Consider the following 55,991-nt stretch of genomic DNA (forward strand, 5'->3'; position numbering starts at 1 on the left):
GGATCGGTCGGGTCCGGGTGGGTCGGTGGTGGTGGAGCGACGGGCGGGGGTACCGGCGGCGAGGTGCTCCGCGTGGGTCTCGGTGCCACCGGCGGGGCGGTCGTCCACCGGGCGGGCCCGGGATCGGCAGCGGCGGGCCCTCGCCGCGCATGCGACGGCGCGGCCGGCAGCCAGCCGCTGGTCGGGCCGACGCTGGGTGTGCCGAGCGGGGGAAGCGCCGGTTGGCTGGTCATCGGCATGGGGATCACCACCGGCCCGACGGACGGGGTCGGCATGAACGGGGTGCTGCTGTCCGGTAGGGCGCTGCTGCCCGGGGTGGCCGAGCCCGCGCTGATCGCGGCGAGGATGGGCATCGACGCCGTGCCGGCCAGCAGCGCGACGGTGAGCAGGTAACCGCGGGAGGTGCCACCGGCGCCGGGGGCCCGGTGGACACCGACCACCCGGCGATAGCCGCCAGCCGACCGGTGCCGACCGAGCGCTGGTGTGCCGGGACCGTCACCTGGCTCGTACACCGCACACCCCTAGTCGTCGGCCGTTGGAGGACATGGATGGACGCCGCCGTAGGGTAGAACCCGACAAATGACCCGATAGGCGCGATCCTGCGGGAATCAGCCTGACGCAGTCACGGTGGGTCAGCCAACCTCCACTGCGTGTCGACACGCAGTGCTGCCCGAACGGTGACGAATCGTGCCGCAACGCATGGGAAACGCCGGCCGGCATGATGGCGACAAACGGCGTCAAAGCATGGGCAGTCGGATTGCGGAGGCAGGCGTACTGTGGGCGCGCTCACCTGCTCTGCGAATATGGAGCACGACGGCAACGCAGCCGTGACCTCCGCGCACCCTCGCGGCAGGCGCGGTTGAGCGCCGGCGCTCCCGATCCGGGTTCGGCCAGACACCGGATCACGCCGTGCGGCAACCCCCACCGGGGCTAGGCGCGGCCGCCAGGAACCGGCCCGGCAGCAGCCGGGCAGGCGCACGAGTTGCGCGGCCGGGTGACCCCCCGGTGCCGACGCAGACACGACAGGGAGACACCGATGGCAAAGGGCGACCCCGGGGGCACCACCCGCAGCAGGCGGGCTGCACCCCGCTCCAGGAAGGGCGCGGCCGGCGACCCCGCGCTGGTGCAGCTACTCACCCCCGAAGGCGAGCGGATCGACAGCGCCATCGGGCCGGACGGCACCGAGTACCGCGTCGACTTCACCGACGAGGAATACCGCGGTCTCTACCGCGACCTGGTGCTGGTCCGGAAGCTGGACGCCGAGGCGACCGCTCTCCAGCGTCAGGGCGAGCTGGGCCTGTGGGCCAGCCTGCTCGGCCAGGAAGCCGCCCAGGTCGGCTCCGGGCGGGCGCTGCGCACCCAGGACATGGCCTTCCCGACCTACCGGGAGCACGGCGTCCTCTACTGCCGGGGCATCGACCCGATCATGCCGCTCGGCCTGTTCCGCGGCGTCGACCAGGGCGGCTGGGACCCGAACGAGTTCAAGTTCAACATGTACACGATCGTCATCGGGGCGCAGACCCTGCACGCGACCGGCTACGCGATGGGCATCACCATCGACGGCAAGACCGGCACCGACGACGGCGAGGCGGCGATCGCCTACTTCGGTGACGGCGCCACCAGCCAGGGCGACGTGAACGAGGCATTCGTCTGGGCCAGCGTGTTCAACGCGCCGCTGGTCTTCTTCTGCCAGAACAACCAGTACGCGATCTCCGAGCCGCTGGAGCGGCAGACCCGCGTCCCCCTCTACCAGCGGGCCGCCGGCTTCGGCTTCCCCGGCGTACGGGTGGACGGCAACGACGTGCTCGCCACGTACGCGGTCACCCGCACCGCGCTGGACAACGCCCGCCTCGGGCAGGGCCCGAGCCTGATCGAGGCGTACACCTACCGGATGGGCGCGCACACCACCTCCGACGACCCGACCCGCTACCGCATCGCCAGCGAGGTCGAGGCGTGGCAGGCCAAGGACCCGATCGCCCGGGTCAAGGCCTTCCTGGAGAAGCAGCAGATCGCCGACGCGGGCTTCTTCGCCGAGGTCGACGAGCAGGCCCGCCGCGAGTCGGTGCACCTGCGTGAGCGGGTGCTCGAGATGCCGAACCCGGAACCGGTGACGATGTTCGACAACGTCTACCCCAACGGGTCTCCGCTGCTCGACGAGCAGCGCGCGAAGTTCAGCCGCTACATGGAGTCGTTCGAGGGGAGCGCCCACTGATGGCCACGGAGACGCTCACCATCGGAAAGGCCCTCAACACCGGTCTGCGCCGCGCCCTGGAGAACGACCCCAAGGTCATCATCATGGGCGAGGACGTCGGCAAGCTCGGCGGCGTCTTCCGGATCACCGACGGTCTCCAGAAGGACTTCGGCGACCAGCGGGTGATCGACACCCCGTTGGCCGAGTCCGGCATCATCGGCACCGCTGTCGGTCTGGCCATCCGCGGCTACCGGCCGGTCTGCGAGATCCAGTTCGACGGCTTCGTCTACCCCGCGTACGACCAGATCGTGTCGCAGGTGGCGAAGATGCACTACCGCTCGGGCGGCAAGCTCAGCATCCCCATGGTGATCCGGATCCCGTTCGGCGGCGGCATCGGCGCGGTCGAGCACCACTCCGAGTCGCCGGAGGCGTACTTCGCGCACACCGCCGGACTGAAGGTGGTGACCTGCTCCAACCCGCAGGACGCGTACGTGATGATCCAGCAGGCCATCGCCTCGGACGACCCGATCGTCTTCCTGGAGCCCAAGCGGCGCTACTGGGAGAAGGGCCAGGTCGACCTGGACGCGCCGCTGTCCGACGCGTACCCCCTGCACTCGGCCCGGGTCGTGCGGCCCGGCACCGACGTCACCGTGCTGGCCTACGGTCCGATGGTGCGGACCTGCCTGGAGGCGGCGACCGCCGCCTCCGAGGACGGCCGGGAGCTGGAGGTCATCGACCTGCGCTCGCTCTCGCCGCTGGATCTGACCGCGGCGTACGAGTCGGTGAAGCGCACCGGCCGTGTGGTCGTGGTGCACGAGGCGCCGTCCAACATCGGCCTTGGCGCCGAGTTGGCCGCCCGGATCACCGAGGAGTGCTTCTACTCCCTGGAGTCGCCAGTGCTGCGGGTGACCGGCTTCGACACCCCCTACCCGGCCGCCCGGGTGGAGGAGGAGTACCTGCCCGACCTCGATCGGGTGCTCGACGCCGTCGACCGCACCTTCGGCTGGTGAGCGACATGTCCCGGATCAAGACGTTCAACCTGCCCGACCTGGGCGAGGGGCTGACCGAGGGCGAGATCCTGGCCTGGCTGGTCAAGGTCGGCGACACCATCGAGCTGAACCAGCCGATCGTCGAGGTGGAGACGGCGAAGGCGGCCGTGGAGATCCCGGCGAAGTGGGCCGGCCAGGTCCAGGCGATCCACCACCCGGAGGGCACCACGGTCGAGGTCGGTACGCCGATCATCGCGATCGACACCGACCCGGGTGCCGGGCCGCTGGAGGCGCTGTCGACCACTGCCACGCCCAGCGGTGACCTGCCCACCCCGTCGGCGGCCTCGCTGGCGGCGGTGGAGGTGGCACCGGCCGAGGGCATGATCGAACCCGGTCTGATCGGCGGTGCGGCCCCGGGCGGGCGGACGGCGGTGCTGGTCGGTTACGGGCCGCGTACCACCGCCGCGAAGCGCCGCCCCCGCAAGGGCGCGGTCCCGGCGCCCGCCGCCCCCGCTGGAGTCGATCATGGAGTTGTGGTGGGTCACAAACCGGCCCCGACTCCCACGATTCCGGCACCACAAGTCCATGATCGACGCGGTGGGGCGAGCGGGGGAGCCGTGCTGGCCAAGCCGCCGGTGCGCAAGCTCGCCAAGGATCTCGGGGTCGACCTCGCCACGTTGACCGGGTCGGGGCCGCTCGGCTCGATCACCCGGGAGGACGTGCAGCAGGCGGCGAGCGGCGCGAGCGTTGTGGTTGCCGAGCCGATCGCGGCGACGACGGCGCCCAGCTTCGGCGCGGACCGGGAGCAGCGCATCCCGGTCAAGGGCGTCCGCAAGCTGACTGCCGAGAACATGTCCCGCTCGGCGTTCACCGCCCCGCACGTGACGGAGTTCCTGACCGTCGACGTGACCCGGGCGATGAAGGCACTGGACCGGCTGCGCGGCCGGCGGGAGTGGCGCGACGTACGGGTCTCGCCGCTGCTGCTGGTGGCGAAGGCGGTGCTGCTGGCGGTGCAACGGCACCCGATGGTCAACTCGACCTGGGCGGGCGACGAGATCGTGGTCAAGGAGTACGTCAACCTCGGCATCGCGGCGGCCACCGAGCGCGGTCTGATCGTGCCCAACGTCAAGGACGCCGGCCGCCTCTCGCTGCGGGAGTTGGCGGACGCGCTGACCGACCTGGTGCAGACGGCGAAGTCCGGCCGCACCTCGCCGGCGGCCATGTCCGGCGGCACCCTGACCATCACCAACGTCGGCGTGTTCGGGGTGGACACCGGCACACCGATCCTGCCGCCGGGTGAGTCCGCGATCCTGGCCTTCGGCGCGGTGCGGGAGATGCCCTGGGTGCACAAGGGCAAGGTCAAGGTTCGCCAGGTCACCACGCTGGGGCTGAGCTTCGACCACCGGATCATCGACGGTGAGCTGGGCTCGAAGTTCCTGCGGGACGTCGGCGACTTCCTCACAGATCCGGAGGCGGCGCTGCTCGCCTGGACCTGATCGTTTCAGAACGCCAGCCACGGCCGGTGTGCCACGGGTTAACGCCCGGCACACCGGCCGTGTCCGTTGAGCGAAGGAACCGTCGGCCAAGGGGCCTGTTGACCTTTGATTGTTAGGCAGGTGTCTCAGCTCACCTAATAATCGATGGAATTTCGCCGGCTCCTGCTGTTGAATAGATGCATCAGGGGCTGACAACCGAATAGCTAGGGGGACCCACCAATGAGCAGCATGATCGAGCGAATCCGCAACCACCGCGACGCGACCCGCCGCGCCCGTGCCATCGAGCACGCGCTGCGCTCGGCGAACTCGCCGGCGGTTCGCGAGGAAATCCTCGTCATCGCCCAGCGTCACATGAGCTGACGCTCCACTACATTCCTCACCTCCTCCAGATCGATGGCCCACCCGGCCCACCGGGTGGGCCATCGGCGTTTTCCAGACACCACCACCGGGATTCCGCCCTGCCGCAGCGCCCGGTACGGTGGGCTTCGGTCGCCGCCCGCCGACCCGGCAGAGGCCGAGCCGTCAGGAACTGCTCGACATCAACCGGCCACGGTGAGTGACGAGCAGTGCTCCTTGGACGGTTCGTGCCACCACCCGATACCGTGCGGGGAGCCGGCACAGCGGTACGCCGGTGACGCCGGCAGCCACGCCGAGGAGACCGATCGGCACCGGCGAGCCGACATGTGATGGAGGAGGCGCACCCATGACGTCCGAGGGCCCGCACCGACCCGGCCAGGAGCCGGACGAGGTGTCACCGGGCGCCGGCGGACCGGCGCCGTACGGCGACCGCCCGGCGCAGCCGGACAACGGCCAGAACGCCGCCGGCCCCGACCTGGGCTGGGCACCCCCGCCCCCGACGCGACCGAACCCGTCGGCGCCGGCATGGGCGACCCAGCCTGAGCAGCCGCCGGCCCCCGCCTGGGGTGCCGCCGCGCAGCCCAACGACCCGGCGCAGCCCGCCTGGGCCGCCGGTGGTGGCGCGAGCGAGCCGCCGCAGCAGCAGCCCGGCGCATGGTCCGGCAACGACGGCGCGCCGACCCCGGCACAGCCCGAACCCTGGGCCGCGCAGCAGCAGGGCTGGACGCCCGCCGAGCAGAGCGCACCCGCACCGACCTGGACCCCGAACGCCCCCGCTGAGCAGCCGGACTGGGTGCAGGCCCAGCCAGCCGCACGGGGCGCCGCGCAGGTTCCCCCGGCCACCGCCGCCTGGCCCGCCCAGGAGGACCCGGCCAGCGGCTGGGGCGGCGCGGCGCAGGCCAACCCGCCCGCAGCCGACTGGCGGGCGACCGAATCTCCGCAATCCGACGCACCGCAGGCCGCCGGCTGGTCCGGCGGCGCCCAGCAGGAGCAGGCCACCGGCAATGGCGGCTGGCCCGCCGCCGGCGCCGCCCGCGACGACCAGCCGGTGTGGACGCCGGCGGAGCAGTCGCCACCGGCCTGGGGCCAGCCCGCCGAAGCGACCGAGCAGCCCGCCCCCGGCTGGGGTCAGGCCGCCCAGCCGAGCCAGGCCCGTGGCGCCGCCCAGGTCCCGGCCCCGACGACGAACTGGCCCGCGCAGGACGATCCGGCCAACTCCGGCGGGTGGGCCGCGCAGCAGCAGGCGCAGGCGCAGCCCGCGTCGTGGAACGGCGGCAACGACGCGCGGCAGGACCAGCCCGCGCAGCCGGCCGCCTGGGCCGAGGCCGAGGGCCGTCCACAGCAGCCCGACTGGGTGCTCTCCCAACCGGAGCAGCCGACCGAGCGGCCGGAGCAGACAGGGTGGACCCCGGCGGAGCCGAGCAACCTCCCCGCCCGTGCCAGCGCCAGCGTGCCCACCAGCGGCGGCGCGCCCAACTGGGCCGCCGGCCCGGACAACGCCGCCCAGGGCAACTCCGGCGGCGTGCCGGAGGCCGAGCCGTGGGCCCCCGGTGAGGTGTGGGGTCGCGCGGAGGCCGAAGCTTCCGCCCAGTCCCGTGGAGGCTGGGAGGCTGACCGCGGCGACGAGGCACCGGCCTACCAGCCCGGGCCCGCGCCGGGCATCTCGCCGGCGAACGCGGTGCCGCTTCCCCCGCAGGAGCAGCGCGTGCCGGGTGCCAGCCTGGCTGCCGTCCCGCCGTCCGACTACGCACCCCAGGCCCAGTTCGCTCCGATCCCCGAGCAGCCCGCCTACGCCGAGCGGGAGACCCCGGACGCTGCCGCGCAGTACGGTGGCCGCCCCGAGGACGTCTCCGCGAGCGGCGCGGTGGTACCCGCCCCGCGCACCTCGCCCGAGTCCGGAGCGGGCCGCGCGGTCGTACCGGTGTCGGACGCCGAGTCGGCAGCCGGCGCGGCGGCCCGGGCCACGGCGAGCGCCTCGGTGCCGCTGGCGAGCCGGGTCATGCCTCCGACCGACCAGGCCATCCGACCGACCGGCACGGCCAACCCGCAACCCCGGGTGTACGGCCGTCCGGCACGACCGGAGCCGGAGGCCGAGCCGGAGCCGGAGGCGTTCCAGGGCGACCCGGGCGCCGACCGTCAGGGTGCTCCGGAGTGGCAGAACGACGCGCCACGACAGGCGACGCCCGACTGGCAGCACGAGGAGCAGCGGCAGATCGCTCCCGACTGGCAGAACGACGCGCAGCGGCAGCAGCCCGCACCCGACTGGCAGAACGACGCGCAGCGGCAGGCTGGGCCCGGCTGGGGCGGCGAGCCGTCGGCCGATCCGCGCTTCGACGACCGGCAGCCCGCACCGAACGCGTTCAACGAGGGGCCGCCGGCGTTCCCGCCCGGTGTGCCGTCCTTCGTCGACGCCCCGGGCAACAACAGGCCGGTGAACGGCACCCGCCCGCACTCCGGTGCCGAGGCGCCGGCGGACCAGTTCGGCGGCCCCGGGGCGCCTGCCGCCGGCACCCCGAACGGAACGGCGACCTTCGGTGCGCCGAACTTCGGCGGCCCGGGCTCCGGCGCGCCGGGCTACGGCGGGCCGGCGACCGAGTCGGTGCCGGGCGGCGGTTTCCCGCCGTCGTTCCCGCCACCGCCGCAGCCCGCGTCGTCCTGGGGCCAGGAGGCCGGCCAGTCGGACCAGGGCCGGTTCGACGCGTTCAAGCCGGACGCCGTCGACGAGCCGAAGGTGGAGCCCCCGACGCCGAAGGTACGTAACGGCCGGGTGCTGGCCGCGGTGCTGATCGCCGCGATGCTCATCCTGGCGGTGCCGCTCGGCCTGCTGCTTCTGCTCGGCAAGGTCGGTGGGAACGACACACCGGCCTTCGACCCGGCGGTTGGCACCTGCGTGAAGCAGTCCGGGCAGGCCGGCGCCTCGGCGGCGGACTGCGGCGAGGCGGGCGCGTTCACGATCGTCTCGAAGGTGGACGCCAAGGAGAAGTGCACCGACACGACGCAGCCCCACGTGGTGTTGCCGGGTGAGGGTGCCAACCGGGTGCTCTGCCTGAAGCCGGCCGCGAAATAGCCGCACCGACGGCGGGGTCACGGGCAACCGTGACCCCGCCGTCGTCGTACCGCAGGTGGTACCGAATCTCGCCCCCTCCGGCCGGGCGCGGGCCGGTGGTCAGGCACGATGGGTGCATGAGCGCACGAGTACGGGCTCCCGAACTGCGCGGTCGGGGCTGGCTGAACACCGGTGGACGCGACCTCAAGCTCGCCGACCTTCGCGGCAAGATCGTAATCGCGGATTTTTGGACGTTCTGCTGTATCAACTGCCTGCACGTGCTCGATGAGCTGCGCCCGCTCGAAGAGAAGTACGGCGACGTGCTCGTCGTCATCGGCGTGCACTCGCCGAAGTTCGAGCACGAGAAGGACGCCGACGCGCTCGCCGCCGCGGTGGAGCGGTACGGGGTGCACCACCCCGTACTCGACGATCCCGAGATGGACATGTGGCAGCAGTACGCGGCCCGGGCCTGGCCGACCCTGTCGGTGATCGACCCCGAGGGTTACGTGGTGGCCACCATGGCCGGCGAGGGGCACGCCGAAGGGCTCGCCCGACTGATCGACGAGTTGATCACCACCCACGAGGCCAAGGGCACCCTTCACCGGGGGAACGGCCCGTACGTCCCGCCGCCGGCACCGGAGACGGCGCTGCGCTTCCCGGGTAAGGCGGTGCTGCTGCCCAACGGCAACCTGCTGGTCTCGGACTCGGCCCGACATTCTTTGGTCGAGGTCGACCCGGACGGCGAGACGCCGGTGCGTCGGATCGGCTCGGGCGAGCGCGGCCGGGCGGACGGCCCGGCCGCGGCGGCGACGTTCTCCGAGCCGCAGGGCGTGTGCGTGCTGCCCACGCACGTCGCCGAGGTGGCCGGCTACGACCTGGTGGTGGCCGACACCGTCAACCACCTGCTGCGCGGCGTACGGCTGGAGTCCGGCGAGGTGGTCACCGTTGCCGGCAGTGGGCGGCAGTGGCGCGCTGAGGTCGACGACCACGCCCACGACGCGTTCGCCGTCGACCTCTCGTCGCCGTGGGACCTGGCCTGGTACGACGACAAGCTGATCATTGCGATGGCCGGCATCCACCAGCTCTGGTGGTTCGACCCGATCAAGCGGACCGCCGGCATGTACGCCGGCACCACAGTGGAGGCGTTGCGCGACGGCCCGCTGGCCGAGGCGTGGATGGCCCAGCCGTCCGGGCTCTCCACCTCCGCCGACGGCACCCGACTCTGGGTGGCCGACAGCGAGACCAGCTCGATCCGGTACGTCGAGAACGGTGTGCTGGGCACCGCCGTCGGGCAGGGCCTGTTCGACTTCGGGCACGTGGACGGCCCGGCGGAGTCGGCGCTGCTCCAGCACCCGCTGGGGGTGTGCGCGCTGCCGGACGGCTCGGTGCTGATCGCGGACACGTACAACGGTGCGGTGCGCCGCTTCGACCCGGCCAGCAACCAGGTCTCCACCGTCGCCGACGGGTTGGCGGAGCCGAGCGACCTGGTGCTCACCCCGTCCGGTGAGGTGCTGGTGGTGGAGTCCGCCGCACACCGGTTGACCCGGCTCGCCCCCGGTGCACTGTCGGCGGCGGGTGCCAGCACTGTGGACGGGCCACGGCACCGCACCGAGCGCAAGCCGACCGACGTCGCCGCCGGCGAGGTCACCCTGGACATCGTCTTCACCCCGGCGCCGGGGCAGAAGCTGGACGAGACGTACGGGCCGTCGACCCGGCTGGTGGTCTCCGCGTCCCCGCCGGAACTGCTGGTGGACGGTGCTGGCACGGGCACCGAGCTGTCCCGCCGGCTGGTGCTCAACGGCGAGGTCACCGCGGGGGTGCTCCAGGTGACAGCGCAGGCGGCGACCTGTGACGCGGACGTCGAACACGCGGCGTGCCACCTGACCCGGCAGGACTGGGGCGTACCCGTCCGGGTGGTCGACGGCGCCGTGACCCGGCTGCCGCTGGTGCTTCGCGGCCTGGACGCCTGACGCGATTCGGAGGGGCCCAGCTGGGCCCCTCCGGTCAGGCGAACGGGGCCAGTGTGATGTCGGCGTCGATCAGGCTGGCGCGGACGAGCTCGGCGGCGGAGACCGCGCCCGGGGTGTCGCCGTGCACACAGATCGAGTCGACCGAGCAGGGGATGACAGTGCCGTCGACAGCCACCACGCTGCGTTCGGTGGCCATCCGCGCCGCCCGTTCGGCGATCTGCTCGGGGTCGGTGATCACCGCACCGGGGGTGCCGCGCGGCACCAGCGCCCCGTTGGGGAGGTAGGCGCGGTCGGCGAACGCCTCGGCAACCACCGGCAGGCCGGCGCCCACGGCGAGTTGGGCGAGCGTCGAGCCGGGAAGGCAGAGGACGGGCAGCTCCGGGTCGTAACCGCTGACCGCGGCGACCACCGCCGCCGCCTGGGACTCGTCGGTGCTGGCCGCGTGGTAGAGCGCGCCGTGCGGCTTCAGGTAGCGGACCCGGGTGCGGAACAACCGGCAGAACGCGTCCAGCGCCCCCAACTGGTAGGTCACCTCGTCGCGCAGCTCGGCGAAGTCGTACGCGATGTGCCGCCGGCCGAAGCCGGCCAGGTCCCGGTAGCCGACCTGCGCGCCCACCGCGACCCCGCGTCGCGCAGCGCCCTCGCAGACCCGCCGCATTGTCGACGGGTCGCCGCCGTGGAAGCCGCAGGCGACGTTGGCGGAGGTGACGAGGCTCAGCAGCGCCTCGTCGTCACCGAGTCGCCAGATGCCGAATCCCTCGCCCAGGTCAGCGTTGAGGTCCATGGAATCTGACGGTAGTACCTGGCCGGGCCTGCGCGAGCGGGGTCACGTCGGTGACCACCCCGATGACGGGGTATCCACCGGTGGTCGGATGGTCCGCGAGGAAGATCAGGGGTTGTCCGTCCGCCGGCACCTGCACCGCCCCGAGCACGATGCCCTCGCTGGGGAGTTCGCCGGCCACCGCGCGGGGCAGCGCCGCGCCGGCGAGCCGCGCACCGACCCGGTTGCTCACCGGGCTGACGGTGTACGCGCTGCCGAAGAGCCGGTCGAACGCCGTCGGCGTGAACCAGTCCTCGCGAGGACCGGGACCCAGCGTCAGGTGCAGCTCTTCAGGTGGCGTGGGGCACACGGTCAGATCCACCGGTGCCGGGGTGCCGACCGGATCACCGAGCGGCAGCAGGTCACCATCCCGTAGCCGGGGCGGGCCGAGCCCGGAGAGGGTGTCGGTGGCCCGGCTACCGAGCACCGGTGACACGTCGATGCCGCCCGCCACAGCCAGCCAACTCCGTACGCCCCGCCGGGCGGGACCGATCCGCAGCACCGTCCCGGCCGGCACGCTGAGGGGACGTCCCGTGTCACCGGGCCGGGCACCCGCCTGGACGGGGACCTCGGTGCCGGTGACCGCCACCGTGGCGGCCCGGGTCAACCGCACTGTGCAGCCGGTCAGGGTGATCTCCAGGCCGGCCGCGTGCTCCGGATTGCCGACCAGCCGGTTGGCCAACCGCAGGGCACCCGGGTCGAGGGCGCCGGACCGGGGTACGCCCAGGTGCGCCCAGCCGGGCCGGCCCAGGTCCTGCACAGTGGTGAGCGCACCGGCGCGGATCACCTCGATGGCGGCCGGGCGGGTCACGCCGCCACCATCCGCACCGTGGTGCCCGGACCGAGTCGGGCCGGCGGGTCCGCAGCCACGTCGAACAGCACCAGGTCGGTCCGACCGACCAACAGCCAGCCGCCGGGGGAAGCGCCCGGGTAGATGCCGGCGTACGGGCCCGCCAACGCGACCGAGCCGGCCGGCACCCGGGGACGGGGCGTGGCCAGCCGGGGCAGCGCCAACTCGGCGGGCAGCCCGGTCAGGTAGGGGAATCCGGGGGCGAATCCGCAGAAGGCGACCCGGAACCGCGTGCTGGTCAGTTTGTGCCGCACTGCCGGCACGTCCACGCCCCAGTGTTCCGCCACCGCCGCCAGGTCCGGCCCGTCGAAGGTGACCGGCACGAACACGTCAGCCGCGTCGTCGGCCCCGTTTTCGGCTGTGGCGTCGCGGAGTCCGGCTGTGCCTCGGGCCTGGGCGTCGTTGTCCGCTCCGGCACCAGGTTCGATGTCGGCGCGGGCGCGGGCGTGGGCGTCGTCGGCGCGGGCGGCGTCGTCGGCGCGGGCTTTGGCGTAGGCGGCGTGGGCGTGGGCGGCGTCGTCGGCGCGGGCTTTGGCGTAGGCGGCGTGGGCGTGGGCGGCGACTTTGGGATTGGCTTGGTGTGGGCGGGTGATCGCGGCGGTGACGGCGGGTGCCCAACGGGTCAGCTGCTCGGTCGTGGTGGCCGGGTCGGGCAGGCCGTCGAGTAGCACGGTTTGGGCCGCCGGCACGATCTCCACGGCGATCAGGTCGCCCCGCTCCCGACGCCGCCACAGCTCGGCCCGCCACGCTTCGACAAGGGCGGCCTCCGGGATGTCGGCCACGGCTTCGGGGGTGTCGGCGGGGGCGGCGCAGTCGAGTAGCAGGGCGTGCGCCCCGACCTGTCGGATCCGCATCCGCACATCCTCGCCGATGCCGTGCCGATCCGGTGTTCACGTTGACGGTGCCGGGTGTCACCAACGCCACTACTTACAAGTAACCTACGGTGCCGTAACCTGATTAGGTGACCACCTCCGCCCCGCTTCGCCTGAAGCCGGTCGACATCGGTAAGCCCCGGATGCGCGGCTGGCTGCACACGTACGCCTTCTTCGTCGCCCTGGTCTGCGGCATCGTGCTCTGCTCGATCGCCGCCACCCGGCCCGGGTGGGCACCCCTGGTGAGCTGCCTCATCTACAGCCTGACGGTCTGCGGGCTCTTCGGCACGAGCGCGCTGTACCACCGCCGCGTGTGGTCGGAGCGCGGCTACCAGGTGATGCGCCGGATGGACCACTCGATGATCTTCGTGTTCATCGCCGGCACGTACACACCGCTCTGCGCGATGCTGCTCGCGCCCCGGCCAGCCACCGTGATGCTGGCCCTGGTCTGGGGTGGCGCGCTGGCCGGCGTTGCGGTCAAGGTGGTCTGGCCGCACGCGCCACGCTGGGTGTCCGCGCCGCTCTACCTGGCGCTGGGCTGGGTGGCGGTGGCAATGCTCCCGGAGATCCTGCACGGGGGCGGCGTCGCGGCGCTGGTGCTGCTGATCGTCGGCGGCGCGATCTACAGCGTCGGCGCGGTCTTCTACGCGTTGCGCCGGCCCAACCCGTGGCCGACCGTCTTCGGCCACCACGAGTTCTTCCACGCCTGCACCCTGCTGGCGGCGCTGTGTCACCACATCGCGATCTACTTCGCGCTGTTCGCCTGACCCAACCGCCAGGACCCAGGGGCACGGCAACGCTGCTCGGCCGCAACGCATGGCGACTGCCGCCGCCATGATCGTGCTCGATCAAGGATGTAGTGGCCTCGCTCGCATTCGAAGGCACTACATCCTGGATCGAGCACGATCTTCGCCCGATCACCGCCTCCGGGATCAGGCCCGCACCTCAAGATCCGCACATCTCCAGGGAAACTGCTGTCTCGACACGCCCTCAGGCAGCAGCTTCCCCGAAAGTGTGCGGATCTTGGCCGGGTAGCGGGGTGCTGGCGACCCCGTCGCGCACACGCGGGCCGGGGCACACACGCGAGCCGGGGCCCCGCGACGCTGCGGGACCCCGGAGTGTGTGGGCGAGGATCAGACCGGTCGGCCCGGCCGACGCACCTCGCGGTACTCCTGCACGACCTGGTTGTCCTGGACCGGCACGACCCGGTCGGCCACGACGCGCTCCTCGCGAACCGGCGCGGCCGCTACCGGGCGGCGGCGGCTGTTCCAGAAGTAGAGGGTGGCGAGCAGGCCGGCGACGCCGGCGAGCATCAGCACCCAGCCGACCACGGCCAGGTCCAGCCAACCCAGGTCGGCCTCCACTGCGAACGCGAAGATCGCGCCCAACGCGATCAAGAAGATGCTGCCACCAATGCCCATGTCTCGCTCCTCGGCTCTAACCTGGCGTACGTCGCGCCGCGGCCGTCGGTAGGGGTGCGGCATCCATCGACTTACCCAGGCACGGAGATCGCCAATCGGGCAAGCTGGGGGCATGACGGACGCCGACCCCGACACACGGACACTGGTGTTGCTGCGGCATGCGAAGGCCGAGCAGGGCAACGACGCGGCGGACGACGCGGAGCGGCCGTTGAGCGCACGCGGGGACGCCGACGCGGCAGCGGCTGGGGCCTGGTTGGCGCACCAGGGGCTGCTGCCCGACGTGGTGATCTGCTCGACGGCCCGACGCACCCGCCAGACCTGGCACGGGGTGGCGATGGGGATGACCGGTTCACCGCCGGAGGGTGGCCCGACCGGTCCTCGCCCGACCGTCCGTTATGAGCCGGGTGCGTACGACGCACACCCGGAGGAGTTGTTGTCGCTGGTCCGCACTGTGGACCCGGCGGCCCGCACAGCCTTGCTCATTGCTCACAATCCGGGCATCTCGCTGCTATCCGCGCTCCTCGACCCCGAGGGAGTTACCGACGAGGGTCTGCGCACCGCCGAGCTGGCGGTGCACCGCTGCCCGGTGGGCTGGGCGGAGTTGAGCAGGGCGGGAGCGCCGCTCACGGCTCGGCACACCGCACGCGACTGAGCCACCCGCCGATCCGACGGGTGGCTCAGGGGTACGCGTTGTGCCGGGATCAGGACGGCGGCGCGGTTGGTGGCGGCGGGTCCGGCGGTGGCGGCATCATCGCCGTCGGATGAGACAGCCGGTTCTCCTCCACGATGAGGGTTCGAGCCCGCTTGCGCCGGTCCTGCCAGAACCAGACAGTGGTCAGCAGTACGGCCAGCCCGGCCAGGATGAACACCCAGCCGACCGCGCGTACGTCGATCCACCAGACGTTGGCTCTCAGCGCGAAGGTCAGGATCGCGCCGATCGCGATGAGAAAAATGCCGCTTCCTACACCCATGTGCGCTGCACTCCCCCGTGCGGTGGCTCTGGGCGTTCCCTTTCGAGGTCACGCGACGGTTACCCGCCACGGCAGCGGCATACCCGACCGGGCGCGGTCAATACGTGCCCACTGTCGGGTCGAAACGGCGGCGGCCGACGGGGCAACATGCCCCGCCGGCCGTCGGTGCCGAGTGGTGCGACCCGGCACAGGACCTAGAAGGCCTCCTCCGGGAGGTCCATGATGTCGAGGTCGGCACCCTCGATGATCCGCCGGTCGGCGCCGATGCGGGGCAGCACCTCACGGGCGAAGAAACGGGCAGCGGCCACCTTGCCGGTGTAGAACGCCTTGTCGCTGGCGGAGACCTCGCCGGTCAGCGCCTTCAGCGCCACCTCGGCCTGCCGCTGCAGCAGCCAGCCGACCACCAGGTCACCGATCGCCAGCAGGAAGCGCCGGCTGCTCAGCCCGACCTTGTAGAGGGCGCGGGTCTCGCCGCCCTGCGCCTCGCCCAGCCAGCCGGTCATCACACCGAGGATGTTCTGCACCTCGCCGAGCGCCTTGCCGAGCGCCTGCCGCTCCTCCTTGAGCTGGCCGTTGCCCGCCTCGGTGGAGATGAACTCCTGGATCTCGCCGGCGACCGCCATGAGGGCCTTGCCGTTGTCCCGAACGATCTTGCGGAAGATCAGGTCCAGGCTCTGGATGGCGGTGGTGCCCTCGTACAGGGTGTCGATCTTGGCGTCCCGGACGTACTGCTCCAGCGGGTAGTCCTGGAGGAAACCGGAGCCGCCGAAGGTCTGCAGGGACTCGTGCCCGAGCATCTCGTACGCCCGCTCCGAACCGACGCCCTTGACCAGCGGCAGCAGCAGGTCGTTCACCCGCTTGGCCAGCTTGGTGGCCTTCTCGTCGCCGGCCGCCTCGGCGATGGCGACCTTGTCCTGCCAGGTGGCGGTGTAGAGAACCAGGGCACGCAGGCCCTCGGCGTACGACTTCTGCAGCAGCAGCGAGCGGCGCACGTCCGGGTGGTGGGTGATGGTGACCCGCGGCGCGGTCTTGTCCGCCTGCTGGACCAGGTCGGCGCCCTGCACCCGGTTCTTCGCGTACTCCAGGGCGTTGAGGTAGCCGGTGGAGAGGGTGGCGATGGCCTTGGTGCCGACCAGCATCCGGGCGTACTCGATGATCATGAACATCTGGCGGATGCCGTCGTGCTTGTCGCCCAGCAGCCAGCCCTTGGCCGGTACGCCGTGCTCGCCGAAGGTCAGCTCGCAGGTGTTGGAGACCTTCAGGCCCATCTTGTGCTCGACGTTGGTGGTGTAGACGCCGTTGCGCTCGCCCAGCTCGCCGGTGGTCTCGTCGAAGTGGAACTTCGGCACGACGAAGAGCGACAGGCCCTTGGTGCCGGGGCCACCGACGCCTTCCACACCCACCGGGCGGGCCAGCACGTAGTGCACGATGTTGTCGCTGAGGTCGTGCTCACCCGAGGTGATGAAGCGCTTCACGCCCTCGATGTGCCAGGAGCCGTCCGGCTGCTGGATGGCGCGGGCGCGGCCGGCGCCGACATCCGAGCCGGCGTCCGGCTCGGTGAGCACCATGGTGGAGCCCCACTGCTTGTCGATGAAGAGCTTGGCCCACCGCTTCTGCTGCTCGTTGCCCTCGACCTCCAGCACGTGCGCGAAGGACGGGCCGGAGGCGTACATCCAGATCGGGGCGTTCGAGCCGAGCACCAGCTCGGCGAGGGCCCACCAGAGGGCGCGGGGGGCGTTGGTGCCGCCCAGGTGCGGCGGCAGGTCCAGGCGCCAGAACTCGGAGTCCATGAATGCCTGGTAGGACTTCTTGAACGACTCCGGGAGCGGCGCGGTGTGCGTGGCCGGGTCGAACACCGGCGGGTTGCGGTCGCTGTCCGTGTAGCTGGCGGCCAGGTCCTCGCGAGCGAGGCGATCAAGCTCGGAGAGGAAACTGCGGGCGGTGTCGGCGTCGAGTTCGGAGTACGGTTCCTGGCCGAACGCCTGGTCCGCCCCGAAGACCTCGAACAGGTTGAACTCAAGGTCCCGCAGGTTGCTCTTGTAGTGGGTCATGCTCGCTGGCCCCGCTTCCGGACAGGTGTTACCGATCAGTAACCCCGACTGTATTACTCGCGGGTAGGCAGCGACAAGCGGATCACCCAAGTGACGGCCATTACACACCTGCGGGCGCGGCCGGGCGGCTCAACTCTCGGCGGCGCCGACCTCCCAGCTCGGGACGGCGACGGCAGCGCCGGCACGGGCACCCACGTACTCCATCAGAACCAGCGCGATGTCGTCGTCGAGCCGACCGTGCACCCACTCGACCAGGGCGGTCTCCAGCGATGCCAGCCCGTCGGCGACCGTGCCATGGCCGAGCAGTCGCCAAGCCCGATCGGCGGTCGGGAAGAACTCACCGTCCCGCCGCGCCTCGCCGAGACCGTCGGTGAACAGCAGCAGCCGGTCCCCGGGTTCCAGGCGTTCGACCCGAGGGCGGACCACCGGCATGAACCCGAGCGGAGGTGCCGGGGCCGGCGGTTCCAGCGGGATCACCGCACCTCGACGTAGCAGCAGCGGTGGCGGATGCCCGCAGTTGACGATCGTGAGGGTGCCGCCACGCTCCTCGACCAGTGCCGCCGTGACGAAGTCCTCGTCGCCAACGTTGCGGGCGACCGCGCGGTCCAGGTCGGCGACGACGGCCCGCAGGTCGGCCCGCTCGTACGCCACGTGCCGGTAGGAACCGAGGACGATGCTGGCCAGCCGGACCGCGTCCAGACCCTTGCCCCGCACGTCACCGATGATCATGCGGACGCCGTAGGGCGTGTCGATCGCCTCGTACAGGTCGCCGCCGATCTCGGCCGTCGCGGTGGAGGAGATGTAGCGTCCCGCGACCGACAGCGTGCCGACCTGCGGCCCGAGCGGGCGCAACACCGCCTGCTGGGCCACCGAGGCGAGCTTGGTCAGCTCCACGATCCGCTCGGCCTGCCGCTGGCGAACCCAGGCCACCGCCACTGCCATTCCGGTGACGAGAGCGACCGCGACAACGTTGACCGAGGTGGCCAACGAAACCTTCGGCGCGACCAGCGCGAAGCCGGCGCCGATCAGTGTCGCCGCGACGCCCACCCCCAGGACCACCAGCCAGGACGCCAGGGCAGCGGCGAGAACCGGCGCGGCCGCCAGGAGCGCGACGTAGTGCACCTTACGGCCGTCCGCCGCCTCCACCGCCGAGACGATCGCGAGCAGAACGAGGGCCGCGCCGAGGCCGGCGCGGGATCCGGGGCTCAGCGGGCGACGGCCCGACTGGAGGAGTCGCGTGGGTACGAGGGACAGTTTGCCTGATCCACGTGAACCGGTGAATGAACCTGACCCGTCGTCTGAGGAGGTTCTGTCCGGCCGGCCCAGTAAGCCGACCGAATCGGCGTCACCGCTCCCGCTCAGCCGAGCACCTCGTAGCGGACGGTGAGCGCGCCCACGTCGACCGAGGCGATGCTGGCGAAGGCGGCCCGGGAGAGGTCCAGGCAGCGGCCGTCGATGAACGGGCCACGGTCGTTGATCCGCACCGTCACCGACTTGCCGTTGGCCGGGTTGGTCACCCGGACCTTGGTGTTGAACGGCAGCGTCTTGTGCGCGGCGGTCAGCGCGTCGGGGTTGAACGACTCGCCGTTGGCGGTGAGCTGCCCGTCGGAGTAGAACGAGGCGCCGCACGAACCGCTCTCCAGCACCTTCGCCGCGGTCGTGGTCTTCTTGACGGTCGGCTTCGGCTTCGGCTTCGGCGACGTGGTGCGTTCCCTGCCCCGGGAGGCGGCCTGCTGCGACCGGGTCGCCGACGGGCTGGCGGTCACGCTGGGCGAGGCGCTGACGCTCGGGGTGGCGGCCGGGGAGCTGGGGGTGAGGCTGCTCGCGGCGGTGGTCGGGGTGAGGTCGAGAGCCACCTGCCCGGACTGGTCGGGCCCGGAGACCAACTGCACCGCACCTACCGTGCCGCCGACGGCGAGGGCGACGCCGACCGCCGCGGTGGCCACGATGCCCGCCGGGGAGGAGAAGATGCGGGTACGAGAGTGCTTGCCTGCCACCGGCCCGGTCCTTTCGTCGTCTGAACAAACCGGATCGGACCGTAACGAGAGAAGCACTTCCGAAGTCAACGTGATCATGTTGGTATGCCCGCATTTGCACAGGTACGTGTAGCCGATCATCCGACCCAGGGTGGGCCGGGTGGCCCGGGTGCCGTCGCGCCCGCCGACCGTGCCGCAGGATGAGCGGATGCCCGCCGATCTGACCGAACGCCTGGCCGCCCTGTTCCAGTGGATCGACCCCGGCCCAGGCACCAGTCACCTGGTCAGCGACATCTCCGGTTGGTGGCGGGACCCGGCAGTGCTGGCCGAGCTGGGGCCCGCCCTGGTGGCGCCGTACCGGGCCGCCCGGCCAACGGTGGTGCTCGCGCCGGCCGTCACCGGGCTGCTGCTCGGGCCGTTGGCCGCCACCGCCCTCGGGGTCGGCTTCGTGGCCGCACACAAGCCCGGTGACGGACGCCTGCCGGCCGGGCCACTCACCTGGGCACAGAGCCCACCGGACTACCGGGGCCGACGGGTGGACCTCGCCGTACGGGACCGGCACCTCGGCCCCGGCGACCGGGTGCTGGTGGTGGACGACTGGGTGCGTACCGGCGCGCAGCTGCAAGCCCTCTACGACATCTGCGCAGCCCGGGGCGCCGAGGTGCTGGGCACCGCAGTGGTGGCCGTGGACTGCCCGCCCGAGATCGCGGCCGACCTACGGATCACCGGCCTGATCGACGCCGCGGATCTGCCGGGTTGACCTCAAGCAAGGTTGAAGAACGACGATCGGTGGATGAGCGAGGGAACACTGGACGAGGCGTACGAACGACTGCACCGCACCGGCCCGGAGTTCGAGGGCTGGCTGTCCAACCACGGGCCGATGGCCGTCGAGGCGCTGGTCCGGCACGGGCACCAGCAACGGGTGCACCGCTGGCTCGACGAATACCTCGGGCGACTCGATGAGCTGCCCCGAGGGCTGCACCCGATCGACGACTGGCGGGACGCGCTCGGCGACCCGAAGCGCGCCGGTGACTGGCTGGCCCACTTTGACCGGCAAGTGCGCGAACACCAGTGGCGCGACGTGCTCGGCACCTGGTGGCCCCGGCTGCTGCCGGGCATCGCCGCCGGCGCCACCCACGGCGTGATCCGGGTCGGGCACGCCGTACGCGCGCTCGAAGCGGACGAGGAGAACCCACGGCGGCTCACCGAGTTGGGCCAGGCCCTCGGCTACTGGGCGGCACGCTGGCAGCCGATCCCCGGCACCGACCGGCTGTTCACCGGCGATGCCGACGAGCCGGGCACCGACGACATCGACGTGGCGGGCGCGCTGGCCGGGCTGCCCCGGATCGAGGACCAGACCGGAGGGGTCCGGGACCGGCTGGGCCAGCTGCCGGCCGTACCCCGGTGGGAGCCTGCGCTCGCGGCGCTGCGCCCCGCGCGGAGCCCGGCCGAGGCGCAGCGGGGGCTCACCACGCTGGTGCACCGGGCCGGCCTGGACTACCTGCGTTTCGGACACACCAACCCGGTCATGCTGGTGCACGCGGTCACCGCGCCGACCGCCGTGCTGCGTACCCTGCCGGCACTTGACCGGGCGCTGTGGGCGCCGAGCTTCGCCGCGGCCTGGGCCGCGACGGCGGCCATGACCTCCGTGTACGCCCCGGCCACCGGCATCGCACCACCGACCGTCACCCCCGCGACGCCGTCGGGGGTCTTCGCCCGCGCGGCCCGCCACGGCGACGAGCACGTGGTCAAGCTCGCCGACGCGATCCTCGACGCGTACGCGACCAGTGCCGACGAGCGGCTCCTCACCGCACCCGGCTACGCCGGCCAACTGATCTGAGCGGGGCGACGGGTATTGCGGCAGCGACCGGGGGCGCCCTGACCTAGCCTCGGCAGGATGTGGCCTCGGATCGGTGAACTGCGCGCCCTCGCCCTCGGCACCCCCGGCGAGTTGCGGTCGACCCTCAACACCCTGGTGCTGGCCGGTGTGAAGACCGCGACGGCCGGCCGACTCGCCGAGTACGCGGAAGAAGGCGAGGAGTTGGAGCACGTCGGCGAACGCCTGGCCCTGGTCGACGACGACAACGCCCTGGCCGGCGTCGTGGAGATCACCGGAGTCGAGGTGGTCCGCTTCGCCGACGTGCCCTGGGACTTCGCCCACGCCGAGGGCGAGGGTGACCGCTCGATCGAGGAGTGGCGGGCCGGGCACTCGACCTACTGGGCGCGGCTCGGCACGCCGGTCGACGGCGACACCCCGATCGTCTGCCTGCGCTTCCGCCTGGTTTCCGGCGGCGAGGGCGGTGTGGCCAGCGGTGACCTCGGCGCCTGACGTCTCTTCCCCAGCTGGGTCGGCGCGGCGGCTGCCAGTTAGGCGGGCGTCTCGGCCTGGCGGGTCAGTCGCGTAGTTGTGGCAGCAGCCGCGTCGCCACGTCCACCAGGACGGCCTCGTCACCGGCGTACCAACTGCTGGCGCGTGGCCAGTGCGTCACCACGTCGGTGAAGCCCAGCTCGGCGGCGCGGCCGACCTGGTCGGCGAAGAACTGTGCGCTGCTGAGCGAGAAGACCGGCGCGGCATCCAGCGAGAGGTAGCGGTCCAGGCTGGCCGGGTCACGGCCGGCCTCGTCCAGGGTCCGGTCCATCCGCGCGGACAGCGCCGACACACTGGCCCACCAACCCGCCAGGTCGTTGTCGTCACCGGTGCCGGTGGTCACCCACCCCTGCCCGAAGCGGGCCACCAACCGCATCGACCGTGGCCCGTTGGCGGCCACCACGAACGGCACCCGAGGCTGCTGCACGCAGCCGGGGTTGTTGCGGGCATCCACAGCGGCGAACCAGTCCCCACGCCAGGTGGTGCCGTCCTCCCGCAGGATCAGGTCCAGCAACTCGGTGAACTCGGCGAACCGGTCGACCCGCTGACGAGGCGGCAGCGTCTCACCACCCAGCACCGCCGAGTCGAAGCCGATGCCACCCGCCCCCAGACCGAGCAGCAAGCGGCCGGCGGAGACGTCGTCCACAGTGGTGATCTGCCTGGCGAACGCGGCCGGGTGCCGGAAGTTCGGCGACGCCACGAGAGTGCCCAGTCGAATCCGCGAGGTCACAGTGGCAGCGGCGGTCAGCGTGGCCATCGAGTCGAACCACGGGCCGTCGACCAGGTCACGCCAACCCAGGTGGTCGTACGTCCAGGCGTGGTCGAAGCCCCACTCGTCGACCTGCCGCCAGCGACGCTGCGACTCCGCCCACCGCTGGTCCGGAAGGATCACGATGCCAATCCGCATGATCGCCACCCTAGTCGGGCCGGCCACCCGCGCCCTAGCATCACGCTCATGCAGGGGATCGGGGCAGCCGTACGAACGGCGAGCCTTTCTGACGTGCCGGCGCTGGTCGAGTTGCGCATGGCGAACGCCGAAGCGCACCTGGCGCTCGACCCTGACACCTACCGCCTGCCGCAGCGCGAGGCGGTCATCGAGCACTTCACCGCCGTCCTCAGCGACGCGGCCGCCCGGAACGCGGTTCTTGTCGCGGAACAGGGCGGGCAGGTGGTCGGGATGGTCGAGGTGCTGCGCCTGCCCGAACCGCCCGCACACCAGATCCTTCGCCCGGAGCCTTCGGCGCAGATCCATACTGTGGTGCTCGACGAGGCCCGAGGCCGTGGGGTCGGCTCCGCGCTGCTCGACGCGGCGGGCCGGTGGGCGGTCGAGCACGGGCTTTCCTACCTGTCGGCGGGTATCCACCACCGCAACGCGAGCGCCGTGCGCTTCTACCGCCGCCACGGCTACGAACCGTCCGGCACCTCGTGGGGCAGGCGGGCAGTCGGTTAGGCCGGCGTCCGGGGCACCATCGTCGCCCGACTTTGGTTACCGTTCCGTTGTGGACATGCGGGCACGACGGACCGACACGGTACGGGCGTTCGGCACCCTGTTACTGGTGGCGGGTTTTGTGATCTCGCTATTCAGCATGCCGTCCGGGGGCGCAGGGCTCAAACCGCAGATCCTGGCCGCGTTCCTCATCCTGACCGGTATCGGTCTGCGGATCGAAGCGGCGATCGCCAACCGGCAGTTCTAGGTCCACCGTCGCGGCCAGCCCGTACCCTCCGGTGGTGCCCGCCGAAGCAACTGCCGCCCGCGTACCCCCGGCTCGCCGGTTCCGCATGATCCGCACGGTGGCGTTGCTGGCCGGGGTGGTCGTACCGTCCCTCATCCTCCGCGAGTTGGTCGAGTCCCGGTTCGGCCGCGGGCCGCTGGCCGACCTCAGCGCGGTCGCGGTGCCGATGGCGGCGACCGCGTGGCTCGCGCCGTACGCCTCCTATCGGCGACGCGACGCCCTGCTCTGGCTGGTCGGCCCGGGCATCTACGTCTTCGCTGTGATCGCCTGGCGGGTGGCCCTCGCGCCGTACCGGGACTGGAGCCCTCGCCCGGAGGAAAGGGCCCGGATGCGCTGGTCACGCGACCAGGAACACGCCGGGGAGTGGTACCTGACCGAGCCGGCGAGTGGCACAGGTCACACTTCTTCCCGGTAGGGGCACCGCGTTCGGCTCCGACCCCTCAGGGAGCGGCACCCAGGCGGGGTGTCGCCCGAGGAGAGGACCAGAACGCGATGACGAAGGTGACAGCACAACTGTCGGTGTCGGTGGACGGCTTCTACGCCGGGCCGCAGTTCGACGGGAACGGCAACTGGATGGACTCGGAGGAGAGCGCCAAATTCTTCCGGGTCACCCGGTGGGCGACCGAAGCGGCGGCCTGGCGCGAACGGCAGGGCTTCGCCGGCGGGGAGCAGGACACCAACTCCGAGGTGATCGCCGAGTCGTTCGGCGCGGCCGGCGCGTACGTGATGGGGCGCCGGATGGCCGACGGGGGTGAGATCCCCTGGGGTGAGGAGCCGCCGTTTCGCGCACCGGTCTTCGTCGTCACCCACCGCCCTCGCCAGCGGCTGCTGCGGGGAGGCGGCACCAGCTTCACCTACGTCACCGATGGCGTGGTCAGCGCCGTCGAGCAGGCGCGCGCCGTGGCCGGTGGCAAGGATGTCGCGGTGGCCGGGGGCGGCAGCCTGGTGCGGCAGGTGCTCAAGGCCGGCCTGCTCGACGAGTTGGAGCTGCACGTCGTACCTGTCGTGCTCGGCACCGGCCTGCGCCTCTTCGACGCGGACCTCGACCTGGGCGACCGGGAAGGGGTCGAGCTGACGCCGACCCGCGTCCTTGCCACCCCGCAGGTGACCCACATCCGGTACGCGGTGCGAGGTCGCGCCCCGCTCGTGCTCGACGACCGGGGCAGCGGAGGCGGCCCGACGGTGACCGCGAACTGAACCACGGCCCCTCGAAGGAAGGAGGAGAAACCATGCCGCAACTGTTGCGGGTGCAGTGCTTCAACGTCTCGCGCGACGGGTTCGGGACCGGGGAGGGGCAGAGCCTGGAAAGGCCCTTCGGTCACGCGGACCCCACCCCGCTGTTCTCCTGGCGTTCCGCCACCGCCAGCTTCGTGTATCGCACCGAGCCGGGTGGCAGCCGCGGCCTGGACGACTACCTGACCCGCGACGCCGAGTGCAACATCGGCGCGGAGATCATGGGTCGCAACAAGTTCGGCCCCCAGCGTGGCCCCTGGGAGAACCTTGACTGGCAGGGCTGGTGGGGGGACAACCCGCCGTTCCACACGCCGGTCTTCGTGCTCACCCACCACGTGCGCCCGTCGTTCAGCCTGTCCGACACCACGTTCCACTTCCGTGATGTCAGCCCGGCCGAGGCACTGGCCGAGGCGAAGCAGGCGGCCGACGGTCGGGACGTACGCCTCGGTGGTGGGGTCGCCACCATCCGTGAATTCCTCGAGGCCGATCTGGTCGACACGATGCACATCGCCGTCGCGCCCGTCGACCTCGACCGGGGCGAGCGGTTGTGGGACAGCCCCGACGAACTGCTCGACCGCTTCCACCTCGAGTCGGTGCCCAGCCCCAGCGGAGTCACCCACCTCCTGTTCTGGAGACGATGACCGCGCCCTTCCCGGCGCTGTCGTCTACAGCCGCGCCAGCACCAGCAGGCGGTTGCCGTCGGGGTCGGTGACCCGCGCGGACCGCTCACCCCAGGGCTGGTCGACCGGCTCCTCGGTGACCGTCGCCCCACCCGTGCTCAGCGCGCCCACTGCCGCGTCGCAGTCGTCGGCGTAGACGCACAGCTCCCAGCGGTGTGAGTCGGCCGGCCCGCCAGCCTCCGGGTTGGCGGCCAGGCCGAGCTCGCTGCTGCCCAGTCGGAGGGCGACGAACTCCGGTGCGCCCTCGTCCGGGAACCGGTAGGTCAGCTCGAAGCCGACCACGTCCCGGTAGAACGCGATCAGTCGTGGCAGGTCAGGTGTCGTCACGATCGGAAACGCTTCGGTGAACACGGACCACCTCCAAGCCGGACCCTAGCCGGTGCCGGGTCCAGCAGGAACTACCACTGTCGATCCCGATAGAAGTCATCACCTCGTTCCGGGCCTCCAGCCGAGCGCAGTGGCTGGACTGCCACCGGGCCAGGTCTGCTCACGGCGCCGCGCGGCGGAGGCCGGCGAGGACGAGGGTGATGAGGCCGTCCGCGTCGGTTCGGTAGCTCGGATGGTCGTAGGCCGCACAGATGCCGTGGAGGGCCATCATGACGGCGCCGGCTCCCACGTCGTCGCGCATGGTGCCGGTCCTGACGGCGGCGGCCAAGAGGTCGTCGATCACCTGGCCCAGGGCTTGGGCACCCTCTGCCAGCGCGCCCGATTGGGTGGCCATGAGCGTGGCGAGTGTGCGGGCGAGGCCCTCGTGGCGGTGCAGGTGGTCCACGAAGCCGCGCAGGAAGGATTCCAGCGCCTCGTCGGCGGGGAGGGTGGCCTGCAGCTCGTAGGCGCGGTCGCACATCGCGGTGAGTTCTTCGCGGTAGACCGCCTCGGCCAGGGCTTCCCGGGTGGGGAAGTGGCGGTAGAGCGTGCCGGTGCCCACGCCAGCGAGTTTGGCGAAGTCGTCGAAGCGCAGGTTGAAGCAGCCGCTGGCGAAGAGCTCGCGGGCCTTCGCGATCAGGGCGTCCCGGTTGCGGCGGGCGTCGGCGCGCAGTGGCTTGGCATCGGTCACGTGGGGCTCCATGTTGACAAGTGGAGACTATCTCCATATTTTTAGAACCGGAGACAGTCTCCGATTATAGGGTACGAGGTGCCGTGTGAAGATCTTGATGTTCGGCCGGGGCGTCATCGGCGCGACCTACGGGTGGGCCCTGGAACGGGCCGGGCACCACGTCGAGTTTTATGTCCGGCCGGGGCGGGCGGCAGCGTACGGCGATGCGATTGATCTCGACCTGCTCGACGCCCGGCGACGGCCGTGGGGGAAGCGCGTCGCCGAGAGGTGGCCGGTGCGCTACCGCGAGTCACTGGAGCCGGACCATGACTTCGACCTGATCGTGCTGAGCGTGCAGCACTACGGCTTCGCGGAGGCCGCGGCCTTCCTGGGACCGCGCGTGGGCAAAGCCACTGTGCTTGTCTTCAACAACCTCTGGGTCGAGCCGATGACCGCGACCGAACACCTTCCCGCTGATCAGGTGGCCTGGGGCTTCCCCGGGGCTGGCGGCGGCTTCGGCGACGACGGTGTGTTGCGTGGGGCTCTGCTGCCCGTGGTCTTCTTCGGCACTCTCGACCGGCCGCCGACCGAGCGCGAGCGGGCCGTGCGCCAGGTGTTTCGCGAGGCGGGGTTCAGGCTCCGGGAGAGCTCCGACTTCCGTGGCTGGCTGTCGATCCACTTCGTTCAGAACGCGGGCCTGCACACGCAGAGCCTGAAGCAGGGCTCGTTGTCCAATCTGACGCCCGGCAACGCACGCGAAGCGATCCTCGCCATCCGCGAACTCCTGCGGCTCGTCGAGGCTCGCGGCGTTGATCTGCGGCGGCACCGCAGCGAGCTACTTCCTTTCACCGCGCCCGTCTGGCTGGCAGCACCGGCGATGGCCTGGCTGTTCAGACACTTCCCGCCGATGCGCCTGGTCATGGAAGCCCATGCCAACCCCGAGGAACTGCGCGCGGTCTGCCGCGACACCCTGACGGAGGCGCGCAGGCTGGGCGTGGAGGTGCCCCGACTGGAGGCGGCCGAGCCCTACTTCGCTGCCGAGAGAACGGCCTAGGCATCCACTCGCTGGTGCTGAAACGCCTCAGGCATGCGCCGAAATGAGATGCGTACGGACCGGCACACCTGTTGGATCTCGACATGGAGCATGAGCTTGTTCGTCCCCGAAAGGCGCGCCCCGGGGACCACCTCGCGGTCCTCTCACCATCCTTCGCCGCCGCCGGCGCCTATCCGGTGATCCACGAGCAGGCCATGCGACGGCTTGCCGACCTGACCGGCCTCGTACCTGTCGAATACCCCACCACCCGCCAGGTGGGCGCGACCGCGGCGGCGCGTGCGGCGGACATCAACGCGGCCTTCGCGGACCCCCAGGTACGCGGCATTCTCGCCGTCATCGGCGGCGAGGACCAGATCACCGTCATCCCCCACCTGGACGCCGACCTGGCCCGTGCCGACCCGAAGCCGTTCCTCGGCACCAGCGACAACACCAACCTGCACCACTGGCTCTGGGGACTGGGCATCGCCAGCTTCTACGGCGGATCCTCGCAGGTGCACCTCGGCCCCGGGCCTGCCGTCGACGACGTGCACGTCAGGTCGCTGCGAGCGGCGTTGCTGACCGGGGAACGGCTGGAGGTCACCGACCCGGGTGAGTCCGAGGACATCGGCGTCGACTGGGCAGATCCGCAGGCGTTGAAGTCGTTCGGAGAGCGCGAACCGACGGAGCCATGGAGCTGGCACGGGCCGGCCCGAGCGGTCACCGGCCGCACCTGGGGTGGCTGCCTGGAAGTCATCCAGTGGATCCTGACGGCGGGACGCTTCCCGTTCCCCCCGGAGGTCCTGCACGGCGGGGTGCTGATCATCGAGACGTCGGAGGAGCTTCTCCCCGCCCCTGAGGTCGGCTGGATCGTCCGATCACTGGGTGAACGCGGTCTCCTCAGCGCCGTCGACGCGGTCCTGGTCGCCCGTCCGCCGGTCTCCGACCACACCCGTCGACCCCCGGCCGCAGATCGGGCGCGACTTCGCGAGCAGCAGCGCGACACGGTCGTCGACGTGGTGACCCGCTACAACCCCGAGGCGGTCGTCTGCGTCGGCGTGCCGTTCGGCCACACCAAGCCACAATGGATTCTTCCGCACGGCGGTCAGGTCACCGTCGATGGCGTGGAACGCCGGATCTTCGCCGACTACCGGTAGAGGCCGTTCGGCAACGGGGCCTACGCCCGCCGCACCGAGCGACCGTCCTTCCTGGCTGCCCGAATGCGGTCCCGAGACTGAGAACGGGCGCTCACACACCACGCCTCCTACTGCCCGCCCGACCTCTGGTGGGTGCGGGCCGCACGGCGGGTGGTGAATCCAGTGGACCGGCACCGACCGTGGCGGAAAGCTGTGGGGATGGAACCGACACAGACGGCGATCATCGTGCCAATACCCGAGGCCGAGGAGGCGGTGGGCCCCTTCCGGGCATCGCTCGACCCGGCCGCCGGGTGGGGGGTGCCAGCGCACGTGACCGTCCTCTACCCGTTCCTGCCTCCGCAGCAGATCGATGAGCAGGTCTTGGCCGTACTGCGCGAGACCATTACCGGGATCCCGCGGTTCGACGTCGCACTGACGGACGTCGGCTGGTTCGGTGACACGGTCGTCTGGCTTGCTCCACAGCCAGCTCGCCCGTTCCGGGAACTCACTTCGGCCGTGTGGCAGCAGTTTCCCGAGGCGCCCCCCTATGCCGGGGCGCACAGCGATGTGGTGCCGCACCTGACCATCGGTCACGACGCCGCCAAGCCCACGCTGAGCCACGCCGCAGAAACCATCTCCACGCACCTGCCGATCAACGCGGCCATCGACAGAGTCAGGCTCATCGCCGGAACACCGGACATCAGCCCCTGGCGCACCGTCTGCGAGTTCCCGCTAGGCACCACACCGCCTGCGCCGGCTGGACCGTTACCGTCCTTGACGTGAACTCGGCGGAATTCTGGAAGTTCCTGGAGCGGTCAGCCGAGGAGACGACCGACCCGGCCCGAAGACTGGACTGGTTGGCATACCGGCTCAACCGCGTTTCACTGGAGCACATCGCGGACTTCCAGGTCCACCTAGAGGCTGCGCGTCGCCCGATCGATACCTACGCCATGTGGGGCGCAGCCAACCAGATCATGGACGGCCTGTGCAGCAGCGACTCGTTCTGGTACTTCCAACCATGGCTCATCGGCCAGGGGCAGCGCTGGTGGCAGCACGTCGCCCAAAACCCCGACAACCTCGCCGACCTGCCCGCTGTGCGTGCGCTCGCCGGCCGCAGTCTCTGGGAACGGGCCGACGCGGAGTGGCCGCACTGGGAAGAACTCGCCTACGTGGCATCCCGCGCCTACGACCGCATCACCGGGCGTGAAGACAGCCTCCATGAAGCGCTGGACGCCCGGGGCCACCGCGCGTACTTCGATCCAGCCCCAATCGATGAGCCCTGGGACAGCGACAGCCTCGCCGAGATCGAACAACGCCTGCCGCGCCTCATGCGCTTGTTCCCCCGCCAGCACTACGTTAAGCCCTGACCTGCGGTGCGGGGAGTCAGAGAGCGGATCTCCTCGTCGGGCAAGCGTGGCTGATGGTCCGTGGATGGCCCGCCGGACGCAGTTGGCCTGAGCAACATCAAAAGCCCTGGCTGGGACTGTTGTCCTGACCAGGGCTTCTGCACATGGAGCGGGTGACGGGAATCGAACCCGCACTGTCAGCTTGGGAAGCTGATGTTCTGCCATTGAACTACACCCGCAAGCGGCACCACTGTACCCGAGTCATCGAGCCCATGCACCCAGGCACCCCCGGTGACCGCAGGTGTCCGACCGTGCCGCCCGGGTCGGCCAAGATGATCCACTCGGCTTCCTGGAAGTCGGGGCATCCGCAGCGCCGGGATACCGCGGTTTCGCCGAAGTCGAGTGGATCATGCGGGAGTGGCGGCTCGCCGGGTGTGGCGGGCGTACGCATCGGTGCCGGCTCCGTCGTGACGGAGCCGGCACCGATGATCTTCCGGTCGTGTGGTCAGGCGGCCGTGCACTGCACGTCACGGCTGAGGAGGGTCGGGCGCGTCTGCGGGACGGCGATGGGCGCTGCCACCGCCGACTGGGCGTTTGGGTCGAGCCAGACCCGAACGGCCGGCCGGCTCGGCCCGAGACCCGGAATGCCCGCGATGTGCTGCTCGCGGCGGGTGAGCATGGCCACGTCGACGGTGAACTCGAAGAGCCGCCAGTCGACCTGCGGCTCGGCCCGGGCGCTCTGCGCCAGCTGCGCCACCCGGATCGGATCGGTCACCGGGCGGGCGTGACCCGCCACGTACGCCTCGTCGTCGCTCTCCTCCGCAGGGAACGAGTGCAGCGCGTAACGGCCGTCACGTTCGAGGTCGCGGCGCTTGGGCGAGTCGATGATGAAGCAGAACAGCCCCTCGGCGGTGATGACCGGGGAGACCGGATGGACGCGGGGCCCGCCGTCGGCACGGACCGTGGCCAGATAGCCGAAGCCCGGCCCGTACTGCTGAAGGAGAACGCGGATCCCGTCGGCGAGTCGGGGCTCGTCGGCGGCGAATTCGGACCAGGAAGCCATGTGGGCATTCTATCGAACAAATGTACGAGTAGCGACCTCGACGCGCTGGTCCGGCACCGAATCCGGCCACTTCCGGCAACGCGGCTATGGTGGTCCGATGCTGCTCTCCGACCGTGACCTGGTCTCCGAGATCAAGGCCGGCACGCTGGGCTTGGAGCCGTTCGAGCCCACCCTGGTCCAACCCTCCAGCATCGACGTCCGACTCGACCGGCTGTTCCGGGTCTTCAACAACCATCTCTACACCCACATCGATCCGGCCATGCAGCAGGACGACCTGACCTCGGCGGTCGAGGTCCCCGACGGCGAGCCGTTCGTGCTGCACCCGGGGGAGTTCGTGCTCGCCTCGACGCTGGAGGTCATCTCGCTGGGTGACCAGCTCGCCGGCCGGCTGGAGGGCAAGAGCTCCCTGGGCCGGCTCGGGCTGCTCACGCACTCCACCGCCGGTTTCATCGACCCGGGCTTCTCCGGCCACGTGACGCTGGAACTCTCGAACGTGGCGAACCTGCCGATCACCCTCTGGCCGGGCATGAAGATCGGGCAGCTCTGCATCTTCCGGCTCTCCTCGCCAGCCGAGCACCCGTACGGCTCGGTGGTCTACGGCTCGCGCTACCAGGGCCAGCGGGGGCCGACACCCAGCCGCGCCTGGCAGCACTGGCGCACCTGGCCCACCCGCTAGGACCAGAACGACGAGGGCCCGCCGCGAGGAGATCGCGACGGGCCCCTTCGGTCACACTGGGTCAGCCTGGACGGCCGTAGCTGTGGATCGGGCCGTCGTCGACCTTCTTCATCTTGACCGGTTGACCAGCCTGCGAGGCGTGCACCACCCAGCCGCCGCCGACGTACATGCCGACGTGGTGGATGTCGCTGTAGTAGAAGACCAGGTCGCCGGGGCGCAGGTCACCCTTGCTGACGTTCTTGGTGACCCGGCTCTGCGCGGCGGCGTTGTGCGGCAGCGACACGCCGGCCTTCGCCCAGGCGGCCAGCATGAGCCCGGAGCAGTCGTACGAGTTCGGACCCTCGGCACCCCAGACGTAGGGCTTGCCGATCTGCGCGCAGGCGAACTTGACCGCGGTGCCCGCGGCACCGCCGGGGTAGCTACCCGGGCAGGGCGCCGGGCGCAGCGGACCGCCGCCGCCGCTGCCGTACACCTTCAGGCGCAGCTTCTGCAGGCGATCGATCTCGTCGTTGATCTGCTTCTTCTTCGCCGCCAGCTGGGCTTCCGTGCGGGTCAGCTGGGCCACCATCTCGTCCAGTGGCGCCTTCTGCGCGGCCAGTTGGTCGCGCAGGTCGGCCACCTGGCGTACGTCCTTCTGCTGGTCGTGCGCGAAGCGGTCCAGCATTTCGAGCTGGCCGACCACCTCGCTGGGCGACCGGCTGCCCAGCATCGCGTTGACGGTCGAGACGTTCTCACCCATGTAGGCGCGTACGGCAAGGGCGCTGACCTTGTCCATCGCGGCGTCGACCTGGCGCTCGAGCGGAGTGATCCGGGCGGCCAGCGCGTCTGCCTGCTTGCGCTTCGCGGCGAGGTCGATGCGGGTGGCGTTGTGCCGTTCGATGACCGGTTCGAGCTTGTTCCAGTCGGCGTCGATCTGGCGCTCGATCTCGGCGACGGAGGGGTCGGCGTGGGCCGCCGTGGCACTACCGGTCAGAACGACGGCGACGCCGGCCAGCGCGGCGAGTGCGGTGGTTAAGCGGGACCAGCGTGGGCGCGGCACTATCGACGCCGGGCCGGCTGATGCCGACCGCTCGGACGACGGCCGCGGGGCATGGAGTGCCACCGGGGTTCCGTACTCCTTCTTCCTGACCGCCTACCGGGTTAGCTGACGGGTTCGGGCGGGAAGTCGGCGCCCTACCGCAGTGGCTGCGGATTCACCCCGAGGGACCTGGGTCCCCGGTTCGCTCGGAAACGACTCGGCGGTGTCGGTCCGTTACCGCCCGGGGTGGGCGGAGCTGCTGTCGGGCCGACAAATGACCAGAGTAGAGACGCCCGTTACCGATCCGCAACCCGTGCGGCCGTGACACTCCGTACGGATTGGACGAGGTCACTGACCGTGTGTGAAGAATTCTTTCCGTGCACGTCGATAGATGGAAAGGTATTGACGCGAGCTCCCGGACGGCGCGATGGTGATTTGACCTCACTCCGCGAGAATCTAGGGGGTTCGATGCACCATCCAACCCTGTCGACCGGCTGGCGCGCACTGCTCGCCGCCACCGTGGTCGCCGCCGCGACCACGGTGCCACTCTCCGTCGGCCCGGCCGCCGCCGCGCCCACCACCGACCGCCAACAGCAGTACGCCGACGCGGCCACCGAGTACGGCGTACCGGCCGTCGTGCTGCTCGGCGTCTCCTACCTGGAGTCCCGTTGGGACACCAACGCCGGCACACCGAGCACCAGTGGCGGCTACGGCCCGATGCACCTGACCGACGCGCGGCACGTGGCCGCCCTACCCGGACGCGGTCACCACGACGCCGGAGCCGAGGACCCACGCGGTGACGACTCCCGGCCGGCCCGGGTGCCCGCGCCCCGACCGGTCGAGGCGCCCGCCCCGTCCACCGCCGCGTTGCAGACCGTCGACGCCGCCGCCGCGCTGACCGGTGCCGCCCCCGAGGCACTGCGTACCGACGCGGGCCTCAACATCCGGGGTGGGGCGGCGCTGCTGAGCGCGTACCAGAGGGATCTGGGCGCGCCGGTCGGCGCGGGCACCGACCCGGCGGCCTGGTACGGCGCGGTGGCCCGCTACTCGGGCGCGGACAGCGCCGACGCCGCGGCGGCCTTCGCCGACGAGGTCTTCACCACCATCGGCGCGGGCGAAGCCCGGGTGACCGACGAAGGCCAGCGGATCACCCTGCCGGCCCGCGCGGTGCGGCCCGAACGGTCCTGGCTGGACCGGCTGGGCCTGCGCCGGCTGGCCCGCCCGGACGGGGTGGAATGCCCCCGCACCATCTCCTGCGAATGGATCCCGGCGCCCTACGAGGCGTTCGGCGACGGGGACTACGGCAACCACGACCTCTCCGACCGGCCCGCGCGGCAGAAGATCGAGTACATCGTCATCCACGACACCGAGGCGAGTTGGGCCACCACCCTGCAACTCGTCCAGGACCCAACCTACGTGAGCTGGCACTACTCGCTGCGCTCGGTCGACGGGCACATCGCCCAGCACGTCAAGACGAAGGACGTCGGCTGGCACGCCGGCAACTGGTACGTCAACGCGAAGTCGATCGGGTTGGAACACGAGGGCTTCGCTGCGCAGGGCACCTGGTACACCGAGGCGATGTACCGGACCTCGGCGAAGCTCGTTCGGCACCTGGCGCTGCGGCTGGGCATCCCACTGGACCGCCAGCACATCATCGGCCACGACAACGTGCCCGGCACCATCCCCTCGACAGTGCGGGGAATGCACTGGGATCCGGGCCCCTACTGGGACTGGACGCACTACTTCGACCTGCTGCACGCCCCCCGACTGGACACCGGCACCCCGGCCACCGGGCTGGTCCGGATCGACCCGGACTACACCACCAACCAGCCGGCGTTCACCGACTGCGTCACGGTGGGCGTGCCCTGCGCTCCGCGCGGTTCCTCGTCGGTGGTGCTGCGCAGCGCGCCGTCCGCTGACGCGCCGCTGGTCAACGACATCGCGCTCCGCCCGGACGGCAGCCCGAACACGATGGCGGTGTCGGACCACGGGGCCAGGGCGTCCGCCGGGCAGACGTATGCGCTGGCCGGCCGGCAGGGCGACTGGACGGCGATCTGGTACCTCGGGCAGCGGGCCTGGTTCCACAACCCGTCGTCCGCGCCGACCGCCAGTTGGACCGTCGGAGTCGTGGCGACACCGAAGCCCGGAAGAGCCACCGTTCCGGTCTACGGACGGGCGTACCCGGAGCAGTCCGCGTACCCGGACGGGGTGCCCTACCAGGCGATCACGCCGCTCCAGTACACGCTGGCCGCCGGGCAGCGGTACTCCGTCGGCGCGGTGCTGGCCGGCGAGTACTACCGGGCCAGCACGTTCGACGGCTCCTCACCCGGTGACTGGACGGTCATTCGCGGCAAGAACCGGTACGCGCAGATCCAGTTCGGCCACCGGATCATGTACGTCGACCTCGCCGACGTGCAGCTGTTGCCCTCCCCGGTGGGGACACCCCGCTGAGAACCACGACGGCCCCCGGTCGGTGACCGGGGGCCGTCGTGTCGCGCTGGGGCCTGTGTCAAAGTCCTCGGTCGAGCCGAGGCGGAGTCCAGGCGGCGATCCGGCAAGGCGGAGATTGGCCCGGATACCGGTGTTGTATCCGGGCCAATCTCCAACGCGGCCGGTCGTCGCCTGGGCCCGCCGCAGGCCGGCCAGGGGCTTTGACACAGGCCCTGGGTGGATCAGCCAGGTCTGCGGAACCCGGCGACGGGCATGGTGGTGATGCTGGACACCTGCACCGGTTTGCCGGCGCGTGGCGCGTGCACCATCTGGTTGTTACCCAGATACAGCCCGACATGACTCAAGCCGGAGAAGAAGAACACCAGGTCACCGGGGCGGGCGTCGGCGCGCGAGATGGCCTTGCCCTCGTTCCACTGGTCACCGGTGTGGTGCGTCAGGTAGATCCCGGCCGCCTTGTAGGCGTACTGGGTCAGCCCCGAGCAGTCGAACGAGTTCGGCCCGGTGGCACCCCAGACGTACGGCTTGCCGACCTTGCCGCAGGCGGTCTTGATCGCGGTGCGGGCCGCCGCACTGAACACGCCGTTGATGGTCGGGCAGGCCGCCGTCTTGACGGTGGTCTTGGGCATCGACGCCTCGAGCTGCTTGATCTCGGCGTCGATCTGCTTCTTCTTGGCCGCCAGATCGTTCTGCTGCTTGGTCTGGGTGACGATCAGCGCGTCCAGCTTCTGCTTCTCGCCGTCGTACTTGGCCCGCACGGCCAGCACGCCCTCGACCTCCTTGCGCTCCTGCGAAGCGAGCCGGTCGAGGATGGTGAGCTGCTCGGTGAGCGTGTCCGGCTTGGCGCTGACCAGTAGCGCGCCGATGTCGTGTGACGGGCCGGAGATGTAGTAGCGGGAGGCGAGGTCGCCGACCCGGTTGAGCGCCAGCTCGCTCTGCAGCGCCAGCGGCTCGATCTTCTTCTGCAGGTTCGCCGACTTCTGCCGGTTGACCTTCAGCTGCGCCCGGACCTTGTTGTACTGCTCGATGGTGGGCTCCAACTGCTCCCACTTCTTGTCGATCTGCGCCTCGATCTCGTCGACCGTGGGCGCGGCATGTGCCGGCGCGGTCAGCAGACCGGCGCCGACCGCCGCCGCGGCGACCAGGATCAGCACCCGGTGCGCGACGCGACGCAGGCCACCAGAGCGAGCAGACGCAAACAGGTCGTGACGATGAGGGGGCATGGTTGCCACCGGCACCGACTCCTTTGCAACCGACCGCCGGGCGCCTCGCGTGAGGAAAGGGCCGAGGCAGACGACCCACAGCGGTCGGTGCCTCACATTAGGGAAGCTCGCGGCGGTAATCAAGGCGAGGGCGGTAACCATCACTGTCGTGCAACCGCTTGCACACCAAGGGTATTCGTCCATCACCCAACGATTGCGGTCAATACGTCGTCAAGAGTGACCACACCGATCGGCCGTCGCCCGTCGCTGACCAGCACCATGTGCCGCCGTTCGCGACGCATGGACAGCAGCAGGTCGGCCAGCGTACGGTCCGGCGGCACCACCGCCAGCGGCCGGTAGACGTCGGCCGGCACCGGGGACCGGCGGCCCTGACCGGCGTACCCGAGAACGTCCTTGACGTGCACGAAGCCGAGCACCCGACGGGTCGACCGCTGCACCACCGGGAACCGGGACCGGCCGGTCCGGGTCGCCAGCACCTCCAGTGACGCCGGCGAGACGTCCTCGGCCACCGTCACCACAGTCGACCACGGTTGCAGCGCGTCCGCCGCCGTCCGGGCGTGCAGGGCCAGCGCGCCGGTGATCCGCGCGTGCTGTTCCGCGTCGAGCAGCCCCTCGGTCCGCGCCTGCGAGACCAACCCGGCCAGCTCCTCGGCGGTGAACACAGTCTTCACCGACTCGGACGCCTCGATCCGCCAGAACCCGAGCACCCTCCGGGCCGCCCATTTCATCGCGAGCAACAACGGTTTGGTGGCCACACAGAATGCCAGCATCGCCGGGCCGAGCCAGAGCGCGGAGACCTCCGGACCTGCCAGCGTGATGTTCTTCGGCACCATTTCACCGACGACCGTGTGCAGAAAGACCACCACGCCCAGCGCCAGCACGAAAGCCACCGGGTGCACCGCCCGCTCCGGGAGGCCGGCCGCGTGGAACGGCGGCTCCAGCAGGTGCGCGAGCGCCGGTTCGGCGATCGCGCCCAGACCCAACGAGCAGACAGTGATGCCGAGCTGCGCGCCAGCGATCATCAGCGGAATCTGGTTCATCGCCGACAACGCCCAGCGGGCGCGTTTCGACCCGGCGGCCAGCGGCTCGATCACCGTCCGACGGGACGCGATGAGCGCGAACTCGCTGCCCACGAAGAACCCGTTGCCGAGCAGCAACAGCACTGTCACCAGCAGCTCAGTCATCGTCGTCCGGGTCCGCCGGGCGCAACACCCGGACCTGCTCGATCCGGTGCCGCTCGACCTCGACCACTGTGAACTCCCAGCCGGCCGCCTCGACCGACTCGCCGGCGAGCGGGATGTGCCCGAGCTGGGCCATCAGGAACCCGGCCAGCGTCTCGTACGGCCCCTCGGGTAGCCGGAAGCCGGTCTGCTCGGCCAACTCGTCGGAGCGGAGCACACCGTCGACCAGCACTGTGCGCTCACCGCCCGGCACGGTCAGCTCGTCCGATCCGTTGTCGTCCACGCGCGCCGGGTCGAACTCGTCGGCGATCTCCCCGACCAACTCCTCGACGAGGTCCTCGACGGTCACCACGCCGTCCGTGCCGCCGTACTCGTCGACCACGATGGCCAGGTCCGCCCCGGCCGCCTTCAACGCCGCCAGGACACCGTCCAGGTTCAGGCTCTCCGGCACGTACACCGGCTCGCGGGCCACCGAACCGACCCGGGTCGACGCGCGGTCGGCCAGCGGCACGCCCAGCGCGTCGGGCACCCCGGCCACGCCGGTCACCAGGTCCAGGGTCTCCTCGTACACCGGAAACCGAGTCCGCCCGGTCCGCCGCGACTCCTCCAGAAGCTCCGCCACGGTGGCCGTGGCGCGCAGCGCGACCACGTCCACTCTGGGGGTCATCGCCTCCGCTGCCCGCTTGTCACCGAAGCGGATGGTGCGACGCAGCAGCATCGCGGTGTCCGTGGGCAGCGCGCCGGCCCGCGCCGAGATGCCCGCCAGCAGGCCCAGTTCCTCCGGCGAGCGGGCGCTGGCCAACTCCTCCTGCGGCTCCACGCCGAACGCCCGGACCAGTCGGTTCGCCGAGCCGTTCAACCCCCGGATCACCCAGCCGAACGTCCGGGAGAAGGTGTGCATCGGACCGGCCGTGGCCAGCGCCGCCGGCATGGGCCGGGCCAGCGCCGCGTTCTTCGGCACCAGCTCGCCGAAGAGCATGGAGATGAGCGTGGCCAGGGCCAACGCGAGGAACGGGGTGAGCCGCTCCGTGTTGTCCCCGGCCAGCGGGCGCAACAGCGGGGTGAAGAGCCGAGCCAGGGCCGGCTCGGCCAGGTAGCCGGTGAGCAGCGCGGTGATGGTGATGCCGAGCTGCGCCCCGGAGAGCTGGAAGGAGAGTTCGCGCAGCGCTGTGCGTACCGTCAGGGCGGCCTGGTCGCCCGCGGCGGCCCGCCGGTCGATCTCCGCCCGGTCGACAGTGACCAGGGCGAACTCGGCCGCGACGAAGAACGCGTTGCCCGCGGTCAGGGCTGCGAAGCCGACCAGGGGCAACAGCGTCATCAAGAGTAGGCCGTCGATGTCGCCTCACCTCGGCGAGATTCTTGCACGACGGCGGCGGCCCTCAGGGGCCGCCGCCGTCGATGAACAGATCCCGGAGGTACGCGTCTCAGCCGCCGATCGGCGCGGTCTCCTTGCCGCCCTGCGGCTGCTCGGGCTTGACCGAGCGGAGCAGCACGGTGGCCACGTCGATCACCTCGACCTGTTCGCCTGCGCCCTTGCCGTTGACTCCGTCGCTGAGCATCGTCGAGCAGAACGGGCAGCCGACCGCTACCGTCTTCGCCCCGGTGGCCATGGCCTCCTCGACCCGGTCCACGTTGATCCGCTTGCCGATCTTCTCTTCCATCCACATCCGGGCGCCGCCGGCACCGCAGCAGAAGGAGCGCTCGCTGTTACGCGGCATCTCGGTCAGGTCGCCCGCGATGGCGTCACCGAGGACCTCGCGGGGGGCCGCGAAGACGCGGTTGTGCCGACCCAGGTAGCAGGGGTCGTGGTAGGTGACGCCGCCGTCGACCGGCTGCACCGGCGTGAGCTTGCCGGTGGCGACCAGGTGCGCGAGCAGTTGCGTGTGGTGTACCACCTCGAACTCCCCGCCGAGCTGCCCGTACTCGTTGCCCAGGGTGTTGAAGCAGTGCGGGCAGGTCGCCACGATCTTGCGCTTGGCCTTCTCCCGACCCTCGAACGCCTCGTTCAACGTCTCCACGTTCTGCTGGGCGAGCATCTGGAAGACGAACTCGTTGCCGATCCGTCGCGCCGGGTCGCCGGAGCAGGTCTCGCCCTCGCCCAGGATCGCGAACTTCACGCCCGCCTCGTTGAGCAGCGTGGCCACTGCGCGGGTGGTCTTCTTGGCCCGGTCCTCGAACGCGCCGGCGCAGCCGACCCAGAACAGGTACTCGAAGTCGTCCACCTCGCCGACCCGGGGCACCTCGAAGTCCAGACCCTTGGTCCAGTCCTCGCGGGTGTTCTGCGGGGCGCCCCACGGGTTGCCCTTGTTCTCCAGGTTGCGCAGCATCACCCCGGCCTCGGAGGGGAAGCTCGACTCGATCAGGACCTGGTAGCGGCGCATGTCGACGATGTGGTCGACGTGTTCGATGTCCACCGGGCACTGCTCGACGCAGGCACCGCAGGTGGTGCAGGACCAGAGCACGTCCGGGTCGATGACACCGCCCTCCTCGGCGGTGCCGATCAACGGCTTGTCGGCCTCGGCGAGGGCCAGCACGTCCAGGTGGGCGAGTTGCGCCTGGGTGGCCTTCTCCTCGCCGGTCAGGTCCTTGCCGCCGCCGGCCAGCAGGTAGGGCGCCTTCGCGTACGCGTGGTCGCGCAGGCTCAGCACCAGCAGCTTCGGCGACAGTGGCTTGCCGGTGTTCCAGGCCGGGCACTGCGACTGGCAGCGACCGCACTCGGTGCAGGTGCTGAAGTCCAGGAGGCCCTTCCAGCTGAACTGCTCGACGTGGGCGACGCCGAACTGGTCCTTCTCCGGGTCCGCCTCCTCGAAGTCGAGCGGCTTGCCCTGGCTCGTCATCGGGCGCAGCGCGCCGAGACCGGAGCCGGCCGGCTTGGCGGGCTCCCGCTTGAAGAAGATGTTGGGGAACGCCAGGAAGCGGTGCCAGGCGACGCCCATGGTGACGTTCAGGGAAATGACGATCAGCCACGTCATCGAAATGATGATCTTGATGGCCGCGGCGACGCTGACGCCGTCCGCCCAGTCGGGCAGCACCGCGCCGACCGCGTGGCTGACCGGAGTGGCCCAGAACGGGAACTCGAAGTGGTCGGTGGCGACCTTGAAGCCCCGGATCACGAAGCCGAAGATCAGGACCAGCAGCACGATCCACTCGACGAAGTAGCCCTGCCACATGGTCGAGCCGGTGAACCGGGACCGCCCTCCCGGGCGGGTCGGTCGGTTGCGCAGCCGGATCGCCATCAGCACCAGGATGCCGACCAGACCCAGCACCCCGATGATCTCGGTGACCAGACCGAAGATCGTCCAGTGCCCGATGATCGGCAGACCACCGTCGGTGGTGACCACCTCGAAGTACGCCTCGAGCACCAGCAGCGACAGCACGACGAAGCCGACCATCACGAACCAGTGCGCGGCACCCACCACGCCCCACTTGAGCATCCGGGTGTGGCCGGCCGTCTCCACGAGCATCGTCCTGGCGCGGGCGACCTTGTCGGAGAACCGCTCCGGCGCGGGTTGCCCGAGCCGGATGACTGCCACCATCTTCAGGACCGCACGCACCGCAAGCCACACCGCCACGGCGGTGATGGCGGCTGCGAGGATCGTGGTGACGATCTGGACGCTGCCCATCGAGTTGGCCTCCCCGGTCTGCTGCCTGATGACCTCGCTGTGCTCGGTCATGCAGTGCAGCCTACGCGAAGGTTACCCAGCGGTAACGTGAGTCATCTCGCAGTAGGCCGCGCTGCCTGCGCACACCATAGGGGGCCCCACCCGATCCCGCTGGGCAGGGGCTCGACGGGGTGACGTGGGACCGCCGACGCGACGGTCGGCGGATCAGCGCCAGCGAGAGAGCAACGCCAGCGAGGCGACCATCGCACCGAAGCCGACGGCGAGGTTCCAGTAACCCCACGCCATGACCGGGTACTCCTGCTCGGACAGGTAGTAGAGCACCAGCCAGCCGATGCCGACGACGATCAAGGCGACCGCGGTGATCGGCAACCACACCGGGCTAGGCTTGCGCGACGACGACGTCGTCGTCGGACGCACGTCCGTCGGCGGGGTGTACACCTTCTTCTTACGGACCTGAGACTTGGGCACGGCGCTCTCCAGAGGGGTGACGACCTCGTCCGGCCTGACAACCGGGCGCGGGGGCGACGGTCCATGGCCAATAATGTTCGAGAGCTAGCGTAGTCCCGATTGGCCGCCCGGACCACGAATGGGGTCAGGCCGGTGCACGGAGTGACCGAAAGAGGCGGGACTGTTCGCACCGGCCCAGCCGGCACGGACCGATCCCCGACACGCGGAAGGAACGCTCGGTGGAGTACACATCCGGCGCAACCTCCTGGCAGAAGGTCCTCCGACGCGCCGCCGCCGGGCTGCTGCCCCGGCGACCGCGCCAACGCCGTCCGGGCTGGTCGATCGGGGTGCCCCTGATCGCCGCGGCGGCCGGGTTGCTCTTCACCACCACCGCGACCACCGCAGGCGGCACCTCTCTCCGGGAGGACCGACGCCCCCAGCTCAACCAGCTCATCGAGGACCGCCGCGAACAGGTCGCCGCCAGCGAGCGCCGCGCCGCCGAGCTGCGCGGCGAGGTCGAGCAACGGACCAACACGCTGGCCGGCTCGGACGCCCCGATCAAGGCTCAGCAGAATCGCGCCCAGGGCAGCCTCCAGGACGCCGGGTTCACCGCCCTGAGCGGGCCCGGGGTCACCGTCGAGCTGAACGACGCGCCCCAGCTCGACCAGACGCAGTCGGACGCCAGCAACGACGACCTGGTGGTGCACCAGGGAGACGTGCAGGCGGTGGTCAACGCGCTCTGGGCCGGCGGGGCCGAGGCCATGTCAATCATGAATGTCCGCGTGCTCACCACCAGCGCGGTACGCTGCGTCGGTAACACCCTGCTACTTCACGGCCGGGTGTACTCCCCACCGTTCAAGATCGTAGCGATCGGCGATCCCGCTGCCCTCCAGCAGGCCCTCGCCAGCTCTCAGGGAGTCCGGTTGTTCAAGGACGCGGTCGACGACTACCAGCTTGGCTACAAGGAGACTGCCTCCACGGTGCGAGTTCCCGCATTCGAGGATTCCACAGCCCTGCGCTCGGCTACGGTGCCCAAGTGAGCGGGCCGGACGAGCGACGCGACGGGCGACACCGGGACCATACCGACGAGCCGACCGCCTTTCTGCCCAAGGTCGACCGACCCGAGTCGGCACCGGGCCGACCGACCCCGGCCGGCAACTGGCCCGAGCCGGTGCTGCAGCCGCCGCGAGCCGAACAGCCGCCGCGAGCCGAACAGCCGCCACGACCTGAGCAGCCGCCGCGAACCCAGCAGCCGCCACCGAGCGCCACTCGACCCGAGCCGACCGGGCCCCCGGGCCGCCCGGGTGCCGAAGCGCCGCCGCCCTGGCCGGGCAGCGCAACTGCCGGGGCGGGCTCGCGCGGCGGGGCCGGGGTTCCCCCCGCGACCACCCCCGGCCGGCCGGCCGCCGGCAACCAGGGCCCGGTTCGGCCCGCTGCCCCCGGCAACGCCCCGACCCGACCTCCCGCGCCCAGCGCCGCCCCGACCCGACCCCCTGCGCCCAGTGCCGCACCGACCCCTCCGGCCACGCCCGGCGGGGTGCCGATGCCAACCCGTCCGGCGGCCCCTGGCGCGCCGAGCCGGCCGGTCTCCTCAGGCCCTTCGACGCCGCCGCTGGCCGACTCACCGACCGCGTACATCCCGCAGGTCACCGCTCGGCCAGCCCGACCCACCGACTCCCCGGTCTCCCCGCCCGCCCCCGACCGCGTCGCAGCGGCCGGGCCGGAGGGCTTCCCGCCGACCGGGCCCAGCCGGGTGCCGCCGACCGGGCCGGGCCGGGTGCCGCCGGGCGCTGGCGTGGATCGCGGCGCGGACCCGGCCGCCACCGCGATGATTCCGGCCGTGCCCGCCGCTCCTGCCAGCAGACCGCCGACCATGGACTCGACAGCGTTGATGGGTGCCGTCCCCCGCATCGCCGTCCCGGATGAGCCGACCGGTGCCAGCCCTGCCGACCCTCCCCAACCCCGACGCGGCGAGCGGGTGGTGCAACTCCGGCCGCACCAGACCGGCGAGGGCTACAAGAGCGTCTACTCCGAGCTGACCCGCCCGTCGTTCGGCTCGCGACTGCGCACCGGCATCCGTGTCACCGGCGAAGTCCTGATCACCTTCGGCCTGGTCGTCCTGCTCTTCGCCGGATACGAGGTCTGGGGCAAGTCGGCGATCGTCGACGCCCACCAGAACGAGCTCAACAACGAGTTGACCCAGGCGTGGGGTCCGACCGACGACCCGACGGTGGCCCCGTCGGTCGGCCCGAGCGTCAAACCGTCCCCACCGGTACGCGGAAAGCCGCTCGCGGGCCTCTACATCCCCAAGCTCGACAAGAACTGGGTGGTCGTAGAGGGCGTCACTCAGGAGGACATCCGCTTCGCCCCCGGCCACTACCCGACCAGCGCGCTCCCCGGCCAGGTCGGCAACTTCTCCGTCGCCGGCCACCGCAACCGGGCCACCTTCTGGCGGCTGGACGAGCTGAATGAGGGCGACCCGATCGTGGTCGAGAGCAAGACCGACTGGTACGTCTACCGGGTGTCGCAGTCCCGGATCGTCCGGCCGACCCAGGTCGAGGTGGTGGCGCCGGTGCCCGGCCAACCGGACAAGAAGGCAACCAAGCGGATGCTCACCCTCACCACGTGCAACCCGAAGTTCGACAACTACCAGCGCCTGATCATCCACGCCGAACTGGACCGCACCCAACCCAAGTCCGCGGGCCGCCCGGCGGAGCTGGAAGGCTGACCCGATGTACGCGTTCATCTGGCGCAAGTTGCCGTTCGGCGTGGTCGGGAAGCTGACCGGCTCGGTGCTCCTGGTGGCCGCCACGGTGGCCCTGCTGTGGTACGTCGCCTTCCCGTGGGCCGAGCCCCTGCTGCCCTTCGACGACGTGCAGGTCGAGTCCGGCGTACCTGCCGAGACGGGTGGCGGCGGCGACCCGGTGACCGGGGAAACCCCGGCCGGTGACGAGCACGAACTGCCGTACGACACCGACCAGAACAACCCAGCGCCCCCCTCCCCGAGCAGGTGACCATGCGCGTCCTGGTGATCGACAACTACGACTCCTTCGTGTTCAACTTGGTGCAGTACCTGGGCCAGCTCGGCGTGGACTGCGAGGTCCGCCGCAACGACGAGATCGACGTCGCCGAGGTCGGCACGGTTGGCGCCGACGGCATCCTGCTGTCGCCCGGGCCGGGCAGCCCGGACCGGGCCGGCATCTGCCTGGACGTCATCCGGGAGTACGCGGGCAAACTGCCGATCTTCGGCGTCTGCCTCGGCCATCAGGCGATCGGCGAAGCGTTCGGGGCGACCGTGACGCGCGCCCCCGAACTGCTGCACGGAAAGACCTCCGAGGTACGCCACAACTCGGTCGGCGTGCTCGCCGGTCTGCCCGATCCGTTCACCGCCACCCGGTACCACTCGCTCGCCGTGCTGCCCGAGACGCTCCCCGACGAGCTGGAGGTCACCGGCTGGACCGGCTCCGGCGTGGTCATGGCGATGCGGCACCGGACGCTGCCCATCGAGGGCGTCCAGTTCCACCCGGAGTCGGTGCTCACCGAGGGCGGCCACCTGATGCTGGCGAACTGGCTGGCCAGTTGCGGTCACCCCGAGGCGCTGGAGCGGGCACCCGCGCTGGCCGCCGAGGTGGACGCGCGTCGTCTGGCAGCCTTCGCCACCGCCTGAGGGCGGGACGTCAGCGCCCGGTCACCGGATCGTCGGGACCCCGCGCCTGCCCGGTCAGCCTCGCAGCGCGTCCTGGACCGCAGAATTCGCTGGCGAACGCACCGCCGGCGGTCGGCCGCGCACCGCGTCCCACGCCGCCTTGCCACTGGCGAAGTAGTCCCGGACCGACTTCTCGGCCAGCAGGGCAGCGCCGCAACCGTCACAGCGGGCGGTCACCCCGTCGACGTCGACGCCGAGCTGCCGGCACAGCGTCACCGCCCGGGACAGGTGGTACGACTGGGTGACGATCAGGGCCCGCTCGACGCCGTACACCTCGCGCGCTCTCGCGCAGCTGTCGTAGGTGTCCAGGCCGAACGGGTCGGCCACCACCCGACGCCTGTCGACGCCGCGCTCGGCGAGGTACGTCGTCATCACCGCCGGCTCGTCGCCGGACGCCCCGCCGCCGTCGCCCGACACGAGGACGACAGTGGCCCGCCCGCTGGTCACCAGCTCGGCGGCGGTGTCCAGGCGGCCGGCGAGACGGTCACCCGGTCGCTGCCGATCGGCCGCCACCTCGGTGCCGAGCACGATCACCACGTCGGCGGCCGGCGCGTCGGCGGCGGCGTACACGTGCCCGCGTGCGGCGAGCGTCGTCCACAGCCACGGGGAACTGGCGAGCACCAGTACGACGAGACCTGCGACGGCCAGCCGGCGGAGGCGGCGAGGCCACCGCCGTACCGCCTCGGCCGGGGACGCTGCCGCCTCGGTCATGCCGATGCCCGCGGGTGGCCTAGTCCTGGGGCCGGCCCGGTGGGGGTGGGATCGGCAGACCGATGCCGCCCCCGCCGCCGGGAGTGGTCGGCGTGCCCGTCGGTGTGGTCGTCGGTGTGGTCGTCGGCGTCGGGTCGGTCTCCGGCTCGGGTTGACTCACCTTGATGGTCACCTTCGTGCCGGTGGGCTTCTTGTCGTTGCCGTTCGGGCTCTGGTCGGTGACCTTCCCCGCCTGGTCGGCGGGCACCTCCGGCCCGTCCTGTACGGCGACAATGAAGCCGGCGTTCTTGAGGACGCGGGTGGCCTCCTCCTGGCCCAACCCGACGACATCCGGCACCTCGCGGACGTTGCCCTTCGAGACCGTGAGCTTCACCTTCGTGCCTTCGGGAACGCTCTCGCCCGAGGGCGGGTCGACGTCGAGAACCTCGTCCTGGCTCGCCTCGGCGTTCACCGGCACGACCTCGTACTTGAGCTTCGCCTCGGTGAGCCGGGCGATGGCGCTCTCCTGCTTGCTGCCCTTGAGCCCGGCCGGGACGCGCACCTCGGGCTTACCGCCACAGATCTGAATGGTGACCGTACCGTTCTGCCTCACCTGGGTGGTCGGCAGCGGGTTCTGCTGAACGACAGTGCCCTCGGTGCAGTCACTTGCCAGCACCGGGTCACCCACCTGTGGGGACAGACCGGCCTTCTGGATCTCGGCGATCGCCACGTCCCGGGCCTTGCCGGTGAGGGTGGGCACCGACTTCAGTTCGTTGCCCTTCTGCTGGTCCCAGAGCAGGGCGGCGACCAGGGCGATCACCGCCAGCACGCCGACCGCGCTGAACATCGCGATCAGGAACGAGGACGCCTTGCGCTGACGAGGGTCGCCCACCCGGGCCGGGATCTGCCCGGTCTGCGGTCCACGGCCGGAAGCCGGATAGCCGCCCCCGCCGCCGGCCGGGGCCATCGCCACCGTCTCCGCCTCGCGCAGCACCGGGGTGGCCAGCACGGGACGGCCAGCGGCGGCGCGGAGCAGGTCGGCCCGCATCTCGCCAGCGCTCTGGTAGCGGTTGAGCGGGTTCTTCGACAGCGCCTTGAGCACGATCGCGTCGACCGCCGGGGTGACGTCCGGGTTGATGTCGCTCGGCGTCGGCGGCGTCTCCCGTACGTGCTGGTAGGCGACGCTGACCGGGCTGTCCCCGACGAACGGCGGGTGCCCGCAGACCAACTCGAACAGCACACACCCGGCCGCGTACACGTCGGAGCGGGCGTCGACGGCCTCGCCGCGCGCCTGCTCCGGGGAGAGGTACTGCGCCGTACCGATGACCGCGCTGGTCTGGGTCATGGTGGTCGCACCGCTGGCCAACGCCCGGGCGATGCCGAAGTCCATCACCTTGACCTGGCCGGTCTGGGTGAGCATCACGTTGCCGGGCTTGATGTCGCGGTGGATGATCCCGTGCCGGTGGCTGAACTCCAGGGCGGCGCACATGTCGGCGCAGATCTCCAGCGCACGGCGCGGTTGCAGTCGCCCCTCGGCGCCGAGGACCTCCTTCAAGGTCCGCCCGTTGACGAACTCCATGACGATGAACGGCAGCGTCTCACCGGTCGGCGCGGTCTCCTCGCCGGTGTCGTAGACCGCCACGATGGCCGGGTGGTTGAGCGAGGCGGCGTTCTGCGCCTCCCGACGGAACCGCATCTGGAACGTCGCGTCCCGGGCGAGGTCGGTGCGGAGCATCTTGATCGCGACGTCCCGACCGAGCCGGAGATCGCGACCACGGTGCACCTCGGCCATGCCGCCATAGCCGAGCAGCTCGCCGACCTGGTACCTGCCACCGAGCAGGCGGGCCTGCGCTGTCATCGCGTCTGTCGTCCTTCGCTCGTCGTCGTCCCGCCGTCGCCCGGCTGGAGTCGTACCTCTCGACGGTACGACGTCCGGGTCGGATCGTCGCGCCCGTCGAGTCGTAGCGCGCCGGACGTCACGGTGCGCGGCGCAAGCTCGGCGGATACGCCGGCCTGCGACTGCTTCCGCAGGTTGTAGGAAATCACGCCAGAGCAGAGCAGGACCAGCACGGCCAGCAGGATGGCGAGAAGCACCATTCCAGGCCGGGACCGCTGGGGCTGGGGTGACGGCGTCGCCGGGCCGGCCTGCCGGGCGTACGCCGGCGGGTGTTCCTGCCGGGGCGGCCCGGACGGCACCGCTGCCGCACCGCGTGGGTAGCCGTTCGGGGCCCCCTGCGGGCGGACGGGCTGGACGGCCGGCGCGACGGCGGTGGGGCGTGGCTGTTGGGCGGGTGCGACAGCGGTCGGCCTCGCTCCGGCCACCGGCGGGCGGGCGGCCGGCGGACGCATCTGGTGCGCCTGCGGCACCTGAGCCCGGCCCGGCGCGGCCGGCGAGGCGGGCGCCGCGGACACCGGCCCGGAGTTCGCGCCGGCCCGAGCCTGCTGGGAGAGCGCGGCCTTGAGCTGGCGGGCGACCCCGGCGAGTGCCGCGGCGCTCGGCCAGCGGGCGGCAGGATCCTTCGCCAGCGCCCGTTCGACCAGAGCGCGCACCTGCGGAGGGATGTCGGCCGGCAGTGGCCGGGGGGTCTCCCGGACGTGCCGCATCGCGATGTCGAGGGGGTTGTCGCCCTCGAACGGCCGCCGACCGGCCAGGCACTGGTAGGCGACAACGCCTAGGGCGTAGACGTCGGATGCCGGGGTGGCCACGCCGCCGGTGGCCTGCTCCGGTGAGATGTACGAGGCGGTGCCGAGCACCGAACCGGCGGCGGTGAGCTGGCCGACCATGTCGGAGCGGGCGATGCCGAAGTCGGTCAGCACCAGTGTGCCGTTCGGCCGGACCAACAGGTTGCCCGGCTTCACGTCGCGGTGCACGATGCCCTTTTCGTGGGCGGCGTGCAGCGCGTCGGCGGCCTGCGCGACGAGGGCCATCGTCCGCGCCGGGGTGAGCCGGCCGACCCGGCTCAACGTGGACGACAGGGCGTCACCCTCGACGTACTCCATGACCAGGAAGGCGATCTGCTGGTCGTTGCCGAAGTCGTAGACGTCCACCACGCCGGGATGGTTGATGGTGGCCATGGTCCGGGCCTCGCCACGGAACCGCTCGCCGAAGTCCGGGTCGTCGAGCAGGGCGGGGAGCAGGCTCTTCACCGCGACCGTCCGGCCGAGCACCTGGTCGGTGCCGCGCCAGACGTCGCCCATGCCGCCGCTGGCGATCCGCTCGTCGAGACGGTAGCGGTTGCCGAGCTGCACGCCGGGGCTGAGCATGTCAGCGACCCCCTGGGTCGGCGATGGCGGCCTTCATGATCTGGCCGGCGATCCGCGCCGCCTCGGCGCTGCCACCGGGGCCGGCCTGCTCCAGCATCACGCAGACAGCGGAGACCGGGTTGCCGTTCTTGTCCAGGGCGAAGCCGATGAACCAGCCGTGGTCGGGCCGGTCCGGGGCGGACTGGGCGGTGCCGGTCTTGCCACCGACCGTGTAGCCGCTGATCGCGGCCTTCTTGCCGGTGCCGTTCTGGACCACGCTGACCATCATCTCGCGCAGGTCGGCGGCGACCGGGGGCTCGACGGGCTGGCGCAGCTCCCGCGCCTTCGCGCTGTAGTAGCTGGTGGTCCGGTCCGGCGCGAGCAGCTGCCGCACCAGGTACGGCCGCATCTGGCTGCCGTTGTTCGCGATCGCGCCAGCGATCATGGCGCCTTCGAGCGGGGTCATCCGGACGTTGTTCTGGCCGATCGAGGACTGGGCCAGCGCGGCCGGGTCCGTGCTGCCGTCCGGGTTCTGGATGTCGCCGGTCCGACTGGCCGCCGTGGGCAGGCCGCCCTCACCGAGATGACCGACGGTGAGGTCCTCCTGCTCGAAGCCGAACTGCCGGGCCTTCTCCTTGATGGTGTCGGCTCCGAGTCGCACGCCGAGCTGCGCGAAGCCGGTGTTGCACGACTCGGTGACCGCCTCCAGCAGGGTGACCTTCGGCTGCGGGCAGATCGAGGCGGCGGCGTTTTTGATCGGGGTGCCCGAGGTGGGCGGGGTCCAGCTGGAACCGGCCGGGATCTGGGTGGACTTGGTGATGCCGTTCTCGAGCGCCGCCGCGGCGACCACGATCTTGAAGGTGGAGCCCGGCGGCAGTGTCTCGTCGAGCGCGCGATTCTTCAGCGGTTCGGCCGGGTCCTGCTCCAGCTTCTTGTACGCCACCGTCGCCTCGTTGGTGTCGTGGCTGGCCAGCGGGTTCGGGTCGAAGCTCGGCATGGAGACCAGCGCCTGGACGGCACCGGTACGCGGGTCGATGGCGATCGCCGCGCCCCGCTTCGCACCCACCTCGTTGTTGCGCAGCTGGTCGTACGCCACGTCCTGGGCCCGCTTGGAGAGCGAGAGCAGCACGTTGCCGCCGCCGGTGTCGTCGCCGGTGAACATGTCCTTCAACCGGTCGCCGATCAGCTGGTCGCTGGTGCCGGCCAGGAAGTCGTTCTCCACCCGCTCGATGCCCTGGTCGGCCAGGTTGACCGGCTTGTAACCCAGCACGTGGGCGTACTTGGCGCCGCTGGGATACATGCGCCGGAACTTCAGGTTGCCGGTGGTCTCCTTGCTGGTCGCCAGGGCCGTGCCGCCAGCCTCGATATTGCCGCGCTTGCGGTCGTACTCGGCGACCTGGACCCGACCGTTGTAGTCGCTGGTCCGGTATTCGTCCGCCTTGTAGGCCTGGATCCAGTTGAGGTTGGCGAAGAGCAGACCGAACAGGACCATGACGACGACGCCAACGCGGCGCAGGGGTGCGTTCACGGCTTGATCACCTCCGTGGGAGCACCGTGCAGCTGCTCGGGCGGGCCACCGCTGGGACGAGCCGCCTTGCCGCCGCCCCCTCCGGTCACCGGTCGGCGGGCTCCGTCGGAGACCCGCAGCAGCACCGCGATGAGCAGCCAGTTGGCCATCAACGACGACCCTCCGGCGGACAGGAACGGGGTCGTCTGACCGGTCAGCGGGATGAGCTTGCTGATCCCGCCGACGATCACGAAGACCTGGAGGCCGAGGGTGAACGCGAGACCGCCGGCGAGCAGCTTGCCGAACGAGTCGCGTACCGCCAGCGCGGCGCGCAGCCCGCGCTCCACGATGAGCAGGTAGACGACCAGCAGCGCGGACAGGCCGAAGAGGCCGATCTCCTCACCGATGCCGGCGAAGATGAAGTCGTTCTGCACCTCGGGCAGGATCTCCGGCTGACCGCCGCCCGGCCCGGCACCGAAGAGCCCGCCCGTGCCCAGGGCCAGCAGGCCCTGCACGAGTTGGTAGCCCTTGTTGGTCGGGTCGGCGAACGGGTCGAGCCAGATCTCCGCCCGCACGTAGAAGTTGGCGAACGGCCCGCCGACCGTCGAGCCGAGGACGTAGGCGAGGTACGCGCCGCCGAAGAAGAGGACCAGGCCGATCAGCAGCCAGCTGACCCGTTCGGTGGCGATGTAGAGCGTCACCACGAACATGCCGAAGTAGAGCAGCGAGGTGCCCAGGTCCTTCTCGAAGACCAGCACCAGGACGCTGATCAGCCAGACGCCGACCACCGGCCCGAGATCGCGGCCACGCGGGAAGTCGATGCCGAGGAAGCGCCGACTGGCCAGCGAGAGCACCTCACGCTTGCGCACCAGGTAGTAGGCGAAGAAGACCAGCAGCGCCAGCTTGGCGAACTCACCCGGCTGGATGGAGAAGCTGCCGACCCGGACCCACAGCTTCGCGCCGTTGATCTCGGAGATGCTCGACGGCAGCACCGCCGGGATCATCACCAGCACGATACCGGCCAACCCCAGGGTGTACGCGTACCGCGAGATCGACCTGTGGTCGCGCATGATCGCGAGCAGGCCGGCGGCGAGGATCACCGCACCGAGCGTCCAGGCCAGCTGACGCCCGCCCTGCCCCGCGAAGACGGCCAGGCTCTCCCGCTCGGCCACGGGGGCGTCGCCCAGGTCGATCCGGCGCAGGAAGCCCACCCCGAGCCCGTTGAGCAGGGCCACCGCCGGCAGCAGCGCCGGGTCGGCGAACGGGGCCAGGAACCGGATGACCAGGTGCAGGCCGAGGAAGACCGCGCCGAGCGCGGCTGCCGGCATCCAGAAGTCCGGGGTGACCGTGTCCAGCAGGTTCGCCTCGACGGTCGCCCCGTACGCGGCCACCAGCACCATCGCGAGCAACAGCAGGTACAGCTCGGCGTTGCGGCGCGACCGCGCCAGGCGTACGCCGGATTGCTCGCCCGCGGTGGCGGGCGAGGGTGCCGGTGTGGCCGCTACGGTCACGGGTGGAGTCCTCAGGATCTCAGCCGACGCTCACTCAGGAGACCGGCAGCCGGCCGGGTCGAGCGCCGGCGGGGCCGAGTCGGAGGGCGTGACGTCGGGTGTGGTGGTCGCGCCGGCAGCACCGAGAGCGGTGGTGGCACCGACGGTCGGGCTTGCGCTGACGACCCCGTTGGGGGTCGGCGACGCGTTGGCGCTCGGGCTGCCGTTCGGGGTCGGCGTCGAACCGAGTGGGCTCGGCGTCGGCGTCGGCGTGGTGACCCCGACGGCGGTCGGGTCGAGCGGGCAGAGCGGCTTCAGGTTGGGGTTGCTCGGCGTGTCGCTGGTCAGCTCGGCGAGCTGACGCTCGGCGTCCGGCTCACTCTTCGCCCGGATGCCGACCTTGACGGTGTCCTGGGCGGCGACGGTGAGGTCGTCCAGGCGGGTGCCGCTGCGGCGGTGCACGCTGGACAGGTCCATCCCGGCGATCTGACCCTGGACACCGCGGAAGACGGCAACCTGGCCCTCTTCGGTGGCTCCCACGTAGTACTGCCGCTGGGTGTACGTCCAACCGCCGAACGACGCACCGCCGACGATCACCAGCAGGGCCAGCGCCATGGCGGCGGTCCGGACCGGGCGTCGCTTCGGCCGATCGGCGTCATCGTCGGAGGCCGCCGGCTCCTCGGGCGCGGCCGGACGCGGCGCGGAGAGCGCCGACGCTCGGGCGGCCGGAGTCGAGTCGTCGGCGGAGGTCGCCATGCCCCGGTCCCGGGCGGCGGCGCCGCCCACGATCGGGGTCGCCTCGACGATGTCCTGGTCGGTGGCGTCGGCGATGATCACCGTGATGTTGTCCGGCCCACCGCCGCGCAGCGCGAGCTGCACCAGCCGCTCGACGCACTGCTGCGGGTCGGTGTACTCCCGCAGGGTCTCGCCGATGGTTTCGGCGCTGACCACACCCGAGAGGCCGTCGCTGCAGATCAGGTACCGGTCGCCGGGCATGACCTGGCGGACCGAGTATTCCGGGTCGATGTCCCGACCGTCGAGGGCACGGGTGAGCAGCGACCGCTGCGGGTGGCTGCTCGCCTCCTCGGCGCTGATGCGGCCTTCGTCGACCAGCATCTGGACGTAGGTGTCGTCCTTGGTGATCTGCGCGAACTCGCCATTGCGCAGCAGGTAGGCCCGCGAGTCGCCAATGTGGACCATCCCCAGCTTGCTGCCGGTGAAGAGGGTCGCCGTCAGCGTGGTGCCCATCCCCTCCAACTGCGGGTTGGCGTCCACTGTGTCGCGGAGTTGTTGGTTGGCGGTGCCCACTGCCGAACGCAACGCGTCGACGAGAGCGTCCCCTGGGACGTCCTCGTCGAGCGGCGCCATGGCACCGATGACGATGTTGCTGGCGACGTCACCGGCGGCCATACCGCCCATGCCGTCGGCAACGGCGAGTAACCGCGGCCCGGCGTAGACGGAGTCTTGATTGCCGTCTCGGATCAGACCGCGGTCGCTGTGGGCCGCATAGCGCAGGGTCAGAGTCATGGCCGTAATTCGAGGGAAGTGCGGCCGATCCGGATCGGCACGCCGAGGGGGACGGGGGTTGGTCCGGAGACCTTAGCGCGATCGAGGTACGTGCCGTTAGTCGAGCCGAGGTCCTCGACGTACCACTGCCCCTCACGCGGCATGAGCCGGGCGTGTCGCGCGGAGGCGTAGTCGTCGGTGATGACCAGGGTGGAGTCCTCAGCCCGACCGATGGTGATCTGCGCTTCCCCGAGAGTGATTTTGGTGCCGGCCAGCTGACCGGCCGTCACTACCAGTTGGTGCGCCGCTCTGCCCCGTTTCACCTTCGCTGGCTTGGCCCCCTGCCCCGTCGAGGCGCCCACCGCGCGTGGCGCGGCCACCAGACGACCGGACCGGGCGCCCGCGAAGAGGTCCCTACGGATCACCCCGACCACCGTGAACACGAAGATCCACAGCAGGATCAGGAACCCGAACCGGGCAACGGTGATGACCAGTTCCGGCAAGGCGGGTCAGCCGTCCACGCGGAAGGTCAGCGTCGTCGTCCCGAGCTGGACCATGTCACCGGGGTTGAGCGCGACGGCGGAGACCCGCTGCCCGTTCACCATGGTGCCGTTGGTCGAACCCAGGTCGGTCAGCACGACCTGGCCCCCGTCGAAATCCAGCCGGGCGTGTCGCCGGGAGATGCCGACATCGGGCAGACGCAGGTTGGCCTGGTCGCCGCGACCGATCACCGTCGACCCCATCTGAAGGGGGTAGGTGCGACCGTCGCCGGAGACCAGCCGCACGTTGCGACCGCCACCGTGCCCGGGCGGCGGGCCGTAGCCACCGCCCTGGTCGTACGCGGGGTAGGCGGGCGGGCCGGCGTCGTAGCCGGGCGCCGACACCGGGGCGACCTCGCCGCCGGTGTAGACCTCGGCCGTGACACGGAACATGCCCGTGTCCAGGCCCTCGCCTCGCTCGATCTCGACGATCACATCGCCGTAGACCGTCCACGCCTGCTCGCCGATGAACTCCGCCTGCGACTGGGCCAACTCCTGGGCCAGCGCGGCGGCGTACGGCGCCAGCCGACTGTGGTCGAACGGCGAGAGATCGATCACGTAGCGGTTGGGCACCAACGTGCGCCCACCGGCCAGGATCGCCTTGTGCGCCTCGGCCTCCCGCTGCATGGCGTTGAGGATCTCCACGGGGTGGACCACCCCTTTGAAGACCTTGGCGAAGGCCCCTTCTACCAGGCCTTCCAGACGCTTCTCGAAGCGTTGCAGCACGCTCACCGGCTCCTCCTCGGGTCCCGAGGACATGATGGTATCCGGCCGGCGCGCGCGCAGCTCACACGCCGCTCGGCCGGCTGCTCTCGACCCGTTCGGAAGGGCCGGGATTGTCGTGCTAATCTTTCGTCCGCCACGAACGGTAATCGTTCGTGGCGAGCGTCAGGGACAGCGTAGTATTCCCGAGGCCCGTTGGAGACAGCGGGGCCGGGCGGCTAGAGTGTTCCGGGTTGTGCCACGGGGATGTGGCGGAATGGCAGACGCGCACGGTTCAGGTCCGTGTGCCCGAAAGGGCGTGGGGGTTCAACTCCCCCCATCCCCACCACCGACGAGGGCTCCGCTTTATGCGGGGCCCTTCCGTCATATCGGGGCGTGCTGGACGTCACGCTATGCTCCGATGGATTCTGCCTCCGATGGACCAGGAGTGGCGTGTGAGTGTCGCGTTGGTGACAGGGTCGGGTGGTCTGATCGGCTCCGAAGCGGTCCGGCATTTCGCCGGCCTCGGTCTGGACGTCGTCGGCATCGACAACGACATGCGCCGGTACTTCTTCGGCGAGGACGGCTCCACCTCGTGGAGCCTGGAACGGCTCGGCCGTGACCTGGGTAACGCGTACACCCACTTCGCGGTGGACATCCGGGACCGGGACGGCCTGGAGCAGGTGTTCAAGAAGTACGGCTCGGACATCGCAGTGGTGATCCACAGCGCTGCCCAGCCGAGCCATGACTGGGCAGCCAAGGAGCCGTACACGGACTTCGACGTGAACGCCGGCGGCACGCTCAACATCCTGGAGAACACCCGCCGGCACGCGATCGACGCGCCGTTCATCCACTGCTCGACGAACAAGGTGTACGGCGACCGGCCCAACAGCCTGCCGCTCATCGAGTTGGAGACCCGGTACGAGCTGCCCGAGGACCACCGCTGGTACCAGGGCATCACCGAAGAGATGTCGATCGACCACTCGCTGCACTCGGTCTTCGGCGCCTCCAAGGTCGCCGCGGACGTGATGGTCCAGGAGTACGGGCGCTACTTCGACATGAAGACCGCCTGTTTCCGGGGCGGCACGCTGACCGGCCCGGCGCACTCCGCCGCCGAGCTGCACGGGTTCCTGGCCTATCTGATGCGCTGCGTCATGGAGGGCCGGACGTACAACCTCTTCGGCTACAAGGGCAAGATGGTCCGGGACGCGATCCACTCGCACGACGTGCTGACCGCGTTCGAGGCGTTCTTCCGGGCCCCGCGATCCGCGGAGGTCTACAACCTCGGTGGCGGCCGCCACTCCAACACCTCGCACATCGAGGCGTTCCGGATCGCGGAGGAGATCACCGGCCGCGA

53 protein-coding genes, 2 tRNA genes, 1 pseudogene and 1 riboswitch (1 of these 57 only partly in view) are annotated in these 55,991 nt (G+C 70.9%); of the genes and pseudogenes, 29 read left to right on the top strand and 27 right to left on the bottom strand.

Annotated features, from left to right (window positions below):
- From AB0B68_RS13775 to AB0B68_RS13805, 7 genes and pseudogenes are all read left to right on the top strand, one after another.
- Positions 1-393: pseudogene (locus tag AB0B68_RS13775) on the top strand (hypothetical protein); the annotation flags it as partial.
- Positions 394-1,036: 643 nt separating this feature from the next.
- Positions 1,037-2,212, top strand: a complete 1,176-nt coding sequence (gene pdhA, locus AB0B68_RS13780; protein WP_355004650.1) for a pyruvate dehydrogenase (acetyl-transferring) E1 component subunit alpha — start codon at positions 1,037-1,039, stop codon at positions 2,210-2,212.
- Positions 2,212-3,201: an alpha-ketoacid dehydrogenase subunit beta gene (locus AB0B68_RS13785; protein ID WP_357260165.1), complete on the top strand. Its 990-nt coding sequence runs from the start codon at positions 2,212-2,214 to the stop codon at positions 3,199-3,201. Before pdhA ends, AB0B68_RS13785 begins: the two co-directional genes overlap by 1 nt.
- Positions 3,198-4,676, top strand: a complete 1,479-nt coding sequence (locus AB0B68_RS13790; RefSeq protein ID WP_357204887.1) for a dihydrolipoamide acetyltransferase family protein — start codon at positions 3,198-3,200, stop codon at positions 4,674-4,676. Before AB0B68_RS13785 ends, AB0B68_RS13790 begins: the two co-directional genes overlap by 4 nt.
- A gap of 219 nt (positions 4,677-4,895) precedes the next feature.
- Complete coding sequence (locus AB0B68_RS13795; RefSeq protein WP_355004647.1) at positions 4,896-5,036, top strand: hypothetical protein; 141 nt, start codon at positions 4,896-4,898, stop codon at positions 5,034-5,036.
- A gap of 343 nt (positions 5,037-5,379) precedes the next feature.
- On the top strand, positions 5,380-8,100 hold the full coding sequence (locus AB0B68_RS13800; RefSeq protein WP_357260168.1) for a hypothetical protein: 2,721 nt from the start codon (positions 5,380-5,382) through the stop codon (positions 8,098-8,100).
- 116 nt (positions 8,101-8,216) lie between these two features.
- Entirely contained in the window at positions 8,217-10,049 is a 1,833-nt protein-coding gene (locus AB0B68_RS13805) for an NHL domain-containing thioredoxin family protein (protein WP_355004645.1), read from the top strand.
- Between the two features lie 34 nt (positions 10,050-10,083).
- Here the strand turns inward: AB0B68_RS13805 and AB0B68_RS13810 are convergent, their stop codons facing one another.
- From AB0B68_RS13810 to AB0B68_RS13820, 3 genes are read right to left on the bottom strand one after another with little or no spacing between them, the layout of a single operon-like run.
- Positions 10,084-10,833, bottom strand: a complete 750-nt coding sequence (locus AB0B68_RS13810; RefSeq protein WP_357260171.1) for a 5-oxoprolinase subunit PxpA — start codon at positions 10,831-10,833, stop codon at positions 10,084-10,086.
- On the bottom strand, positions 10,817-11,680 hold the full coding sequence (locus AB0B68_RS13815; RefSeq protein WP_357200710.1) for a biotin-dependent carboxyltransferase family protein: 864 nt from the start codon (positions 11,678-11,680) through the stop codon (positions 10,817-10,819). The genes AB0B68_RS13810 and AB0B68_RS13815 overlap by 17 nt, the downstream gene beginning before the upstream one ends.
- The gene (locus AB0B68_RS13820; protein WP_357260174.1) at positions 11,677-12,573 is read right to left on the bottom strand and encodes a carboxyltransferase domain-containing protein; all 897 of its coding nucleotides are present in this window, start codon (positions 12,571-12,573) and stop codon (positions 11,677-11,679) included. The genes AB0B68_RS13815 and AB0B68_RS13820 overlap by 4 nt, the downstream gene beginning before the upstream one ends.
- A 107-nt stretch (positions 12,574-12,680) precedes the next feature.
- Between AB0B68_RS13820 and AB0B68_RS13825 the strand changes: the two genes are divergently transcribed.
- The gene (locus AB0B68_RS13825; RefSeq protein ID WP_355004642.1) at positions 12,681-13,358 is read left to right on the top strand and encodes a hemolysin III family protein; all 678 of its coding nucleotides are present in this window, start codon (positions 12,681-12,683) and stop codon (positions 13,356-13,358) included.
- Between the two features lie 366 nt (positions 13,359-13,724).
- On the opposite strand, the gene AB0B68_RS13830 is transcribed toward AB0B68_RS13825, so the two are convergent.
- Positions 13,725-14,012, bottom strand: coding sequence for a DUF6458 family protein (locus AB0B68_RS13830; RefSeq protein ID WP_357260177.1), 288 nt, complete (start codon positions 14,010-14,012; stop codon positions 13,725-13,727).
- Positions 14,013-14,124: 112 nt separating this feature from the next.
- Here AB0B68_RS13830 and AB0B68_RS13835 point away from each other — a divergent pair, with 112 nt between their 5' ends.
- On the top strand, positions 14,125-14,664 hold the full coding sequence (locus tag AB0B68_RS13835; protein ID WP_357200701.1) for a histidine phosphatase family protein: 540 nt from the start codon (positions 14,125-14,127) through the stop codon (positions 14,662-14,664).
- A 49-nt stretch (positions 14,665-14,713) separates the two neighbouring features.
- Here AB0B68_RS13835 and AB0B68_RS13840 read toward each other — a convergent pair whose 3' ends face one another.
- The 4 genes from AB0B68_RS13840 to AB0B68_RS13855 form a co-directional block, all read right to left on the bottom strand.
- A complete protein-coding gene (locus AB0B68_RS13840) occupies positions 14,714-14,983 on the bottom strand; it encodes a DUF6458 family protein (protein WP_030487564.1) in 270 nt (89 codons plus the stop codon).
- Between the two features lie 194 nt (positions 14,984-15,177).
- Positions 15,178-17,034 (bottom strand): acyl-CoA dehydrogenase, encoded by a 1,857-nt coding sequence (locus tag AB0B68_RS13845; RefSeq protein ID WP_357200698.1) that lies wholly within the window; start codon positions 17,032-17,034, stop codon positions 15,178-15,180.
- 129 nt (positions 17,035-17,163) lie between these two features.
- Positions 17,164-18,288, bottom strand: coding sequence for a PP2C family protein-serine/threonine phosphatase (locus AB0B68_RS13850; RefSeq protein ID WP_357200720.1), 1,125 nt, complete (start codon positions 18,286-18,288; stop codon positions 17,164-17,166).
- Between the two features lie 104 nt (positions 18,289-18,392).
- On the bottom strand, positions 18,393-19,031 hold the full coding sequence (locus tag AB0B68_RS13855) for a septal ring lytic transglycosylase RlpA family protein (protein WP_357200695.1): 639 nt from the start codon (positions 19,029-19,031) through the stop codon (positions 18,393-18,395).
- Between the two features lie 187 nt (positions 19,032-19,218).
- Between AB0B68_RS13855 and AB0B68_RS13860 the strand changes: the two genes are divergently transcribed.
- The 3 genes from AB0B68_RS13860 to AB0B68_RS13870 are packed head-to-tail and all read left to right on the top strand — an operon-like array spanning position 19,219 to position 21,339.
- The gene (locus tag AB0B68_RS13860) at positions 19,219-19,770 is read left to right on the top strand and encodes a phosphoribosyltransferase family protein (protein ID WP_357260180.1); all 552 of its coding nucleotides are present in this window, start codon (positions 19,219-19,221) and stop codon (positions 19,768-19,770) included.
- Between the two features lie 33 nt (positions 19,771-19,803).
- On the top strand, positions 19,804-20,850 hold the full coding sequence (locus AB0B68_RS13865; RefSeq protein WP_357260183.1) for a questin oxidase family protein: 1,047 nt from the start codon (positions 19,804-19,806) through the stop codon (positions 20,848-20,850).
- Positions 20,851-20,907: 57 nt separating this feature from the next.
- Positions 20,908-21,339, top strand: coding sequence for an ASCH domain-containing protein (locus tag AB0B68_RS13870; protein WP_357260186.1), 432 nt, complete (start codon positions 20,908-20,910; stop codon positions 21,337-21,339).
- 64 nt (positions 21,340-21,403) lie between these two features.
- On the opposite strand, the gene AB0B68_RS13875 is transcribed toward AB0B68_RS13870, so the two are convergent.
- A complete protein-coding gene (locus tag AB0B68_RS13875; protein WP_357200682.1) occupies positions 21,404-22,285 on the bottom strand; it encodes an LLM class flavin-dependent oxidoreductase in 882 nt (293 codons plus the stop codon).
- Positions 22,286-22,333: 48 nt separating this feature from the next.
- Here AB0B68_RS13875 and AB0B68_RS13880 point away from each other — a divergent pair, with 48 nt between their 5' ends.
- From AB0B68_RS13880 to AB0B68_RS13900, 5 genes are all read left to right on the top strand, one after another.
- Entirely contained in the window at positions 22,334-22,828 is a 495-nt protein-coding gene (locus AB0B68_RS13880; protein ID WP_357200678.1) for a GNAT family N-acetyltransferase, read from the top strand.
- A 55-nt stretch (positions 22,829-22,883) separates the two neighbouring features.
- Positions 22,884-23,072: a hypothetical protein gene (locus AB0B68_RS13885; RefSeq protein WP_357200675.1), complete on the top strand. Its 189-nt coding sequence runs from the start codon at positions 22,884-22,886 to the stop codon at positions 23,070-23,072.
- 34 nt (positions 23,073-23,106) lie between these two features.
- On the top strand, positions 23,107-23,526 hold the full coding sequence (locus AB0B68_RS13890) for a hypothetical protein (RefSeq protein ID WP_357260189.1): 420 nt from the start codon (positions 23,107-23,109) through the stop codon (positions 23,524-23,526).
- Between the two features lie 77 nt (positions 23,527-23,603).
- The gene (locus AB0B68_RS13895; protein WP_357200669.1) at positions 23,604-24,308 is read left to right on the top strand and encodes a dihydrofolate reductase family protein; all 705 of its coding nucleotides are present in this window, start codon (positions 23,604-23,606) and stop codon (positions 24,306-24,308) included.
- 32 nt (positions 24,309-24,340) lie between these two features.
- Complete coding sequence (locus tag AB0B68_RS13900) at positions 24,341-24,985, top strand: dihydrofolate reductase family protein (RefSeq protein ID WP_355004631.1); 645 nt, start codon at positions 24,341-24,343, stop codon at positions 24,983-24,985.
- A gap of 24 nt (positions 24,986-25,009) precedes the next feature.
- On the opposite strand, the gene AB0B68_RS13905 is transcribed toward AB0B68_RS13900, so the two are convergent.
- Together AB0B68_RS13905 and AB0B68_RS13910 are read right to left on the bottom strand one after the other, a co-directional pair.
- On the bottom strand, positions 25,010-25,351 hold the full coding sequence (locus tag AB0B68_RS13905) for a VOC family protein (protein WP_357200665.1): 342 nt from the start codon (positions 25,349-25,351) through the stop codon (positions 25,010-25,012).
- 160 nt (positions 25,352-25,511) lie between these two features.
- Complete coding sequence (locus tag AB0B68_RS13910; protein WP_357200663.1) at positions 25,512-26,081, bottom strand: TetR/AcrR family transcriptional regulator; 570 nt, start codon at positions 26,079-26,081, stop codon at positions 25,512-25,514.
- A gap of 85 nt (positions 26,082-26,166) precedes the next feature.
- Between AB0B68_RS13910 and AB0B68_RS13915 the strand changes: the two genes are divergently transcribed.
- The 4 genes from AB0B68_RS13915 (at position 26,167) to AB0B68_RS13930 (ending at position 29,593) form a co-directional block, all read left to right on the top strand.
- Entirely contained in the window at positions 26,167-27,114 is a 948-nt protein-coding gene (locus AB0B68_RS13915; RefSeq protein WP_357260192.1) for a 2-dehydropantoate 2-reductase N-terminal domain-containing protein, read from the top strand.
- Between the two features lie 194 nt (positions 27,115-27,308).
- Complete coding sequence (locus tag AB0B68_RS13920) at positions 27,309-28,247, top strand: LD-carboxypeptidase (protein ID WP_357200717.1); 939 nt, start codon at positions 27,309-27,311, stop codon at positions 28,245-28,247.
- Between the two features lie 198 nt (positions 28,248-28,445).
- The gene (locus AB0B68_RS13925) at positions 28,446-29,009 is read left to right on the top strand and encodes a 2'-5' RNA ligase family protein (protein ID WP_357260195.1); all 564 of its coding nucleotides are present in this window, start codon (positions 28,446-28,448) and stop codon (positions 29,007-29,009) included.
- Positions 29,006-29,593, top strand: a complete 588-nt coding sequence (locus tag AB0B68_RS13930; RefSeq protein WP_357200654.1) for a DUF4240 domain-containing protein — start codon at positions 29,006-29,008, stop codon at positions 29,591-29,593. Before AB0B68_RS13925 ends, AB0B68_RS13930 begins: the two co-directional genes overlap by 4 nt.
- 144 nt (positions 29,594-29,737) lie before the next feature.
- Here the strand turns inward: AB0B68_RS13930 and AB0B68_RS13935 are convergent.
- A tRNA-Gly gene (locus tag AB0B68_RS13935) sits at positions 29,738-29,811 on the bottom strand.
- Between the two features lie 266 nt (positions 29,812-30,077).
- On the bottom strand, positions 30,078-30,635 hold the full coding sequence (locus AB0B68_RS13940; RefSeq protein ID WP_357200651.1) for a pyridoxamine 5'-phosphate oxidase family protein: 558 nt from the start codon (positions 30,633-30,635) through the stop codon (positions 30,078-30,080).
- A gap of 97 nt (positions 30,636-30,732) precedes the next feature.
- On the opposite strand from AB0B68_RS13940, the gene dcd reads away from it, so the two are divergent.
- Positions 30,733-31,311, top strand: coding sequence for a dCTP deaminase (gene dcd, locus AB0B68_RS13945; protein ID WP_030332009.1), 579 nt, complete (start codon positions 30,733-30,735; stop codon positions 31,309-31,311).
- A 61-nt stretch (positions 31,312-31,372) separates the two neighbouring features.
- On the opposite strand, the gene AB0B68_RS13950 is transcribed toward dcd, so the two are convergent.
- Positions 31,373-32,413 carry an NlpC/P60 family protein gene (locus tag AB0B68_RS13950; RefSeq protein ID WP_357200648.1) on the bottom strand — a complete coding sequence of 347 codons (1,041 nt, stop codon included), beginning with the start codon at positions 32,411-32,413 and terminating at the stop codon, positions 31,373-31,375.
- Between the two features lie 13 nt (positions 32,414-32,426).
- A riboswitch (cyclic di-AMP (ydaO/yuaA leader) is annotated at positions 32,427-32,562 on the bottom strand.
- 235 nt (positions 32,563-32,797) lie between these two features.
- On the opposite strand from AB0B68_RS13950, the gene AB0B68_RS13955 reads away from it, so the two are divergent.
- Positions 32,798-34,780: a peptidoglycan recognition family protein gene (locus tag AB0B68_RS13955; RefSeq protein WP_357260198.1), complete on the top strand. Its 1,983-nt coding sequence runs from the start codon at positions 32,798-32,800 to the stop codon at positions 34,778-34,780.
- Between the two features lie 221 nt (positions 34,781-35,001).
- Here AB0B68_RS13955 and AB0B68_RS13960 read toward each other — a convergent pair whose 3' ends face one another.
- From AB0B68_RS13960 to AB0B68_RS13980, 5 genes are all read right to left on the bottom strand, one after another.
- Positions 35,002-36,015, bottom strand: coding sequence for an NlpC/P60 family protein (locus tag AB0B68_RS13960; RefSeq protein WP_357200642.1), 1,014 nt, complete (start codon positions 36,013-36,015; stop codon positions 35,002-35,004).
- 167 nt (positions 36,016-36,182) lie between these two features.
- On the bottom strand, positions 36,183-37,184 hold the full coding sequence (locus AB0B68_RS13965) for a hemolysin family protein (RefSeq protein ID WP_355004619.1): 1,002 nt from the start codon (positions 37,182-37,184) through the stop codon (positions 36,183-36,185).
- Complete coding sequence (locus AB0B68_RS13970) at positions 37,177-38,499, bottom strand: hemolysin family protein (protein ID WP_357260201.1); 1,323 nt, start codon at positions 38,497-38,499, stop codon at positions 37,177-37,179. The genes AB0B68_RS13965 and AB0B68_RS13970 overlap by 8 nt, the downstream gene beginning before the upstream one ends.
- Before the next feature lie 106 nt (positions 38,500-38,605).
- Positions 38,606-40,804 (bottom strand): (Fe-S)-binding protein, encoded by a 2,199-nt coding sequence (locus AB0B68_RS13975; RefSeq protein ID WP_357194828.1) that lies wholly within the window; start codon positions 40,802-40,804, stop codon positions 38,606-38,608.
- A 204-nt stretch (positions 40,805-41,008) separates the two neighbouring features.
- The gene (locus AB0B68_RS13980; RefSeq protein WP_112583988.1) at positions 41,009-41,272 is read right to left on the bottom strand and encodes a cell division protein CrgA; all 264 of its coding nucleotides are present in this window, start codon (positions 41,270-41,272) and stop codon (positions 41,009-41,011) included.
- Positions 41,273-41,490: 218 nt separating this feature from the next.
- On the opposite strand from AB0B68_RS13980, the gene AB0B68_RS13985 reads away from it, so the two are divergent.
- The 4 genes from AB0B68_RS13985 (at position 41,491) to AB0B68_RS14000 (ending at position 44,918) form a co-directional block, all read left to right on the top strand.
- Positions 41,491-42,291, top strand: coding sequence for a DUF881 domain-containing protein (locus AB0B68_RS13985; RefSeq protein WP_357194816.1), 801 nt, complete (start codon positions 41,491-41,493; stop codon positions 42,289-42,291).
- A 62-nt stretch (positions 42,292-42,353) separates the two neighbouring features.
- Positions 42,354-43,979 (top strand): class E sortase, encoded by a 1,626-nt coding sequence (locus AB0B68_RS13990; RefSeq protein ID WP_357260269.1) that lies wholly within the window; start codon positions 42,354-42,356, stop codon positions 43,977-43,979.
- A 4-nt stretch (positions 43,980-43,983) separates the two neighbouring features.
- Positions 43,984-44,265: a hypothetical protein gene (locus tag AB0B68_RS13995; protein ID WP_238687886.1), complete on the top strand. Its 282-nt coding sequence runs from the start codon at positions 43,984-43,986 to the stop codon at positions 44,263-44,265.
- Between the two features lie 2 nt (positions 44,266-44,267).
- Positions 44,268-44,918 carry an aminodeoxychorismate/anthranilate synthase component II gene (locus AB0B68_RS14000; protein ID WP_357194813.1) on the top strand — a complete coding sequence of 217 codons (651 nt, stop codon included), beginning with the start codon at positions 44,268-44,270 and terminating at the stop codon, positions 44,916-44,918.
- Between the two features lie 54 nt (positions 44,919-44,972).
- On the opposite strand, the gene AB0B68_RS14005 is transcribed toward AB0B68_RS14000, so the two are convergent.
- From AB0B68_RS14005 to AB0B68_RS14040, 8 genes are read right to left on the bottom strand one after another with little or no spacing between them, the layout of a single operon-like run.
- Positions 44,973-45,668: an ElyC/SanA/YdcF family protein gene (locus AB0B68_RS14005; protein WP_357194810.1), complete on the bottom strand. Its 696-nt coding sequence runs from the start codon at positions 45,666-45,668 to the stop codon at positions 44,973-44,975.
- A gap of 19 nt (positions 45,669-45,687) precedes the next feature.
- Positions 45,688-47,505, bottom strand: a complete 1,818-nt coding sequence (gene pknB, locus AB0B68_RS14010) for a Stk1 family PASTA domain-containing Ser/Thr kinase (protein WP_357260204.1) — start codon at positions 47,503-47,505, stop codon at positions 45,688-45,690.
- Positions 47,502-48,911, bottom strand: a complete 1,410-nt coding sequence (locus AB0B68_RS14015; RefSeq protein WP_357260207.1) for a protein kinase — start codon at positions 48,909-48,911, stop codon at positions 47,502-47,504. The genes pknB and AB0B68_RS14015 overlap by 4 nt, the downstream gene beginning before the upstream one ends.
- A gap of 1 nt (position 48,912) precedes the next feature.
- Entirely contained in the window at positions 48,913-50,418 is a 1,506-nt protein-coding gene (locus AB0B68_RS14020) for a penicillin-binding protein 2 (RefSeq protein ID WP_357260210.1), read from the bottom strand.
- The gene (locus tag AB0B68_RS14025; RefSeq protein WP_355495355.1) at positions 50,415-51,908 is read right to left on the bottom strand and encodes an FtsW/RodA/SpoVE family cell cycle protein; all 1,494 of its coding nucleotides are present in this window, start codon (positions 51,906-51,908) and stop codon (positions 50,415-50,417) included. The genes AB0B68_RS14020 and AB0B68_RS14025 overlap by 4 nt, the downstream gene beginning before the upstream one ends.
- A 30-nt stretch (positions 51,909-51,938) precedes the next feature.
- Entirely contained in the window at positions 51,939-53,414 is a 1,476-nt protein-coding gene (locus tag AB0B68_RS14030) for a protein phosphatase 2C domain-containing protein (protein ID WP_357194798.1), read from the bottom strand.
- Positions 53,411-53,896 carry an FHA domain-containing protein gene (locus AB0B68_RS14035; protein ID WP_355004608.1) on the bottom strand — a complete coding sequence of 162 codons (486 nt, stop codon included), beginning with the start codon at positions 53,894-53,896 and terminating at the stop codon, positions 53,411-53,413. Before AB0B68_RS14035 ends, AB0B68_RS14030 begins: the two co-directional genes overlap by 4 nt.
- 6 nt (positions 53,897-53,902) lie before the next feature.
- On the bottom strand, positions 53,903-54,691 hold the full coding sequence (locus tag AB0B68_RS14040) for a DUF3662 and FHA domain-containing protein (RefSeq protein ID WP_007454122.1): 789 nt from the start codon (positions 54,689-54,691) through the stop codon (positions 53,903-53,905).
- Between the two features lie 206 nt (positions 54,692-54,897).
- On the opposite strand from AB0B68_RS14040, the gene AB0B68_RS14045 reads away from it, so the two are divergent.
- Positions 54,898-54,983 (top strand) — tRNA-Leu (locus AB0B68_RS14045).
- A gap of 64 nt (positions 54,984-55,047) precedes the next feature.
- Positions 55,048-55,991, top strand: the 5' portion of a protein-coding gene (locus AB0B68_RS14050; protein ID WP_238687678.1) for an NAD-dependent epimerase/dehydratase family protein. The gene runs 172 nt beyond the window's last position; the window shows 944 of its 1,116 coding nt (coding positions 1-944); its start codon is at positions 55,048-55,050; the stop codon falls past the right edge of the window.

The organism is Micromonospora sp. NPDC049049 (assembly GCF_040649115.1).
GTDB lineage: Bacteria > Actinomycetota > Actinomycetes > Mycobacteriales > Micromonosporaceae > Micromonospora.

Excerpts from the sequence above, each read along its gene's own strand:
- AB0B68_RS13805 (WP_355004645.1), top strand. The coding sequence starts at position 8,217 with ATGAGCGCACGAGTACGGGCTCCCGAACTGCGCGGTCGGGGCTGGCTG.
- AB0B68_RS13920 (WP_357200717.1), top strand. The coding sequence starts at position 27,309 with ATGCGACGGCTTGCCGACCTGACCGGCCTCGTACCTGTCGAATACCCC.
- AB0B68_RS13830 (WP_357260177.1), bottom strand. The coding sequence starts at position 14,012 with ATGGGCATTGGTGGCAGCATCTTCTTGATCGCGTTGGGCGCGATCTTC.
- AB0B68_RS13870 (WP_357260186.1), top strand. The coding sequence starts at position 20,908 with ATGTGGCCTCGGATCGGTGAACTGCGCGCCCTCGCCCTCGGCACCCCC.
- pknB (WP_357260204.1), bottom strand. The coding sequence starts at position 47,505 with ATGACAGCGCAGGCCCGCCTGCTCGGTGGCAGGTACCAGGTCGGCGAG.
- AB0B68_RS13955 (WP_357260198.1), top strand. The coding sequence starts at position 32,798 with ATGCACCATCCAACCCTGTCGACCGGCTGGCGCGCACTGCTCGCCGCC.
- AB0B68_RS14040 (WP_007454122.1), bottom strand. The coding sequence starts at position 54,691 with ATGTCCTCGGGACCCGAGGAGGAGCCGGTGAGCGTGCTGCAACGCTTC.
- AB0B68_RS13925 (WP_357260195.1), top strand. The coding sequence starts at position 28,446 with ATGGAACCGACACAGACGGCGATCATCGTGCCAATACCCGAGGCCGAG.
- AB0B68_RS13940 (WP_357200651.1), bottom strand. The coding sequence starts at position 30,635 with ATGGCTTCCTGGTCCGAATTCGCCGCCGACGAGCCCCGACTCGCCGAC.
- AB0B68_RS13895 (WP_357200669.1), top strand. The coding sequence starts at position 23,604 with ATGACGAAGGTGACAGCACAACTGTCGGTGTCGGTGGACGGCTTCTAC.
- AB0B68_RS13865 (WP_357260183.1), top strand. The coding sequence starts at position 19,804 with ATGAGCGAGGGAACACTGGACGAGGCGTACGAACGACTGCACCGCACC.
- AB0B68_RS14030 (WP_357194798.1), bottom strand. The coding sequence starts at position 53,414 with ATGACTCTGACCCTGCGCTATGCGGCCCACAGCGACCGCGGTCTGATC.
- AB0B68_RS13835 (WP_357200701.1), top strand. The coding sequence starts at position 14,125 with ATGACGGACGCCGACCCCGACACACGGACACTGGTGTTGCTGCGGCAT.
- AB0B68_RS13800 (WP_357260168.1), top strand. The coding sequence starts at position 5,380 with ATGACGTCCGAGGGCCCGCACCGACCCGGCCAGGAGCCGGACGAGGTG.
- AB0B68_RS13975 (WP_357194828.1), bottom strand. The coding sequence starts at position 40,804 with ATGGGCAGCGTCCAGATCGTCACCACGATCCTCGCAGCCGCCATCACC.
- AB0B68_RS13860 (WP_357260180.1), top strand. The coding sequence starts at position 19,219 with ATGCCCGCCGATCTGACCGAACGCCTGGCCGCCCTGTTCCAGTGGATC.
- AB0B68_RS13840 (WP_030487564.1), bottom strand. The coding sequence starts at position 14,983 with ATGGGTGTAGGAAGCGGCATTTTTCTCATCGCGATCGGCGCGATCCTG.
- AB0B68_RS13810 (WP_357260171.1), bottom strand. The coding sequence starts at position 10,833 with ATGGACCTCAACGCTGACCTGGGCGAGGGATTCGGCATCTGGCGACTC.
- dcd (WP_030332009.1), top strand. The coding sequence starts at position 30,733 with ATGCTGCTCTCCGACCGTGACCTGGTCTCCGAGATCAAGGCCGGCACG.
- AB0B68_RS14015 (WP_357260207.1), bottom strand. The coding sequence starts at position 48,911 with ATGCTCAGCCCCGGCGTGCAGCTCGGCAACCGCTACCGTCTCGACGAG.
- AB0B68_RS14000 (WP_357194813.1), top strand. The coding sequence starts at position 44,268 with ATGCGCGTCCTGGTGATCGACAACTACGACTCCTTCGTGTTCAACTTG.
- AB0B68_RS13785 (WP_357260165.1), top strand. The coding sequence starts at position 2,212 with ATGGCCACGGAGACGCTCACCATCGGAAAGGCCCTCAACACCGGTCTG.
- AB0B68_RS13875 (WP_357200682.1), bottom strand. The coding sequence starts at position 22,285 with ATGCGGATTGGCATCGTGATCCTTCCGGACCAGCGGTGGGCGGAGTCG.
- AB0B68_RS13995 (WP_238687886.1), top strand. The coding sequence starts at position 43,984 with ATGTACGCGTTCATCTGGCGCAAGTTGCCGTTCGGCGTGGTCGGGAAG.
- AB0B68_RS13900 (WP_355004631.1), top strand. The coding sequence starts at position 24,341 with ATGCCGCAACTGTTGCGGGTGCAGTGCTTCAACGTCTCGCGCGACGGG.
- AB0B68_RS13795 (WP_355004647.1), top strand. The coding sequence starts at position 4,896 with ATGAGCAGCATGATCGAGCGAATCCGCAACCACCGCGACGCGACCCGC.
- AB0B68_RS13970 (WP_357260201.1), bottom strand. The coding sequence starts at position 38,499 with ATGACGCTGTTGCCCCTGGTCGGCTTCGCAGCCCTGACCGCGGGCAAC.
- AB0B68_RS13845 (WP_357200698.1), bottom strand. The coding sequence starts at position 17,034 with ATGACCCACTACAAGAGCAACCTGCGGGACCTTGAGTTCAACCTGTTC.
- pdhA (WP_355004650.1), top strand. The coding sequence starts at position 1,037 with ATGGCAAAGGGCGACCCCGGGGGCACCACCCGCAGCAGGCGGGCTGCA.
- AB0B68_RS13965 (WP_355004619.1), bottom strand. The coding sequence starts at position 37,184 with ATGACTGAGCTGCTGGTGACAGTGCTGTTGCTGCTCGGCAACGGGTTC.
- AB0B68_RS14005 (WP_357194810.1), bottom strand. The coding sequence starts at position 45,668 with ATGACCGAGGCGGCAGCGTCCCCGGCCGAGGCGGTACGGCGGTGGCCT.
- AB0B68_RS13885 (WP_357200675.1), top strand. The coding sequence starts at position 22,884 with ATGCGGGCACGACGGACCGACACGGTACGGGCGTTCGGCACCCTGTTA.
- AB0B68_RS13820 (WP_357260174.1), bottom strand. The coding sequence starts at position 12,573 with ATGCGGATCCGACAGGTCGGGGCGCACGCCCTGCTACTCGACTGCGCC.
- AB0B68_RS13880 (WP_357200678.1), top strand. The coding sequence starts at position 22,334 with ATGCAGGGGATCGGGGCAGCCGTACGAACGGCGAGCCTTTCTGACGTG.